This window comes from Promicromonospora sukumoe 327MFSha3.1 (assembly GCF_000385135.1).
GTDB classification, from domain to species: Bacteria; Actinomycetota; Actinomycetes; order Actinomycetales; family Cellulomonadaceae; genus Promicromonospora; species Promicromonospora sukumoe_B.
The window spans coordinates 115,343-173,013 of sequence record NZ_ARQM01000013.1; the positions used below are offsets into that span (position 1 = coordinate 115,343).

The following is a 57,671-nucleotide window of genomic DNA, read 5'->3' on the forward strand; positions in this document are numbered from 1 at the left end:
GGCGCCGTCGGCCAGATCTGTGTGGGCAACGGCATGCTGTTCGAGGGATACACGAACGGCACGGGCAAGCCGATGTTCGGCGACCTGATGGCCACGGGCGACCGCGGCCGGCTCGACGCCGAGGGCCGCCTCTACGTGCTGGGCCGCGCCGACGACATGATCGTCTCGGGCGGCGAGAACGTGTTCCCGCGCCCGGTGGAGGACGCGATCACGGCCCAGCCCGAGGTAGCGGACGTCGCGGTGTTCGGCGTGCCCGACGAGCGGTTCGGCCACCGGTTCGCCGCGTACGTGGTGCTGCGCGAGGGTGCGACGCTCACCGCGGAGGCCCTGCTGGACCGGCTCCGTGCGGAGCTCCCGCGCTTCTCGCTCCCCCGCGACATCCACTTCCTGGCCGAGCTCCCCCGCAACCCGACGGGCAAGGTGCTCCGCCGCGACCTTCCCTGACCTGCTGACCGCACGGCGCGCGAAACAAAACGTATACAGATAGCGTTATCTGTATACGTTTCGTTCCATGCCGGAGGTGCAGCATGACCGACGCAGCCAGGGCGTCGCAGGCCGAAAGTCTTGGCGTGTCCCGGGCCGGCCTCTACCGCGCCGTGCGGGACGGGCGCTTCGACCGCATCGCCCGCGGCATCTACCGGGCGACAGATGCCGATCCGGCCGAGTGGGAGTGGGTCGAGGCGGCAGCCAGGCGTCCGGACGCGACGGTCTGCCTCACGTCCGCGCTCGCCTACTACGACCTGACCGACGTGATACCCGCGCTGCTCGACGTCGCCGTCCCCCGTGGCTCGCGGCGGCCGGCCACGGACTCGGCGATCACATGGCACCTCTTCGACAGGGCGACCTTCGGACTGGACCGCGACGAGATCGAGATCCCGGGTTCAGGCCTGCGCATCGGCCTCTACTCCGAGGAGCGCACCATCGCCGACGTGTTCCGCCTCCGCGGCTCGCTCGGCTACGAGCTCGGGCGAGACGCCCTGCGCGAGTGGCTGCGACGCGGCGGCAAGCCGGCGCGGCTCCTGGCGGTCGCGAGCCGGCTGCCACGGAGCCGCGGACCTCTGCAGCACGCCCTGGAGGCGTTGACATGACGACGAGCGCCGAGATCTACCGCGCGATCCAGGCCAGAGCGCGCAGTTCTGCCGCCCGCACGGGCACACCCGTGGCAACCGGCGAGTACCTGACGCGCCATGCTCTCGAGTCGTTCCTCTTCCGCATCACGCGGACGGCGCACGCCGAAGCCTTCGTCCTCAAGGGCGGCATCCTGCTGACGGCCTACGACGTGCGCCGTCCGACGAAGGATCTGGACGCCGAGGCGATCAGTGCCGCGGTGACGCCGGCACACATCACCCGGGTGGTGCACGACGCCGCAGCGGTCGACGCGGACGACGGAATCGTGTTCGACCTCGACTCGATCTCCGTCCAGGAGATCCGGGACGACGCCGAGTACCCCGGCCTGCGCATGCGGGCCTCGGTAACGCTCGCCTCGTGGAAGGGCAGGGTGGCCTGGGACATCTCGACCGGTGACCCGATCGTGCCCGCGCCCCAGATCGTCCGCATCCCGCGAGTGATCGGCGACCCGATCGAGGTGGTCGGATACCGCCCGGAGACGGTGATCGCGGAGAAGGGCGTGACGATCCTGGAGCGCGGGAAGACCAGCACTCGATGGCGCGACTACGTCGACATCGTGCAGCTGCCCACCCGGCACACGATCGACACAGGCGAGCTGCGCCGGGCCGCCGGGTCGGTTGCCCGCTACCGAGGTGTCGAGCTGAGACCGATCAGCCCGGTCATCGCCGGGTACGGCGACATCGGACAGGGCAAGTGGGCCGCCTGGCGCCGAAAGGAAGGACTCGGCGAGATCAGCGAGGAGAACCTGGACGACCAGATGGCGCTGGTCGCCGCAGTTCTCGACCCTGTGTTCAGCCGCTGACCGCGATCTGCCGAGCGGCCCATCTCCTTCGAGGCCTAAGTTTCTTCGCTTTGAGCTGCGGCAAAGCGAAGAAACTTGGGCCTCGAAGGTGATCAGGTTCAGCCCAGGAGGTTGCGGACGGCCCAGAGGCCCTCCGCCAGCTCCGTGAAGCTCGTGCTCAGCGGGCTCAGCCCCACGCGAAGACCCTGCGGCGGGCGGAAGTCCGGGATCACGCCCTGCGCCCAGGCGTCCGCCACGACCCGCTTGAAGTCCGGGTGGTCGAGCATGACGTGGCTGCCCCGGCGCTCCGGGTCGCGCGGTGAGGCCACGCGGACGCCAGGCAGGTGCTCGTCCGCGATCTCGATCGCGAACCCGGTCAACGCGAGCGACTTGGCGCGCACGGCCGGCATGCCCGCCCGGTCGATCAGGGCGAGCATGTCGCGCATCGGCAGCATCCCGACGATCGGCGGCGTGCCGCTGATGAGCTGGCGGATGCCGGCCGCTGGCTCGTACTCCGGGCCCATCGCGAACGGGTCGGCGGCCCCCATCCAGCCCTGCACCGGCTGGCGCACCTCGTCCTGCAGACCGGCGGCCAGGTAGGCGAAGGCGGGCGAGCCGGGACCGCCGTTCAGGTACTTGTACGTGCAGCCGACGGCGATGTCCACGCCGTCCGCGTCCAGGTCGAGCGGAACCGAGCCCGCCGAGTGGCACAGGTCCCACAGCACCAGCGCGCCGGCGTCGTGCACGACCCGCGTGATCGCGGGCAGGTCGGCGATGTAGCCGGACTTGAAGGCGACGTGGCTGAGCAGCACCAGCGCGGTGTCCGGCCCGACGGCGGCCGCGACCTCCTCGGGCGTGACGCCTGCCTCGGCGTCGGGCGCGATCCAGCGGATCTCGAGGCCGCGCTCGGCCGCGATGCCCTGCAGCACGAACCGGTCCGTGGGGAAGTTCTCGGTGTCGGCGACGATCACGGTGCGGCCGGGCCGCGCGTCGACGGCGGCGCGGGCCAGCTTGTAGAGCAGCACGGTCGTGGAGTCGGCGACGACGGTCTGCCCCGGCGCGGCGCCCAGCGCGACCCGGCCCAGCTCGTCGCCGAGCTCGGTCGGCGCGTCCATCCAGCTCTCGTCCCACGACCGGATCAGCCGCGCGGCCCAGGGCCCGTCCACGAACGAGGCGAGCCGCTCGCGGGTCGCAGTCAGCGGCCGGCCCAGCGAGTTGCCGTCGAGGTAGGCGACCAGGCCCTCGCTCGGGACGAAGAGGTCGCGGTAGCCGGCCAGCGGGTCGGCGGCGTCGAGGGCGGCGGCGCGCTCGCGCAGCGCGGCGGGCAGGTCGGCGGACGGCGCCGCGGGCTGCGGGGCGGACGGTGCGGTGTCGGTCACGGGGGCTCCAGGTCGATCGGTTCCGGCCCGAGCGTACGTCGTGCGCGGGGCGGTCCGACCGGAACCCTTGACGCCCCCGGCCACGCCTCAGTAATGTCCGTGCCATCCAAACGCAAGAACTCGACAAGAGTACGCGTTTTTACGTACAGAACCATGGCAAGTACGCACGGACAATCCTGGTGACGACACCCGTCGACGACGACGGGAGATCGGGGACGACGATGTTCCGCTCCACCTCGCGCCAAGCCACCAGACCGGGGCTCGCCCCCGGCCTGATGTCGGTACTCACCGCCGCCGCCCTGACCGCGGCGGTGCTCGTGCCGGCGCCGGCCAGCGCCGCGCCCGGCGTCCTGTCCGCGGGCGCAGCCGCCGCGGCCAGCAGCGCCAACGCCCCCTACCTGGCCGACAACCTCACCGACGGGAACGCCGGTACGTACTGGGAGTCGACCAACGGCAGCCTGCCGCAGTGGGCCCAGGTCGACCTCGGCTCCGGCGCCACCGTCGAGGAGGTCGTGCTCAAGCTGCCCGCCGGCTGGGAGGCCCGCACGCAGACCCTGTCGGTGCAGGCCGGCGCCGACGGCTCCACCTTCACCACGCTGTCCGCGAGTGCCCAGCGCCGGTTCGACCCGGCGTCGGGCAACACGGTGACGATCGACGTGCCGAACACCGAGGCCCGGTACGTGCGGGTCGCGATCACGGCGAACACGGGCTGGCCGGCGGGTCAGCTCTCGGAGCTGGAGGTGCGCGGCACCCGCGACGCCCCCGACCCGGAGGAGCCGGCCGACGGCACGGACCTCGCGGCGGGCCGCCCGGCGGCGGCGTCGTCGACGGAGTGGACGTACGTCGCGGCGAACGCCACCGACGGCGACACGGGCACCTACTGGGAGGGTGCGGGCGGGCAGTACCCGAGCACGCTCGCGGTGACGCTGGCCTCGGCGGCGGAGCTGAGCGCCGTCGTCGTGAAGCTGCCGCCGGCCACGGCGTGGGGGCCGCGCACGCAGACCTTCGAGGTGCAGGGCCGCACGGGGTCGGGTGACGCGTGGACGACGCTCGCGCCGTCGGCCGCGCGCGCCTTCTCCCCCGCGACGGGCAACACGGTGACCGTGCCGGTGACGGGTACCGCGCGGGAGGTGCGTCTCCGGTTCACCGCGAACACGGGCTCTGGCAACGGTCAGGTGGCGGAGCTGCAGGTGTTCGGCACCCCGGCGGCCAACCCCAACCTGACGGTCACGGGCGTCACGGCCACCCCGGCGTCACCCACGGAGTCGGACGACGTGACCCTGTCCGCCGTCGTGAAGAACATCGGCACGCGCGCCTCGACGGCCACCGACGTCTCGTTCACGGTGGACGGCGACGAGGTGGCCACGGGCCAGGTGGGCGCACTCGCCGCGGGCGCGCAGGCCACGGTCACGGCCGACGTCGGCACGCTGACCGCCGGGTCGTACGAGATCGGCGCGGAGGCGGACCCGTCGGGGGCCGTGGCCGAGCAGTCCGAGAGCGACAACGGCTACACGCGGCCGGACCCGCTGGTGGTCACCGAGGTCGCCAGCTCGGACCTGGTCCCGACCGTGTCGTGGACGCCGTCCACGCCCGCGGCGGGCGAGACCGTCACCTTCTCGGCGACGATCGCGAACCGCGGCTCGCTCGCGGCGTCGTCCGGGGCGCACGGCCTCACGGTCGTGCTGCGGAACGGTTCCGGCACGGTGGTGCGCACGCTGACGGGTTCGGTCTCGGGCGCCATCGCACCCGGCGCGACCAGCCAGAGCGTGAACCTGGGCACGTGGACGGCGGCCGACGGCTCGTTCGACGTCACCGTGACGGCGGCCCCCGACCCGACCGAGGTCGCGGCCAAGCGGGCGAACAACGAGGTCACGCGGTCGCTGTTCATCGGCCGCGGCGCGAACATGCCGTTCGACACCTACGAGGCGGAGGACGGCGCGTCCGGCGGCGGCGCGACCGCCGTCGGGCCCAACCGCGTGGTGGGCGACCTCGCGGGCGAGGCGTCCGGCCGCAAGGCGGTCACGCTGGGCCAGACCGGCGCGTACGTCGAGTGGACCACGCGGGCGCCCACCAACTCCCTGGTGGTGCGCTTCTCGATGCCGGACGCCGCGGGAGGTGGCGGCACCAACGGCTCGCTCGGGGTCTACGTGGACGGGCAGTTCGTCAAGAACATCGACCTGACCTCGCGCTACGCGTGGCTGTACGGCAACGAGGCCAGCCCGGGCAACCAGCCCGGCCAGGGTGCCCCGCGGCACATCTACGACGAGGCCAACGCGCTGCTCGGGCGGAACGTCCCGGCGGGCTCGACCATCCGCCTGCAGAAGACGGCGAGCAACCCGGGCCCGTACACGGTCGACTTCGTGGACCTGGAGCAGGCGACGGCGCAGGCCAACCCGGACCCCGCCAAGTACGTCCAGCCCGCGGGCTTCACGCACCAGGACGTGCAGAACGCGCTCGACCGGTTCCGGATGGACACGACCGGCAACCTGGCCGGCGTCTACCTGCCGGCGGGCGACTACCAGACGGCGAGCAAGTTCCAGGTGTACGGCAAGGCCGTCGACATCGTGGGCGCCGGGCCGTGGTTCACGCGGTTCCACGCCCCCGCGGGCCAGGAGAACACGGACATCGGCTTCCGGGCCGAGGGGACGGCGAACGGCTCGACGTTCCGCGACTTCGCGTACTTCGGCAACTACACGTCGCGGATCGACGGCCCGGGCAAGGTCTTCGACTTCGCGAACGTCTCCGACATGACGATCGACGACATCTGGGTCGAGCACATGATCTGCATGTTCTGGGCGGCCAACATGGACGGCTCGGAGATCAAGGACTCGCGGATCCGGAACACGTTCGCCGACGCGCTGAACATGACCAACGGCAGCGCGAACAACCACGTGCACAACAACCAGGCGCGCGGCACGGGCGACGACTCGTTCGCGCTGTTCGCGGCGACCGACGCCGGGGGCAGCGGCCAGCGGGGCAACGTGTTCGAGAACCTGACGTCCACCAACACGTGGCGGGCCGCGGGGCTGGCCGTCTACGGCGGGCAGGACAACACGTTCCGCAACATCTACATCGCCGACACGCTCGTGTACTCGGGCGTGACCATCAGCTCGCTGGACTTCGGGTACCCGATGGAGGGGTTCGGCCCCGCGCCGACGGTCTTCGAGGGCATCTCCGTGGTGCGCTCCGGCGGGCACTTCTGGGGCGCGCAGGTGTTCCCGGCGGTGTGGCTGTTCTCGGCGTCCAAGACGTTCACCGCCATCCGGGTGAACGACCTGGACATCGTGGACCCGACGTACTCCGGGATCATGTTCCAGACCCAGTACGTCGGCGGGCAGCCGGTGAACCCGGTCCAGGACACGGTGTTCACGGACGTGTCGATCACCGGCGCCCAGCGCAGCGGCGACCAGTACGACGCGAAGTCCGGCTACGGCATCTGGGCCAACCCGCTGCCGGAAGCGGGACAGGGCCCGGCGGTCGGGTCGGCCACGTTCAACGGGCTGACGTTCGGGAACAACTTCCGCGACATCGAGAACCCGACGTCGACGTTCACCATCAACCGCAACTGAGGTAGGGGGCGGTAGCCGCTGGTCGAGCTTGTCCTTTCGCTGGTCGAGCTTGTCGAGACCCGGGTCTCGACGAGCTCGACCGGCGGTGGCGGCAGAGCTCAGAGGCGCGTCGCCGCCCGGAGCCACGCGATCAGGTCGGCCGCCGTCTCCGGCACCGGGAGCGGGGCCGCCAGCGCCGGCGCCGCGTCGACCCGGCCGAGCACGGCACGGCGCAGCGCCTCCCCGGTGAGCACCGTCCCGAGCAGCTCGATCTCGCGCTCGTTGACCCCGACCGGCGTCGGACCGTTGCCCATGTCCGTGCCGTACACGAGCCGCCCGCCCGCCGCGACGAACCGCCGCGCGTTCGCGAGCGCGAGCGTCAGACCGGCCGACCCGCCCGGCCCGTCGTGGATCGCGAGGGTCGAGATCCAGGTCATGTGCGCGGCCCGGGCGATCACGCCGGCCGACAGCTCCTCGGTCCACGGCACGTGCACGAGCGTGTCCGCGCCCACGTCGATCGCGCGCTCCGCCTCGCCCGGGCCCTCCGCGTGCACCAGCACCGGCAGTCCCGCGCCGTGCGCCGCGCCGACGAGGGCCCGCAGGACGTCCTCGGGCAGCGGTGCCATGCCCGCGTGCAGGGCGACCTTGACCGCGAACCCGCCCGCGGCGACGACGTCGGCCACCGCCGCGGCGGCCTGGTCCGGGGAGGCGACGGGCCGCACTGCGGCGTCCGGCGCCCACGAGCGCCCGCTGGGGTACCCGCCCGGCGCAGTGTGGAACGGCCCGGCGTACCGGATCCGGAGGCCCGACGGCGGCTCGGCCGCCCAGGCGGTCACCTCGCGCGGGTCCCAGCCCAGGTCGTGCACCTCGGTGACCGGCCCGCCGGCGAGCAGGCGCCGGTCCACCAGCCCCAGGTGCACGTGGTGGTCGACGACGCCGGGCAGCGTCGTGGTCCCGCCGTCAGACACCGAGGGGGCCGTCGATCTCGGTGCGGACCGAGATGAGCTCGGGGAAGAACGTCAGGTCCAGGGCCCGCTTGAGGAAGCCGACGCCGCTCGACCCGCCCGTGCCGGTCTTGAACCCGATGGTGCGCTGCACCGTGCGCAGGTGGCGGAACCGCCAGAGCTGGAACGCGTCCTCGATGTCGACCAGGTCCTCGCACGCCTCGTACAGCTCCCAGTAGGCGTGCGGGTCCTCGTAGATCGTCTTGAAGACCTTGATCAGCTCGGGGTGCTCGGTCCAGGCCTGCGTGACGTCGCGCTCCAGGATCTCGGCCGGGACGGCGTGGCCGCGCCGGGCCAGCAGGCGCAGGAACGCGTCGTAGACCGTGGGCTCCTGCAGCAGCTGCGCGAGCTGCGCGTGGATCTCCGGCTTGTCCCGGAACACCTGGAGCATGCCGGCGTGCTTGTTGCCGAGCAGGAACTCCACGGCGCGGTACTGGTGGGACTGGAAGCCCGAGGACTGGCCCAGCGAGCCCCGGAACTCCGCGTACTCGCTCGGGGTGAGGGTGGCCAGCACCGACCACTGCTCGGTGATGGTGCGCTGGATGTGCTTGACCCGGGCCAGGCCCTTGAGGGCCCGCGGCAGGTCGTCGCTGTCGAGGAACCGCCGCACGCCGCGCAGCTCGTGCACCACCAGCTTGAGCCACAGCTCCGTGGTCTGGTGCTGGATGATGAACAGCAGCTCGTCGTGGTGCGGTGGGTCGCTCACCGGGTGCTGCGCCGAGAGGAGCGCGTCGAGCCCCAGGTAGGAGCCGTAGTCCATCTCGTCGCGGAAGTCCGTGCGGATGGAGGCCTCGATGGGCCGGGTGTTGCCGCTCATGACGCGAGCGTAACCCCGCGCACTCAGGCCGCCTGCGCCTCGTCCCGGTTGGGGTTCTCGAACGCCTCCGCCATCAGCGCGATCTCCTCCGGCGGCAGCGACATGTCGCGCGCGATCTGCGACCAGCCCGACGTCGCCGCGGCGACCTCGCCGAGCACGCGACGGGCGTCGTCCTGCCGCAGACCGTAGGAGTCCGCGGTGGCGAGCAGGACCCGCACGTCGCGGTCGATCCGGGTGCCACCCGGGCGGAGCGGCGTGGACTCGACGACGGCGAACGGGTTGGGGTTCACGTCGAACAGCGGGGACAGCGACCAGCCGTCGGCGCGGCGCAGGAACCCGTGGTTCTTCATGTGGTCGTCCACGTTGCGCACGAGCAGCGTGAACGCCACGCGGCGGAACAGGTCGTGCCCGTCGGTGGCCGGCCGGCCCGAGTGGTCCGCCAGCGTCTCGGCGAGCGTGCGGTAGTCGATGACCTCGAAGAACGCCTTCTGCGTGAGGCTGTCCGCGGACAGGAAGCCGATGCGGCCGCCGTCCGGCCGCCGGTCGAAGCGGCGGGTCAGCAGGATGGAGCGGGACGGGCCGATGCGGTGCAGCCGCGCGACGGGCACCTCGATGCCGGCGTCCGAGGCCAGGCGCAGCGTCAGGTACTCCCACGCCTGGACGTCCCAGCGGTCGCCGGTCTCGGGCAGCTTGGCCATCCACAGGTCGCCCTCGGCGTCCTTCACGGTCACCTTGGGGCGGGCGCCGCCCATCGAGGTTCCCGCGGCGACCAGGAGCCGCACGTCGTGGTCGGTCTCGCGGTGCTGCGCGACGGCGTCCGCGGCGTCGGTCAGGGACGGCAGGTCCACCAGGTCGGGGACCTCGGCCCGCGGCGGCCCCATGAACGTCTTGCCCTCGTCGAGCGAGAAGCGCAGCGCGCCCAGCCGGGTCTCGTCCTGCACGCCGAGCAGGAAGTCGACCTCGGTCAGCGTCATGAAGCCGCGCCCCTCGGCGCGGGCGGCGCGGCGCTCCGCGTTGAACAGCAGCGTCCGGCCCCACTGGTCGGGCTGGCAGTCGGCCAGGACGCCGAACAGGGGCCGGTCGCTGCCCGACGGGATGTTCCCCGGCGTCAGCGGCAGCTCGGGGCACAGGGCGTACGCGCGCTGGTCGCGCAGGTACGCGGCGTCGTAGCGGAACGTGCAGCCCACGAGGGCGCCGCCGCGGTTGAGATGCATGTCGAGGTCACCTGCGCGGACCTGACCCCCGCCGGGAAGCTCGACCTCGACACGAATCGACAACGGCGCTCACCTTCTCTTCTCGTTCAGCTGGGGACCCTGACTCGCTGCGGCAGGGCCCGTTCCGCGTGGAACCGGCCCATCTCGGTGGTCAGCGGGTCGCTCGCGCCGACGACGGCGTCGGCCATGCCGAGCACCCGCAGCACCGCGAACGTGTTCTCGAGACTGACCGTCCCCGTGCCGGTCTCGATGGCCCGCAGCGTGGTGCGGGTGATGCCCGCGCGGTCCGCGACGAGCTGGGCCGTGAGGCCGTGGATCTTGCGCCAGGCACGCACATGGTCGCCGAGCGACGTGAGATCGCGCTGGGTACGGAGGGATGTTCTGGCCATGACTGCTCCTTTCGGTTACCAGGCTAACCGACGGGGCTGGTAACGGTCACTGTGGTGGCCACTATTTCGTGGTGCGAAATGAGACGGTCGGCGAGACGGCGCGTCGTGGCCCGGGACCCGGGTCCGCGCGCCGGATGGCGGAAAAGCACGAGGGCCGCCCCACACCGTGTGGGGCGGCCCTCCTGGCGCTGTGGTCAGCGGCGCGTCACGGCTGCTGGTTGTTGACCGTGGCCGTCTCCAGGGCACCGACCGAGAGGTCGTGCTTCTCCAGGATCTCGGCGTAGGTTCCGTCGTCGATCAGGCTCTGCAGAGCGGCCTGGTAGGCACGGACGAGCTCGACGTCGCCCTTCAGGAACCGGAAGCCCAGGGGCGTCGGGTTGATGATCTCGGTGTTGGCCACCTCGAAGATGTCGCCGGAGCCGATCTGCTTGGCGTTGTAGACGCCGGTCGACCACTGGGTGAGCTCGGCATCAGCCTTGCCCGCCTCGACCTGGGCGAGCGCGTCGGCGTCGGTGCCGAACGGCGTGATCACGATCGGCTTGGCCTTGCACTCGCTCTCGTTGAGGGCGATCAGCGCCGTCTGCTGCGACGTGTAGTCGATCGGGTCGGTGCCACCGAGCACGGCGACGTTGCGGCCGCACAGGTCCTCGAGCGTCTTGATCCCGGCGGGGTTGCCGGCCGGGACCATGATCGCGTCGCTGTCGTTGTAGTAGTCGACGAAGTCGGACTCGATCTGGCGCTCAGGGGTGTCCGACATCGCCGCGGCGACGACGTCGACGTTGCTGGCGTACAGCTCGTCGATCAGCGAGTCCCACGGCATGTCGACGAAGTTGTACTTGATCCCCAGCCGCTTCGACGCGGCGTCGAACAGGTCGATCTCGAAGCCGACGATGCGGCCGGCCTCGTTCGTGTACTCGAAGGGCGGGTAGCCCGACTCCGTGCCGACGGCGATGCGCGTGGACTCCGCCCGCAGCTCGCCGGGGAGCATTGCGCGCAGCTCCGGGCGCACCTCCACGGCCTGCGTGGCACCTTCGGCCGGCTCGGCAGGGTCGGCCGCGCAGCCGGTCAGCAGGGCGCCGAGCGCGGTCACCGCCGCGATCGAGCTGATGACCGCACGTACGCGGTTTCCACGCACGCGATGTCCGAGAGCCATGCGGTGTCCTCCACAAAACGACATGATGAGCGGGTTACGCGGGTGGAGCCTATACGGTCCGGGTCATTTGCTGTGAATTCGAGTTTCACCTACTCCCACGGCAGCGACCCCGGCGTCACGAGCGTGTGCCGACCTTAGCGGCAGCCCCCACGTCCGCCAGAATCACCGCGTCGATGAGGCCCCGGGCCCACTGGAGCACCTCGGTGCCGCGCAGCGGGCGGCCGCCGATCCGCGCCGTCGACGGGAACGGCACGAGGAACGCGCGGATCGCCGGCTTGAGGATGGTGCCGGGGTAGAGCCGCTTGAGGCGCAGCTGCGCCGACTCCGGCAGGTTGACCGGCGCGAACCGGATGTACTTGCCCTGGGCCGTGACGTCGGTGAGCCCGGCCTTGCGCACGTGGTTGCGGAAGTCGGCGACGTCGAACAGCGCGTCCGCGACGTCGGGCAGTGCGCCGTAGCGGTCGGTGAGCTCCGCGCGGACCTCCGCGAGCGCCGCGGCGTCCTGCGCGGTGGCGATCTTCTTGTAGGCCTCGAGCCGGAGCCGCTCGGTGGCGATGTAGGCCTCGGGCAGGTGGGCGTCCACGGGCAGCTCGATGGTGACCTCGGGTGCCTCCTCCTCCGCGTCGCCGCGGAAGGCGGACACGGCCTCGCCGACCATGCGCACGTAGAGGTCGAAGCCGACGCCGGCGATGTGGCCGGACTGCTCCCCGCCGAGCAGGTTGCCCGCTCCGCGGATCTCGAGGTCCTTCATGGCGATCTGCATGCCGGCGCCGAGGTCGGTGTGGGCGGCCATGGTGGCGAGCCGGTCGTGCGCGGTCTCGGTGAGCGGCTTCTCGGGCGGGTACAGGAAGTAGGCGTAGGCGCGCTCGCGCCCGCGGCCCACGCGGCCGCGGAGCTGGTGCAGCTGGGACAGGCCCAGCATGTCGGAGCGCTCCAGGATCAGGGTGTTGGCGTTGGAGATGTCCAGGCCGGTCTCGATGATCGTGGTGCAGACCAGGACGTCGAGCTCCTTCTCCCAGAAGGCGCGGATGACCTGGTCGAGCTGGTGCTCGCTCATCTTGCCGTGGGCCACGCCGATGCGGGCCTCGGGCACGAGCTCGGCGAGCCGGCCGGCGGCGCGCTGGATGGTCTCCACTTTGTTGTGCACGTAGAAGACCTGGCCCTCGCGCAGCAGCTCGCGCCGCAGGGCCGCCGCGATCTGCTTCTCCTCGTAGGCGCCCACGTAGGTGAGCACGGGGTGCCGCTCCTCCGGCGGCGTGGCGAGCGTGGACATCTCGCGGATGCCGGTCACGGCCATCTCCAGCGTGCGCGGGATCGGGGTCGCCGACATCGCCAGCACGTCGACGTTGGTGCGCAGCTGCTTGAGCGTCTCCTTGTGCTCGACGCCGAACCGCTGCTCCTCGTCGATCACCACGAGGCCCAGGTCCTTGAACGCGACGGACCCGGTGATGAGGCGGTGGGTGCCGATCACGATGTCGACGCTGCCGTCCTTGAGGCCGGCGAGCGTCTCCTCGGACTCCTTGGCCGACTGGAACCGGCTCAGCGCGCGTACGTTCACCGGGAACCCGGTGTACCGCTCGGAGAAGGTCTCGTAGTGCTGCTGCACCAGGAGGGTGGTGGGCACCAGGACGGCGACCTGCTTGCCGTCCTGCACCGCCTTGAAGGCGGCCCGGATGGCGATCTCCGTCTTGCCGTAGCCGACGTCGCCGCAGACCAGGCGGTCCATCGGCACGGACTTCTCCATGTCGGCCTTGACCTCGTCGATGGTGGCGAGCTGGTCGGGCGTCTCGACGTACGCGAAGGCGTCCTCCAGCTCGCGCTGCCACGGGGTGTCCGGGCCGTAGGCGTGGCCCTGCGTGGCCATGCGGGCGCTGTACAGGCGGATCAGCTCGCTCGCGATCTCCTTGACGTGCTTGCGGGCCTTGGCCTTGGTGTTCTTCCAGTCGGCGCCGCCCATCTTGGACAGCGACGGCGCCTCGCCGCCCGTGTACTTGGTGACCTGGTCGAGCTGGTCGGTGGGCACGAACAGGCGGTCGCCGGGCTGGCCGCGCTTGCTGCTCGCGTACTCGATCACGAGGTACTCGCGCGTGGCCCGGTTGCCGCCGGTGCCCATGGTGCGCTGCGCCATCTCGACGAACCGGCCCACGCCGTGCTGCTCGTGCACCACGAAGTCGTCGGCCTTGAGCTGGAGGGGGTCGACGACGTTGCGGCGCCGGCTGGGCATGCGGCGCATGTCGCGCGTGCCGGAGCCGGCGCGCCCGGTGAGGTCCTGCTCGGAGAAGACGGCGAGCTGCAGCTCGGGCGCCACGAAGCCCTTGCCGACGCCGCCCGCGAGCACGTGCACGACGCCGGGCTCGGGCTCCTCCTCCAGCGACACCGCGAGCCGGGCCGCCGTACCCGCCGCCGAGAGCTGTTCGGTCATGCGCTTGGCCGGGCCGTGGCCCTCGGTGGTCAGCACGAGCCGCCAGCTCGCGACCTGCAGGCCGTGCACGTCGTCCAGCGCCCGGGCCAGGTCGCCGCGGTAGGACTCGACGTCCCGCGCGCTGATCGTGAACACGGTCTCGGACCCGTCGCCGCCCGGCGAGTCGTCGGCGGCCAGCTCCGTGTCCTGCGTGAAGGCCGAGAGCGTCCACCAGCCCAGCCCGCGCCGCGCCGCGATCTCGCGGACCTCGGCGAAGGTCTCGAAGGACGCGGCGGACAGGTCGATCGGCGCCGCGCCGCCCGCCACCGCACCGGTCCAGGCGGCCGCGAGGAACTCCTCGGTGGTGGCCACGAGGTCGTGCGCGCGCCGGCGCACGCGCTCGGGCTCGTTGACCACGAGCAGCGCGTCCTCGGGTACCAGCTCCAGCACCGGGACCATGTGGTCCACGAGCACCGGGGCGAGGGACTCCATGCCCTCGACGGCGACGCCGGCGGCGAGCTTGTCGAGCATCTCGACCGCGCCGGGCAGGCTGGGCACCAGGTCGGCCGCGCGCTGCCGTACGGCGTCGTCGAGCAGGATCTCGCGGCACGGCGGCGCCCACACGCCGTGCTCCGCGATCTCCAGGCTGCGCTGGTCGGCCACGGCGAACCAGCGGATCTCGGTGACCTCGTCGCCCCAGAACTCGCACCGCAGCGGGTGGTCCTCCGTGGGCGGGAAGACGTCGAGGATGCCGCCGCGCACCGCGAACTCGCCGCGCCGCTCGACCATGTCCACGCGCGTGTAGGCGGCGGCGGTGAGGCGCTCGGCGACGTCGGTCAGGTCGGCCGTGGTGCCGGACTCGAGCTGCACGGGCTCCAGCTCCCCCAGGCCCGCCACGACCGGCTGCAGCAGGGCGCGGACCGGCATCACCAGGATGCGGACCTCGCCGGCCTGGCCGTGACCCTCGGCCGGGTGCGCCAGCCGGCGGAACACCGCCAGGCGCTTGGCCACGGTGTCCGCGCGCGGGCTGAGCCGCTCGTGCGGCAGGGTCTCCCACGACGGGAGCACGGCGACGTCGTCGGCCCGGTCCTCGGGGAGGTAGCCGCGCAGGCTCGCGGCCAGGTCGTCGGCCTCCCGGCCCGTCGCGGTCACGACCACGAGAGGCCGCTGCTCGGCCGCCGCGACCAGCAGCGGCGGGCGCACCCCCACCGGGCCCACCACGTCCGCGAACCCGCGGGCGCGCACGTGCTCCACGGCGGCGGACGCGCCGGGATCGCGCAGAAGAGTGGGGAGGAGGCCGGTGAGGTTCATAGGTCTGTTCCTTCGAGGGCGCACGACGACGGGCCCTTCACGGGCATGACCCGGGTAGGGGTCATGTGGTGAGGGGCTGGTCCCAGGCTACTCCTGGGCACTGACACCACGCTTTGCGGTGCCTTCCGTCCCGCTCTGTCCTACGATGACCGGCGATGTTCACCCCCTCTAGCTCCCCGCGGCACGGCACGCCCGCCCCGGGGCGAGCCGCCGTCGCGCACCGTTCCGCCGTCCGGCTCGACTGGCCCGATGCCGCCCGCGGCCTCGCCATCGGCCTCGTGGTGCTCTACCACGCGACCAACTGGACGTGGTCCACGGGGTACGAGGTGAGCGTGCTGCGCGAGGTCAACGAGACCCTGCGCAGCCTGCGCATGCCGCTCTTCTTCGCCGTGGCTGGCATGTTCGCCGGCAAGTGGATGACGGTGCCGTGGTCCACGCTGGCCCGGGGCAAGCTCCTGTACTTCGCGTGGGTGTTCGTGCTGTGGGAGCCCATCTCCCTGGTGGTCCGCCTGGTCACGGGCTACTACCAGGTGGCCGACGCCGACTGGGGCACCCTCGCGGACCAGCTCGCCTGGTCGCTGCTGGTCCCCCGCTCGGAGCTGTGGTTCCTCTGGACGCTGGCCGCGTTCTTCGTGGTCGCCCGGGCGCTGCGCCGGGTACCCGTGCCGGTGCAGCTCCTGGCGGCGGCCGCCGTGAGCGGCTGGGCGCTGGCGGGCTGGGAGCCGGAGAGCATCGCGTGGCGCGGCACGGCGCAGTTCGCGCTGTTCTTCCTGGGCGGCCTGCACCTGCGGTCGCTGCTCGAACGGTTCGCCGAGCGCATGACCTGGTACTGGGCGCTGGGCGCGGTGGCCCTCTGGCTCACGGTCCAGATCGCGGTGCGCCAGCTCGGCCTGGCCGACCTCCCCGGCTGCTACCTGCTGGCCAACGTCGCCGGCGTGCCGGCCGGGGTGGCCGTGAGCGTGCTGGTCTCCCGCGTGCCCGGTTCGCTCGGGCTGCGCTGGCTGGGCGCGCGCACGCTGCCGGTCTTCGTCACGCACACGTCCGTGGTGCTCGCGCTGCTGTACCTGCTGTACAGCAACGGGATCTGGATCCCCGCGCCGCAGTCGCAGTGGCTGCCGGTGGCGCTCTGGGCCGCGGCGATCGGTGTCGGCCTGGGCCTGGGCGCGCTGGCCCCGCGGGTCGGCGCGCGCTGGCTGTTCGCCCCGCCCCGCCGGCTGACGGGCGGCCGCCGCTGACCGCGGCAGTTTGCACCGCGGACTCGGCAGTTGGCATCGAGATCGGCTCAGGCCTGAGCCGATCTCGATGCCAACTGCCGACCGCCAAGCAGAAGAACGCCCCCGCCTCACCCGGGTGAACAACGCAGTTCACCCCTGTTCGACAAGTCGTCACCCCGGGCCTCCGCCGTAGCCTGAGCGACATGTCAGGGCTCCTCCGCGCCGCCCCGGGAGAGACCGGCACGCAGGCCGGATCTCCGTCCGCCGACCGACCGAGCACGCGATCAGCCGGCGGTCCGGGCACGCGATCAGGCGGCCGGTCCGACGCCGCCCGCCGCCGCGCGGGACGGGTCTCGTCCACCGTCGTGACGCTCGGCGTCGTCAGCTTCCTGACCGACGTCTCCTCCGAGGCCGTCACCGCGATCCTGCCGCTGTACGTCACCGCGGCGCTCGGCCTGTCGGTGGTCGCGTACGGCGTCGTCGACGGGCTGGTGCAGGGCGCAGGCGCCCTGGTCCGGGTGGCCGGCGGCTGGGCCTCGGACCGGACCGACCGCCCCAAGTGGGTCGCCGCCGTCGGCTACGGGCTCTCCGCGCTGACCCGGGTGGGCCTGCTGTTCGCCGCCGGGCTCCCGGCGATCGCGAGCCTCGTGGTGACGGACCGGGTCGGCAAGGGCGTGCGGACGGCGCCGCGCGACGCGCTGATCGCGGCGTCCGCCAACCCGCGCAACCTCGGGCGCTCCTTCGGGGTGCACCGGGCCCTGGACACGGCGGGGGCCGCGCTCGGCCCGCTGCTCGCGTTCGTGGTGCTCTGGGCCATCCCGGACGGCTACACGACCGTCTTCGTGATCTCGCTCGGCGCCGCCGTGCTCGGCGTGGGCGCCCTCGTGTTCCTGGTCCCGGACCTGCGGCCCCGGCAGGCCGCCTGGCTGCGCACCCACCGCAGCCGCGAGTCGCGCGGGCTGCCCAAGTGCAAGGGCTGCACGTGCGAGGCGCCCGGCGGCCTGCAGCTCACCGGGCGGCCGTTCTCGTGGGGCTTCCTGCGCCGGGGCGCCACGGTGCGGATCCTCGTCGTGGCCGGGCTGCTGGGGCTGCTGACGGTCGGCGACGGGTTCGTCTACCTCGCGCTGCAGGACCGCGACGGGTTCGCCACCCAGTGGTTCCCGCTGCTGTACGTGGGCACCAACGCCGTCTACATGCTGCTCGCCGCGCCGGTGGGCCGGTTCGCCGACCGGTTCGGCCGGGCGCGCGTGCTGGTCTGGGGGCACGTGCTGCTCGCGGCCGCGTACGCCTGCGCGGCCGCCCCCTTCGCGGGCGCGACGACGACGGTGGTCGCCCTGGTCCTGCTCGGCGCCTTCTACGCCGCGACCGACGGCGTGCTCTCGGCGCTGACCAGTGCGCTCGTCCCCGCCGACGTCCGGGGCACCGCGATCGGCACCGCGCAGACCGTCACCGCCGTGGCGCGGATGGCGGCCTCGGCCGGGTTCGGCGTGCTCTGGTACGCGGCCGGCCGGGTCGACGCCCTGTGGATCGCCACGGCGGCGCTCGTGGTCGCCGTCCCGGTCTGCGCGTTCCTGCTGCGGAAGTCGGCGGCATGAGCGCGCTGCCCACCCACCGCCGTCGGACGGCGTTCGCCGTGCTCACCGTCGTGGTCCTGGCCGGCACCGGCTGGTTCGTCACCACCGAGGTGCTGCGCGCCCGGGCCGAGCAGGCCGCCCCGAGCGCGGTCGAGCAGGCCGAGGACGTGCTGGCCGGCCCGCACGTGCTGTTCCGCGGCACCGCGCCCGGCGACCTGTACGGCCGGGTGTCCGCCGTCGCCCTGGACGACCTGTCCGGCCCCCGCGAGGTGACGCCCGTCGTCTGCGACCGGGTGGACTCCGACGGCGAGACGACCGTCTGCCTGCACACCCGCCGCGGCGTCGTCACCACCTACGAGGCCGAGGTGCTGGACGCCGCCTGGCAGACCACCGCGAGCTGGCCCCTGCCGGGCATCCCGAGCCGCACCCGGCTCTCGCCGGACGGCCTGGTGGCCACCACCGCGTTCGTCTCGGGCCACTCCTACGCGACCACGGGCTTCTCCACCGAGACCACGGTGCACCGCGCCGACGGCTCGGACGTCTCGGGCAACCTCGAGGACTTCACGCTGGTGGTCGACGGCGAGGAGATCGCCCCCGTGGACCGGAACGTGTGGGGCGTGACCTTCGCGGACGAGCGGACCTTCTACGCCACGGTCCAGTCGCAGTCGCTGGGCCGCACCTGGCTGGTGCGGGGCGACCTCACCGACCGCACGCTGGTGACGCTGCTCGACGGCGTGGAGTGCCCCTCCCTGTCGCCGGACGGTACCCGGCTGGCCTTCAAGCACGACGCCCGCGAGCCCGGTACGGCCACGCCGCACTGGACCCCGGCGGTGCTCGACCTCGACACGATGGCGATCACCGTGCTCGACACCGAGGACCGGAACGTCGACGACCAGATCACCTGGCTCGACGACGCCACCCTCCTCTACGGGCTGCCCCGCGCCGACGAGCCGGGCACCACCGACGTCTGGGCCCTGCCCGCGGACGGCGCGACCGACCCGGTGGTCGCCATCCCGCAGGCCTGGTCCCCGAGCGTGGTCAGGGGATGACGCGATGTACACCAACCACAGGAACCCAGGCGGCCCGACGCCGTCCGCGGCCGGCCGGCGCACGCCCCGGCGGCGCACCACGGCACCGCTGCTGGCCGCCGCGCCGCTGCTGGCCGCGGCGCTGACGCTGACGGCCTGCACCGGCACGCCCGAGGCGGGCGAGGGCCCGAACGACGCCGCGGCGTCCGCGAGCCCCGGCGCGGCCTCGGCCTCGCCGTCGGGCAAGGCGTCCGACGGCGGGCCGGAGGGCGACGGCACGAGCTCGGCACCGAGCCCGAGCGCCGAGCCCAGCACCGCGCCCACGAAGTCCGGGGGCACGGCGCCCATGCCCGACGGGGGCAGCGGCGGGCAGAGCGGCGGCGACGGCAGCGAGGTGGTGCCGCCCGAGTCGGGCGACAGCAGCGGCGACGGCCTGGGCGACACCGCGATCCCGGCCGCCGGCCGGCTCGCCGCGGCCCCGCGCACCGGCAGCGGCTCCGGCCTCGTGGCCGGCTTCCCCGAGGACGTCGTGCTGGTCCCCTCGGACGCCGACGTGGCCTCCAGCTCCGTGACCGGGTCGGACGGCCGCTTCCAGGTGACCCTCGACGCGAGGGTCCCCGCCGGCTGCACCGGCGTTCTGCTCGACTACCGGTCCTGGTTCACGACGGGCGGGTTCGCCGAGAAGGACACGACGGCCCGCCCCGGCCGCACGGAGGTCGAGCTCGCCCGCAAGGGCGAGAGCGTCCTGCTCACCGCCACCAAGGACGGCAAGGCGTGCACGGTCACGGTGTTCGCCACGCTGCGGGAGCGCTGACGCGGCAGGTACGGCGCTGACGACAGAGCGCCGACGAAGAAGGGGCGCCGCCCGGCCGGGCGGCGCCCCTTCTTTCGTCAGTCGGCCGGACCGGGCCTCACTGGTCCGTGAACACGGGGTCCACCCAGTACCCGGTGCTCTGCCAGGTGAACTGGGGGTACCCGCCGCCGTAGAGGTAGGTGCCGGCGTTCGCCGGCGCCGTCAGCGGGCCCACGGTGCGCGACTGGGAGAAGTACCCCGACCCGGCCGCGTAGCCGCCGTTCGGGGCCAGGTACGACACGGTGAACGTCGTGCCCGCGGTCACCGCCACCCGCTGCGGCAGCGTGACCGTCTGCCAGCCGTCGCTCCCGCCCGACGGCGCCTGGGCCGTCGCGAGCCTCGTACCGGAGGACGACCACACCGACACCGCCTGCGTGCCCGTGTTCGCCGGCCCCCGGTAGAAGCGGACGGCGGTGATGAACCCGGCGCGGTTCGCGGAGAAGCGCGTGCCGAGCTCAACCGCCGCGCCGTCGTCGGCCGAGGCCTCCGGCGGGACGTCCGAGCCGAAGATCGTGCACGGGCACTGGCCGTCGGCCGCCTTGGTGGTGAACGACCACGAGCTCGCCGCGATCGTCTGCCCACCCGTGGTCCGGCCGGTGAACGACGCCGTGTAGGCCGTGCCCGGCTGGAGCGCGCTGCCGGGCGTCAGGGTCGCCGTCGTGCCGGAGACCGCGAGGCTGCCGGACACCGCCTGGTTGCCGGGTCCGGCCAGCGTCAGCGTCGTGCCCGAGGTGGCCAGCGGCTGCGACGTCGTGACCGAGACCTTGGTCCCCGTGGCCACGTCGACCGCGCCGCCGGACGGCGTCCGGGACACCACGGCCGGCGTCGTGGCGGCCGGCTCGAACTGTACGTCGACGCTGTAGGACGTGGACGTCTGCGTCGTGGGACGCCCGGTGCCGTACGTGTAGACGCCCCCGTTCTGCGGCATGGTCAGGTCCCCGACCGTCCTCGCGGCGCCGAGCGCCCCGAGCGTCACCGGGTAGCGGCCCGACGGCGCGCGGTAGCCCACCGTGTACTCCTGGCCGGCGGTCACGTCGGCCGGCGTGGAGAACGTGACGTCCTGCCAGCCCTGCGCCACCGGTTCGGAGACGGTCGCCGTGGCGACCACCTGCCCGGACGGGCCCCACAGGGTGGCCACGAACGGGCCGGTCATCTGGGTCGACTTCCAGAACTGGAGCCCGAGCACCTTGCCCGACACCCGCGGCGAGAAGCGCGTGCCCAGGACGACGGCGGCGGTGTCGGCCGCGGCCGCGGTGCCCGGCACCGTGGTCTCGTCGAACAGGCCGCACGGGCACACCGCGGACGGCGGCCGCAGGGTCCGGAAGCTCCACGTGCCACCGTCGGACAGCGTGGTGCCGTCGGCGGTCCGGGCGGTGGCCGCCACCCGGTAGGTGGCGAACCCGGCCAGCGCCGAGGACGGCGTGAAGGTGGCCGTGCGGGTGCTGGCGTCGTAGGCCACCGTGCCCGGGGCCGTCTGCCCGGCCTCGTCCGTCAGCGTGATGCCGACCGACGACGCCACGACGGCCTTCGAGAACGTGATGCGCACCGGGCTGTCCAGGCGCACGCTCACCTCGCCCGGGACCGGGGTGCGCGCCGAGGCGACCAGCGGCGAGCTGTCGTTGACCGTGTACACCGGGTCCACCCAGTAGGCGGCGTTGTCCCAGTTCTGCGTCGGTACGGTGCCGGGCGACCCGTACAGGCCCGAGGGGTCGGCGGTGAACCCGCCCGGCACGCTGAGCGGCCCGGCCTCGCGCCCCAGGGTCTGGAAGGCCCACGGCGTGGAGGTGTAGCCACCGTTGGGCGCGGTGTAGGACACGACGTACGACTGCCCCGAGATCACGGGCACCGGGCTGGTGAACGACGCCTCCTGCCAGCCGGTCGCCGTCTCGCCCGTGAACCGGACGCTGGCGAGCTGCTGGCCGGACGCGCTCCACAGGTACCCGGTGTGGGTGCCGGTGTTCCCGGACGTCTTGTGGAACCGGACGCCGCTGACGTAGCCGTCGGAGGACGGGACGAACCGCATGCCCAGCTCGACCGCCGACGAGTCGTCGGCCGGCCCGTTCGGCGGCGTGGTGGTGCCGAACACGGTGCACGGGCACGTCACCGTGGAGCCCACGGTCGCGACCGCCCCGATGTTCGCGGAGTCGTCGATCGCGCGGGCGCGGAGCTGGACGGCCCCCGAGCCGAAGACCTGGCCGGTGTACTGCCAGCTCGCGCGGCCCTCGGCGGGGTGCCAGGTCTTGCCGCCGTCGAGCGACACCTCGACGCCGGCCACGCGGCCCGCGGCGTCCGTGGCCGTGCCCTTGACCGTGACGCTCGCCCCGCCGCGGTAGGACTGCCCCGCGGCCGGGCTCGTGATCTGGGTGGTCGGCCCCGTGGTGTCCGTCGTCTTCGTCGCCGGGGTGATGCCGGACGCCAGGGTGTTCGGCTGCACGCCCATGTCGGCGAACAGGTTGACGGTCGCCTGGCGCATCCGGGAGTCCGCGGGGGCGCCGTCGCCGTCGTGCGTCTGGTCCAGGCCCCAGGCCCACTGCACGGTGCCGGCGGAGAACACCAGCGCACCACTGCCCGCCCGGTACATCGTGATCGTGTGCTTGGTGACGCCGGGCGCCACCGTGTTGCCGAAGTCCTGGAGGTACTCGGGCACGTTGCCGACGGTGGTCGACATCCGGATCAAGCCCGCGGGTCTGAACCCGTTGTCGAGATCCTCGTTCGACTCGTACCCGACGGTGTGCTGGGCCAGGGCCTGCGACGTCCCGGCGGGCAAGGAGCCGAGCGTCGTGCCGCGCCAGATCCGCAGCTTGCCGTCGTCGGACGTGACCGTGAGCGGCAGGTCCGAGTAGTTGGTCGTGTAGAGAGTGCCGATGACGCCGTTCTCGGGACGTCCCGCGCCGGCCGCCGAGCTCGCGTACCGGGGGTCGCGCCAGGTGCCGGTCCACTCGCTGGAGGGGTCGATCTTGTCCCGGTTCCAGGTCTCCTTGTACGACACCAGCGTGCGGTGGTCGGACGGCTGCCCGGCCACGGACGGCTCCCAGCGCGTGCGCCAGTACATGTCGTTGCCCGCGAAGAACCCGAGGTGCACCCCCGCGTCGCGGGCGCGCTCGACGGCGGCGCGCTGCGGTCCGGACCAGTACTCGTCGTGCCCCACGGACAGGAACGCCTTGTGGTCCAGCAGCCGGCCGCCGTCGCGGTCGGTGTCCACCCCGGCGATGTAGGTGACGTCGTAGCCGTTCTGCTCCAGGAACCGGACCATCGCGTACTCGGCGCTGAAGTAGAAGTCGCGGCCCTTCTCAAGCCCGCGGGTGGCGAAGGGCCGGTTGTAGCTGAGCTTGTAGGCGCGGCCGTTGGCGCCGCCCGTGTAGAAGCTCGACCCGCCGTACGTGTTGTAGGCCTGCCACGTGGTGTCCGACGTCTGGAAGACGATGTCGGACGTGGACCCGTCGTCGCGCACGACGAACGTGATGTGGCTCTGCCCGCCGGTGTCCGTCCGGGTCAGCAGGGCGATGTACACCCCGGACACGGCGGTGGACGGTACGTCCCAGCCCGCCGAGACGCCCCAGCTCCCGCAGTCGACCAGCTCGGTCGTCTCGTCCCAGGCGCACTCCGGCTGCCGCTGCGGCAGCGTGGCGCTCGGGGAGATCGACGCGATCTTGCGGGCGCCGAGGCCCTGGTACCAGCCGGTGCGGTAGATGTCGATCGTGTACGCCCGGGCGTCGGTGTCGATCTTGAAAGAGACCCGGCTGCCCGTGTCGACGCTCATCTCGGTCGCGAAGCCCTGGATGCTGGCGTCGCCCGACCTGTCGATGTCCCAGACCTCGGGAGATGTGCCGGGCTTCGAGTTCTCGCAGACGACCGGCTTGCTACCGGGTGCGCACGGGTCGGCCGCGTTCGCCGCGGGGACCGACGCCAGCAGCGCTGACGAGCCCGCGAGGACGGCGACGACGAAGGCCGCCAGGGAACGGCGGGCCCGGCGGGTCCGGTGTGACGAAATTGCGAAGGTGCTGCCCACATCGCAACCCTAGGAGCGGCAATGCCCAGGATGTCGCGCCAGAACGGCTAGATCACCCCCGGTTCACCCGGCTGCACAGGGCTCCGTCAGACGCCCCTGAACGTGTCAGACCCCCAGGTCACCCGGGGGTCCTGGAGGTCTGACACGTCGGGCCGGACAGCGTCCGGCCGGCTCAGGCCTTGGCGACGTGGAACTTGCCCTGGGCCGCCAGCAGACCCTGCGTGAGCAGCATCTCGACGGCGTCGGCGGCGTCGTCGACCAGGATCGGCAGGTCCTTCTTCTCGGTCCCGCTGAAGTCGCGCAGCACGTAGTCCGCGGTGTCCATGCGGCCGGGCGGGCGGCCGACGCCGACGCGCACCCGGTGGTAGTCCTTGGTGCCGAGCGCCTTGGTGGTGTCGCGCAGCCCGTTGTGGCCGCCCTCGCCTCCGCCGACCTTGAGCTTGATGGTGTCGAAGGGGATGTCCACCTCGTCGTGCACCATGACCACCTGGTCGGCGGGCACGTCGTAGTACTTGGCGAGCGCGCTGACGGGGCCGCCGGAGGTGTTCATGTACGTGGTCGGCTTGGCCAGGACCACTCGGGGACCGGGGGCCCCGCCGGGCAGCACCCCGAGCCGGGCCTCCGCGACGACGGCCTGGGCCCGCGCGTGCTTCGAGAAGCGCGCGCCGGCCCGCTCGGCCAGCAGGTCCAGCACCATCTGCCCCACGTTGTGCCGGTTGCCGGCGTACTTGGGACCGGGGTTGCCGAGCCCGACGACGAGCCAGGGCCGGTCGCTCATGTCACGTTCCTTCCACGACAGCGGTCACGGTGGTCACGACGGCAGAGCCGCCCGCCCCGCGGCGGATACAGGTCGGGCCGAGGTGGAACCCGCGCCGCGCACGATCCTCTCGTGCGCGCGCCAGGAAGTTCCACCTCGGCCCGGTACGTCCGGCTCAGGCCGGGACGTTCTGGGACGCCGGAGGGGCTCAGCCCTCCGCGGGCGCCTCGGCGGCCGAACCGGCGGACTCCGCCGACTCCTCGGCCTCGTCCGGGCTGGCCTCGCCGCGCGGCTCGGTGATCAGCACGACGACGTGCTCCGGGTCGGTGAGCAGCGTGGCGCCGGCCGGGAGGGTGACCTCGCTCGCGTGGACCTGCGCGCCGTTCTCGAGGCCCTCGATGGAGACCTCGACCGACTCGGGCAGGTGCGTAGCCTCGGCCTCGACCGACAGGGTCTGCGCCTCGACCAGGTGGATGGTGCCCGGGGCCGACTCGCCCACGATGTTCACGGTGACGTCGACCGTGATCTTCTCGCCGGCACGCACGACCTGCAGGTCGATGTGCTCGATGATGTTGCGGACCGGGTCGCGCTGGATGTCCTTGGCGACGGCCAGCTGGCCCTTGCCGTCGAGCTCGATCGAGAGCAGCACGTTGGTCTGGCGCAGCGCCAGCATCGACTCGTGGCCCGGCAGGGTCACGTGCACCGGGTCGGTGCCGTGCCCGTACAGGACAGCGGGGATCTTGTTGTCGCGGCGGATGCGGCGGGCCGCACCCTTGCCGAACTCGGTGCGGGGCTCAGCGGCGAGCTTGATCTCGGCCATGGGAATTCACTCCTGGAAGATATGTGTGCAACTCGAAGATGGCGGCTGCGTCGGCGCGGGACACGTGACGGGCGCGGAGCGGGCACGCGGGGCGAGGTGCTGGAGGGGTACTCCGCCCGGGGCCGCCGACGGCCGCCCAGTCGATCACGGACGCCGGCCGAAGTGCTTGCGGGATCAGGTCCCGCCGCGGCCGTCAGGCGTCCCTCGCCGAGGCAACCTGACTACTGTACCCGCTCGTCCGCCCGGTCCGCACCGAGGGGCGGTGTGACCCCGATCGCCGGCTGGGTGCGCCGGGGCTTGTAGACCACCTGGACGTGGAACACGAAGCGCAGCAGGAACGCGACGACCAGCGTCACGGCCTGCACCAGCACGGGCCACATGCCCGTGTGCTCGACCAGCCACCACAGCACGGGCAGGCGGATCGCCGCCTCGGTGCCGTTGAACGCGAAGGAGTGCGCGAACCGCGTCCAGACGCCGCGTCCCTCGTTGCGCAGGTCGCGGAACACGAACCGCTCCTGCAGCAGGAAGTTGATCAGGATCGTCACGACGGCGGAGATCACGGCGGCCTGCACGTAGTGCACGCTCAGCGCGGTGAGCAGCCACAGGATGAGCACGTTGAGCACGGCGCCGAAGCCGCCGATGATCGCGAACCGCGACATCCGCCCGAACCGCAGGGCGGCGAGCTGCTCCAGGTAGCGCAGGCCCGTCTTGAAGGTCGCCTTGGAGTGCCCGGCGTACCGCTCGCCGAACACGAACGGCTCCTCCCCCACGGCCAGGGTGTTGCGCGCCAGCAGCTCCAGCAGGATCTTGAAGCCGCGCGGGTGCAGGGCGTCGAGGTCCAGGGCCTCCACCCGGGCGGCGAAGAAGCCGGTGAGCGGGTCGGTCACGTTGCGCAGCCGCACGGGGAACATGGACCGCGCCAGCAGGGCCGACGCGATCGAGACGCCGTGCCGCCACCAGCCGTCCAGGCCGCCGGCGTCGCCGTCGCCCGTGTAGCGGGAGGCGACCACGAGGTCGAGCCCCGACTCGCGGCCGCGCGTGACGAGCGCGGGCACCAGCTCCGGCGGGTGCTGCAGGTCGCCGTCCATCACGACCGCCCACTCGGTGGTCACGGTGCGCAGGCCAGCCACCACGGCGCCGCTCAGGCCGCCCTCCGGCTTCTCCCGGTGCAGCAGGCGCACCGGGACGGGCGCGGTGGCCGCGACCTCGCGGATCCGGTCGGGGGTGTCGTCCGTCGAGTCGTCGACGAAGAGGATCTCCGCCAGGGCGGGCGCCCCCACGGGGGCGGGCCCGCCCTCGGGTCCCTGCACGACGCCGGAGGCGCGACCGCCGTCGGGCAGCACTCCGAAAGCGGCACAGAGCCGCTCGGTGAGCGCCCGGACGTTCGGTCCCTCGTTGAACGTCGGGACCACGACGGTGACGGTCACTGACCCTCCCCCATAGATGTCAAGACACGGTCTCCCGTTGACCGCGCCCGAGTCAAGTGCCCCGCCCCGCGCTCCGGATCAGGAGTTGCCGTCGAACAGCGAGGTCACGGACCCGTCGGAGTGGACCTCGTTGATCGCCGAGGCCAGCAGCGGCGCGATGGAGAGCACCTTGAGCGTGTCGAACCGGCGGTCCTCCTCGATCGGCAGGGTGTCGGTGACGACCACCTCGCGCGCGCCGCACTCCGTGAGCCGCTGCTTGGCCGGACCGGACAGTACACCGTGCGTGGCCGCGACGGTGACCGACTTGGCGCCGGCGGCCATGATGACCTTGACGGCCTCGGCGATGGTGCCGCCGGTGTCGATCAGGTCGTCCACCAGCACGCAGTCCTTGCCCTGGACGTCGCCGACGACGCGGTTGGCCACGGACTGGTTGGGCCGCGTGACGTCGCGCGTCTTGTGCACGAACGCCAGCGGGCCGCCGCCCAGCTTGGACGCCCAGATCTCGGCGACGCGGATGCGGCCGGCGTCGGGCGACACGACGGTGACGTTCTCGACGTCGACGCGGGTGCGCACGTAGTCGACGAGGATCGGCATGGCCCACAGGTGGTCCACGGGCCCGTCGAAGAAGCCCTGGATCTGGGCGGTGTGCAGGTCCACGCTCATCAGGCGGTCCGCGCCCGCCGTCTTGAACAGGTCCGCGATGAGGCGGGCCGAGATCGGCTCGCGGCCGCGGCTCTTCTTGTCCTGGCGGGCGTAGCCGAAGAACGGCGCCACCACGGTGACGGAGTGCGCCGAGGCGCGCTTGGCGGCGTCGACCATGAGCAGCTGCTCCATGATCCACTGGTTGACCGGCATCGTGTGCGACTGCAGGAGGAACAGGTCCATGCCGCGCACGGACTCGCTGAAGCGGACGTAGGTCTCGCTGTTCGCGAAGTCGTACGCGGACACGCCCAGCAGGTCGATGCCCAGCTCCTTGGCGACGTTCTTCGCCAGTTCGGGGTGTGCTCGGCCCGCGGCCAGGACGAGCGGGTGGCGGTTGGGTCCGGGAGTGGAGTTGGACATCAGTGGGACTTTCCTTCCTTGTCGGCCCCAGGTGCGGGGGCCTGGTCGGCCGGTTCGGCCTGGGTGGCCGCGGCCTGCGGGGCCGTGGGGGCCCCGACTGCGTTCTGCTGGGCGAGCTGGCGCTGCGCCTGGTCGCCCAGACCGGACTCGGCGCCGCGGGCGCCGGCGGCGGCGTCGGCCGCGGCCGTGCCGGGACGGCGGCGGCCGACCCAGCCCTCGATGTTGCGCTGCTGCCCGGCGGTGACGCCGAGCGCGCCCGCGGGCACGTCCCGGCGGATCACGGAGCCGGCGGCGGTGTACGCGCCGTCGCCCACCGTCACGGGGGCCACGAACATGTTGTCCGCACCCGTGCGCGCGTGGGAGCCGATCACCGTGCGGTGCTTGTGCACGCCGTCGTAGTTGACGGTCACCGACGCGGCGCCGATGTTGGTGTGCTCGCCGATCGAGGCGTCGCCGACGTAGGAGAGGTGCGGCACCTTGCTGCCCTCGCCGATCTCGGCGTTCTTGGTCTCGACGAACGTGCCGATCTTGCCCTTGCGGCCCAGGCTCGTGCCGGGGCGCAGGTAGGCGAACGGGCCCACGGTCGCGCTCTCCCCGATGACGGCGAGCGAGCCGTGCGTGCGGACCACGGTGGCGCCCGCCCCGACCTCGACGTCGGTCAGCGTGGTGTCCGGGCCGATCGTGGCGCCCGTGGCCACCACGGTGGCGCCCTGGAGCTGCGTGTTGGGCAGGAGCGTGACGTCCGGGGCGAGCTCGACGTCGACGTCGATCCACGTGGTCGCCGGGTCCTGCACGGTCACGCCCGCGCGCTGCCACTCCTCGACGATGCGGCGGTTCATCTCGCGCGCCAGGACGGACAGGGCGACGCGGTCGTTGACGCCCTCGACCAGCATCGGGTCGTCGGCGAGCAGGGCCCGCACGTGCAGGCCCTGCGAGCGGGCGAACGCGACGACGTCGGTCAGGTAGACCTCGCCCTGCGCGTTCTTGCTGTCGAGGCCGGTCAGGCCACGGCGCAGCGTGTCGGCGTCGAACACGTAGACCGACGAGTTGATCTCCCGGATGGCGAGCTGGTCCGCGCTCGCGTCCTTGTGCTCGACGATCTCGAGCACGTCGCCGGTGTCCTTCTCGCGGACGATGCGGCCGTAGCCCGTCGCGTCCTCCACCTCGGTGGTCAGGACCGTGACGGCGTTGCCGTCCGCGTGGTGCGCCGCCAGCAGCTGGCCGAGCGTGGCGCCGTCGAGCAGCGGTACGTCGCCCGCGACCACGACCACCGAGCCCTCGATGCCCTCGCCCACGACCTCGCCGTCGGCGAGGCCCGCGGCGGCCGCGGCGGCCTGTGCCTTGGAGTCGAGCGCCGCCAGGGCGCACTGCACGGCGCGGCCCGTGCCGGGGATCTCGTCCTGGTCCACGAGGATCGCCTCGGGATCGAGCTGCCCGACCGCCTCGGCGACCAGGTCGCGCTCGTGCCGGACCACCACCGCGACCCGACCGGGCTGGAGCTCCCGGGCGGCGGTCAGCGCGTGCCCCACCATCGGCTTGCCGCCGAGCGGGTGCAGGATCTTCGGCAACGCTGACTTCATGCGGGTGCCCTGGCCGGCGGCGAGGACGATCACTGCTGCCGGCTGAGGTGTCTCGGTCACGAGTGCTCCGATCGGTGGGTTCGTCAGATCCGGATGGCTCCGCCCCCAGGATTCGAACCTGGACTAAAGGCACCAAAAACCTCTGTGCTGCCGATTACACCAAGGCGGACCGGGCGCGCGGGAGGCTCCGTCGTGACCCGAAGCAGGCGTGTGCCACCGTCGCACGTCCGTGAACAGTCTGCCAGGTCCCGGGGTATGCCCCATGCCGGAGGGGTCGAGTCGTCAGCCACATCCGCGCACATCCGCGTGCACGCCCGCGCACGCGAGCCGCCAGGCGACGCCCGGAACGCCCGCTCGGGCACAATGAACCCCATGGCCGCCGAAAACCGACGTACCCATAGACCTCGCATGACGGCCAGCCAGCGGCGTGAGCAGCTGCTCACGGTCAGCCGTGGCCTGTTCGCCCAGAAGGGCTTCGAGGGCACCAGCGTGGAGGAGATCGCGTCCCGCGCGGAGGTCTCCAAGCCCGTCGTCTACGAGCACTTCGGCGGCAAGGAGGGCATCTACGCCGTCGTCGTGGACCGCGAGGTGCAGGCGCTCACGCACGCCCTGTCGGGGGCCCTGGGCTCCGGCGGGCACCCCAAGGTGCTGCTGGAGCGGACGGCGCTGGCCCTCCTGGACTACATCGAGTCGTCCGAGGACGGGTTCCGCATCCTCGTGCGCGACTCCCCCGTGGCCCAGGCGACCGGCACGTTCTCCAGCCTGATCGGCGACGTGGCCACCCAGGTGGAGGCGATCCTGGAGCCGCAGTTCCGTGCCAACGGGCTGGAGACCAAGGCCGCGCCCCTCTACGCGCAGATGCTCGTCGGCATGATCGCCCTCACCGGCCAGTACTGGCTGGACGCCCGCAGCCCCAAGAAGTCGGAGGTCGCGGCGCACCTGGTGAACCTGGCGTGGAACGGGCTGCACAACATGGACAAGAAGCCGGCCCTGACAAAGCTCGGCCGCTGAGGCGGATCCGCCGAATAGCTGACCGCGCGTCAGCAGTACCGGCGAATTGCCCGACAACCCTGAAATGCCCGAAGCAGTCAAGTCAGTTTGCGCCCGCGCAACAATGTGTGCGCGGGCGCAAAAGAACGAATGCCCCCTGCGCATTCTGCGCAGAGGGCATTCGCTTTGGCTGGGGATGTTGCAAGCGCGGGTTTAAAACACCGCGCCCTCGTTCTCCCTGCTCAGAGACCCAGCAGGATGCGGATCTGCGCCAGGGTGATGCCGAGGGAGTCGAGCAGGGTCGAGACGATGTCAACAACAGACATGGTGCTTTTCCTTCCGGAAAACGGGAATCGCAGGATGATCACCTGCGAGCGGAACAGTGTTCGCGTTCCATACATTAAGCACACGACACGGACTCTGCAACGGGAAATGGATATTCGCGTTTAATGCGCGCCCGGTTTCACCCTGTGATATTGGGGGTGAAACTGACCCCTGGTCCGCCACGAAATGGACATATTCCTGAACGAGAGTCAGTTGCTGGGGGGCGACGACGGACGGCGCGCGTCTAGGCTGCGGCGCGTGACGTCCTCCGAGCAGCTCGCGACCGTCCGTGCCGACTACGACGACATGGCCCAGGCCTACACCGCGTTCGTCGGCGAGGCTTTCGCCGGCCGGCCGCTGAACCACGTGCTGGTCCAGGCCTTCGCCGACCTGGTCCGGCAGGCGGGCGGCGGTCTGGTGGCCGACGTCGGCTGCGGCCCCGGGCACGTGACCGGATACCTGCGGGAGCGCGGCGTCGACGCGTTCGGCGTCGACCTCTCGCCGGAGCTGGTGGCGATCGCCCGCCAGACGCACCCGGGCGTGCGGTTCGACGTCGGCGACATGGGAGCGCTCGACGTGCCCACGGCGGGTCTCGCCGGGGTGCTGGCGAACTACTCGGTCATCCACACGCCGCCCGACGCGCTCCCGGCGACGCTCGCCGAGCTGTGCCGCGTGCTCGCGCCCGGCGGCCACCTGCTGATCGCGTTCCAGGCCCTCGACGACGCGGACGGGGCCGCCGAGGCCTTCGACCACCGGGTGTCGCCCGCCTGGCGGTACTCGCCCGGCCACGTGCTCGGCCTGCTCGGGCAGGCCGGCGTGACCGAGGTCGCCCGCCTGGTGCTCGCGCCGGGCGAGGACCCCGTGCGCGGCTTCCCGCAGGCGCACCTGCTGGCCCGCAAGGCCGTCTGAGTCCTCCGGGCGGACCCGGCGGACGAGCTCACCAGGCGGCGAGCAGCAGCTCCTCGACCTCGCCCGCGACGACCGGGCGCGGGTTCGGGTACGGGGCGGCCGCCACGCGCTCGGCCACCTCGCGCAGCGCCGTGCGGGGCAGGCCGAGCGCGCCCAGCGTCGTCGGTCCGTCGTGCCGGGCGGCCAGGGCCGCGACCGCGCCGGCCGGGTCGCCGTCCGCGACGCGGGCCAGACGGGCGGCGGCGTCGGGGGCCGCGGGCAGGTCGAACCGCATCACGTGCGCCAGCAGCAGGGCGTGCAGCTCCGCGTGCGGCAGCCCGTAGGTGCCGCCGAGCACGTGCGCGAGCTGGTGGTGGAGCCCCATCCGCGCCTGCGCCAGGCAGGCGCCGGCCAGCCAGGCCGCCTCCTGCAGCCGGGCCCGTGCACCGACGTCGCCCAGGTGGTCGAGCACCGCGGGGAGCGCGGTGAGGATCCCGTCCGCCGCCTCGACCCCGTACGCGCGGGTGGCCGCGCTCGCCTCGGCGTCCCACAGTGCCTCGACGGCGTGGGCCAGCGCGTTGAGCGCGGAGGTCAGGGTGAGCCCGTGGGGCATGGACAGCGTGAGCTCGGGGTCGTACACGACGGTGCCGGGCGCGAGCGCCGGGTCGCGCCGCGTGGACTTGACGCCGTCCTCGGTCTCGCCGAGCACGGGGGTCGCCTCGGAGCCGGCGTACGTGGTGGGCACGGCGACCTGCGGCATGCCGGTCCGCACGGCGAGCGCCTTGGCCAGCCCGATCGCCGAACCGCCGCCGATCGCGACGAGCGCGTCGGCGCGCATCTCGCGGGCCAGCGCCAGCGCCTGCGCGGTCACCTCGACGGGCGTGTGCTGGACGGGGCGGCCGAAGGTCGCGGCGTACCGCTCCCCCAGGCTCGTGGCCACGTCCTGCGCCGTCTCGGCGGACGACGGCGCGGCCACCACCAGGACCCGCTGCGCCCCGAGCCGTTCGATCTCGTCGGGCACGAGGGTCCGCGCCCCGGCACCCTGCAGCACTCGACCGGCGTACACCTCGTGCACATGGATGTCTGTTCCCACGATGACTGAGCCTACGGTCGCCACGCCGCCGCCGACCACGTGCTTCACCCCGTGCATCCTGTCGAGATTCTTGATATCGAGACATCCGGTAGCCTCACGCCATGGAGCACTCAGGTCACGGCGACGAGGTCGACCGCATCGTCGCCGCGTGGCACCACGTGCGCCCCGACCTCGACCTCGAACCCCTGACGGTGTTCAGCCGGGTGTCCCGGCTGGCGCGGCACCTCGATCTCGCGCGCCGCACCGCGTTCGCCCGGCACAGCCTGGAGACGTGGGAGTTCGACGTGCTCTCGGCGCTGCGCCGAGCCGGCGAGCCCTTCCGCCTGTCCCCCGGCACGCTCGTCACGCAGACCCTGGTGACCAGCGGCACCATGACCAACCGGATCGACCGGCTGGAGTCGCGCGGGTTCGTCAAGCGGCACCGGTCCCCGGACGACCGGCGCGGCGTGCTCGTCGAGCTCACCGACGAGGGCCTGGCGCGGGTCGACGCCGCGATGAGCGACCTGCTCGACATCGAGGCCGAGGTGCTGACCGCCCTGTCCCCCGCGGAGCGCCCGCAGCTCGCGGCGCTCCTGCGCGCGGTCACCGCACAGTTCGACGAGTAGCCGTCGAGCCCGCAGGCCCTCAGCGGTCCCGCGTCACCATGACCTTCTCGCGCCCGACCTGGTCCGGCAGGAAGAACAGGTCGTCGGCGTCCGCGACGTACAGCGGCAGCTCGCCGAGCTCGGCCGGCATGCCGTCGGCGTCGGTGACCGTCAGCTCGACGTGGTCCGCGGAGCTCTTCGAGTTGTACTTCCAGGTGCCCTCGATCTCGGCGGGGACGTCGCCCACCACGTCGCCGAGCAGCTCGTCCGGGACTCCCACGGCGGTGAACGTCCGGTCCTCGCCGAGGGCGACGACGGTCGCGGCGCCGTCACCCACGTAGGAGCCCACGAACTCCGGCTCGGTGTAGTCGATCTTGCCCAGGTCGAAACCGCAGCCCGACGTCAGGAGTACGCCGACGAGTGCTCCCACCGCGGGGAGGACCTGTCGCTGGTTCATTCCACACCTCAGTTGTTCCAGTCGTGACCGGTCGCCCAATCTAGCGGTGATGCCGTAATACCTCCTGGCGGAACCGGGATGACAAGCAGCACACCCTGTGGCGATGTGATGGACGCCCCGCGCAACCAACCGACGCCGTCACGCACAATGAATGCATCATGAGCAACATCCGCACAGCGGCCGGCGGCTCCGCGCTGCTCGTCGCGGTACTCGTCTTCGCCCTGAACCTGCGCACCCCCATCACCTCGCTCCCGCCCGTCATGGGCGACGTCGCCGCCGGGCTGGGCCTGGACCAGACCCTCGCCGGCCTCCTCGTGGGCATCCCGGCGCTCTGCTTCAGCGTGGTGGCGCCGGCGGCCTCGACCCTGATCGCCCGGGTCGGCCCGTACGCGGCGGTGACGGTCGCCCTGGTCGGGGTGATCGCGGGGACGCTGGTCCGGTCGGCGGGCTCGGGCACGGCGGGTGTGGTCGCGGCCTTCGCGGGCACGGTGGTGCTGGGTGCGGCCATCACGGTGGGCAACGTGGTGGTCCCGGTGATCATCGCGCGGGACTTCCCGGCGCGGACAGCGCTGGCCACCGGCCTGTACTCGTCGACGATGAACCTCGGGTCGGTCTTCGCTACGTCGCTCACCGCACCCTTCGCGGCGCTGCTCGGGTGGCGGGGCGCCGTCGCCTCGTGGGCGGCCGTCGCGGCGGTCGCGCTCGTCGTGTGGCTGGCCACCACGCGCCGCCTGCCGGACCCGCAGGCCCGCCCCAGGACCCGGCGGCCCGGCCGGGGCGGGGCGGACGACGGCGCCGCGCCGGGCGAGACCCCCGCCGAGACCCTGGTCGACGGGCCCACCGGGACCCCCGCGCCGCCCCTGGTGGAGCGGCCGGAGGAGACCTGGGGCGGCGTGCTGCGCCGTCCGATCACGTGGGTGCTGACCATCGCGTTCGCGGGGCAGTCCTTCTCCTACTTCGCGGTCACGGGGTGGCTCCCGGAGCTGCTGCGCGACCTGCTGGGCGTGTCGGTGACCACGGCGGGCAACGCGGCCGCGCCGTTCCAGGGGCTCGCGATCGCGGGCAGCGTGCTCGTGCCGCTCGCCCTGGCCGCCCGCGTGCCGATGCGCGGTGCCGCGGTGGTGATGGGCCTGCTCTGGGTGTCCCTGCCCGTGGGCCTGCTGCTCGCCCCGGAGTGGTGGCTGGTGTGGGTGAGCCTCGCGGGCATCGCCCAGGGCGGCAACTTCGTGGTGATCTTCACGGTGGTGGCGCAGCAGTGCCGCACGGTCGCGCAGACCCGCCGGACGGTCGCGGCCGTGCAGGCCTTCGGGTACGCGGTGGCAGCCTCCGCGCCCGCGGTGATCGGCGCTGTGCACGCGGCGTCGGGCGGCTGGACGGCGGCGCTCCTGGTCATGCTGGGGTCCACGCTGGCGCTCGGCACGGCCGAGCTGGTCGCGACCCGCCGCCGGGCCCCTCGGCCGTAGCAGGAACTTTTCCAGAATCATTGAAAGTTGGCAGGATCATTGCCTACCTTTCCAGCATGACGACACACCTTGAGCCCACCGCTGTGCTCCCCACCCTTCGCGAGCACCTCCTGGTCGACGGGTTCGACCTGGTCCTCGACCTCACCCGGTCGCACGGCTCCACGCTCGTCGACGCACGGGACGGCCGGGAGTGGCTGGACCTGTTCACCTTCTTCGCCTCCTCGCCGCTCGGCATGAACCATCCCGCGCTGGCCGACGACCCGGCCTTCCGGGAGGAGCTCGCCACCGCCGCGATCAACAAGCCGTCCAACTCCGACATCTACACGGTCGAGATGGCGCGCTTCGCCGACACGTTCGCGCGGGTGCTCGGCGACCCCGCTCTGCCGCACCTGTTCTTCATCGACGGCGGCGCGCTCGCCGTCGAGAACGCGCTCAAGGTGGCGTTCGACTGGAAGTCCCGCCAGAACGAGGCGAACGGCCGGTCCCCGGAGCTCGGCACCAAGGTGATGCACCTGGAGCACGCGTTCCACGGCCGCTCCGGCTACACGATGTCGCTCACGAACACCGAGCCGGGCAAGGTCGCCCGGTTCCCCAAGTTCGACTGGCCGCGCATCCCCTCGCCGTACATCGCCGAGGGCAAGGACATGGACGCGGCCGAGGCCGCCGCGCTCGGGGCCGCCCGCGCGGCGTTCGAGGCGAACCCCCACGACATCGCGGCCTTCATCATGGAGCCCATCCAGGGTGAGGGGGGCGACCACCACTTCCGCCCGTCGTTCCTGCAGGGCATGCAGGCGCTGTGCCGGGAGTTCGACGCCCTGTTCGTCATGGACGAGGTGCAGACCGGCGCCGGGATCACCGGCACCGCGTGGGCCTACCAGCAGCTCGGCGTGGCCCCCGACGTCGTCGCGTTCGGCAAGAAGACGCAGGTCTGCGGCATCATGGCCGGCGGCCGCGTGGACGAGGTCCCGGACAACGCGTTCGCCGTCTCCTCGCGCATCAACTCCACCTGGGGCGGCAACCTCACCGACATGGTGCGGTCCCGCCGGATCCTGGAGACCTACGAGGAGGAGGGGCTGGTCGACCGGGCCCGGACCATGGGCAAGCAGCTCCAGGACGCCCTCACCGAGCTCGCCGCGCGGCACGAGGGCGTGACGGACGTGCGCGGCAGCGGCCTGATGTGCGCGCTGACCCTGCCGTCGCGCGAGGTCCGCGACCGCGTGCTGGCCGCGCTCACCGAGCGCAGCGTGCTGCTGCTGGGCTGCGGCGAGCGGTCGGTGCGGTTCCGTCCCGCCCTGACCGTCACCACGGAGGCGCTGGAGGCCGGCGTCCAGGCCCTCGACGAGGCGCTCACGGCAGCCCTCTGAGACCGGTCAGGCGCTCGGGATCCCAGACCTCCCGAGCGCCTGGCCCTTGTCCACCCGTCCGTTCACTCGTCGTCGGCCGCGACGCTGTCGGCGATCCTGATCAGCTCGGCGACCGACGGGCCGGCGTTCGCCGTCGGCGTGCGGCCGACGGTGGAGAGCAGCAGGTAGGACCCGGCGTCGTCGGTCCACTCGACGCGGACCGGGCCGAACCCGTTGTTGTCCACCCGGGTGACGCGCGCCTCGGACCCGGACTCCTTGAGGTCCTGCCACTCGATCGTGACGTTGTCGCCCGCGAGCTTGCCGGACAGCTCCTGCGCCCCCGGATAGGCCACGTAGATCACGGCCGACGCCGGGTGGTACGCGCCGCTGCGCACCTCGTCCTCCGGCCACGCGGGGCCCGGTCCGCCGCGGAACGTCTCCTCGTTCTCGGGGCCCTCCAGGACGTACGTGATCCAGGTGCCGAGGTGGTCCTCCGCGGTGGTGCGGCCCATCCCCGCCGAGATCTCGTCCGGGCACTCGACGACGGCACGCCGCACGTCGTCGGGCACCCAGTGTGGCTGGCGCAGGTCCTCGGCACACGTCCCGGCCGTGAGCTCCGTGGCGTCCGCGGGGACGACGACGGGCTCCTCCTCCCCCGAGCCGAGCACCATCGTGACCACCACGATGATGATCGCGCCGAGCAGCGTCACGGCACCGCCGAGCAGCCACTCGGGCCGGATCCGGGGCTCGTCGATCGTGGTGACCACGTCAGCCCCCGCACTCGATCTCGGTCACGGCGTCCCGCGAGAGCGCGATGATCTTGTTCGACGCGACCGGGCTGCGCGCCACGCCGGGCAGCACGTAGGAGCCCCAGTCGCAGTCGTTCTCGGCGAGGTAGGCGTCCCGCGCGCCGTCCGCGGCGGCGTACCGGATGCGATGGTCGGGACCCTGGCAGCTGTAGTCCGGGTCGCACAGGGAGATCGCCAGCGCGCGCATGGTCACCCAGGTGCTGGTGTCCACGCAGCCGTCGACCGGCAGCCCGTTGTACGCCTGGAACGCGCGGGTGGCGACCTCGGACTCGGCGTCCCAGTTCCCGTCCACCGGCTCCAGCCCGGTGGCGGCCGACAGCACGTTCTGGGCCGCGACGACCTGGCCGCCGGAGGTCTTGCCGCACTGGCCGACCGGGTCGTTCGACACCCAGGTCGCGCTCGAGTTCGCCGCCTGGACCACGGCGGCGACGATCAGGGCGACGACCACGGTGCCACCGCCCGCCTGCAGCCAGGTTCGGGTGGTGGGCATTCGCTCGGCGCTCCTTCGTGCCCGACGGCGGAGCCGGGCGGGTCTACTGGCAGTTGCGAGCGTAACAATCTGCACTTACAAGACGGAAGCGACGCACCAGCCGAAACCGGATCTCATGCCTTTCGATGGGTCAGATGGTTGTGCTGCCGCTGGTCGATCTCATGAGGTCCTGTTCAGACCGCGAGGTTGTATCGTTTCAAGCTCGCACTTGCGGGCAGAAGTTCGTGGTCTGAACCGAACCTCGGAGGTCGGCCCCTTGGAAACGACCAACCAGCGTGGCTCGGCCGGCTCACCACCGCGCTGCGCAGCCAGATTTCAGATGATTGAAAGAAAGTGACACCACCGGGCGCAAGCCGCACCAGCGGGTAGCGTCGGCGACATGCTGCGTCCCCTGACCAGCCCGCCGCGCCTGCGCCCGGGCGACACCGTGGCCGTCGTCGCCCCGTCCGGCCCCGTACCGGCCGACCGGCTCGACGACGGAGTGCGCCACCTGCGGGACTGGGGCCTCGACGTGCAGGTCATGCCCCACGTCCTGGACCGCCACCCCGGCCACGCCTACCTGGCCGGCACCGACGAGGGGCGCGCGGCCGACTTCCAGGAGGCCTGGCTGGACCCGGACGTCCGGGCGGTCGTCCTGGCCCGGGGCGGGTACGGCGCGGCGCGCATGGTGGACCTCGTCGACTGGGACGCGCTCGCCGCCACCGACCCCAAGGTGCTCGTCGGGTACAGCGACTGCACGGTGCTGCACCAGGCGGTCGCGAACCGGCTCGGGCTGGTCTCCCTGCACGGGCCGATGTCCGGGACCATGTCGTTCCTCAAGTCGGAGCCGGCCCGGGAGCACCTGCGGCGCACGCTGTTCGAGCCGGGCAGCACGCAGGTGCTCACCGGCCCGGACGCCCACCCGCTGGTCGGCGGCACCGCCCGGGGCATCACGACCGGGGGCTGCCTCTCGCTGCTGACGACGTCCGTCGGCATCGGGCCCACCTCGCCGTCGGCCGCGGGCGGCCTCGTGCTGCTGGAGGACATCGAGGAGAAGGCCTACCGGATCGACTCGTTCCTGACCCACCTGCTGCGGTCGGGCTGGTTCGACGGCGCGACCGGCATCGTGCTGGGGTCGTGGCAGGACTGCGAGCCCGCCGAGCCGGTCGTCCTGGACCTGCTCGGGCCGCTCGGCATCCCGATCCTGGGTGAGCTGGGGTTCGGCCACGGGCCCGACCCGATCACCGTGCCCTTCGGCGTCGCGGCGGAGCTGGACGCCGACGCCGGCACGCTGACGCTGGACCACCCGGCCCTGGCGCCGCTCTGAGGGGCAGCGCCCCGGCCCGGCGAGCCGGGCCCGGTGGAGCCCGGCTCAGTCGAGCTCGGCGGCCTGCCCCTCGAAGTACGTCTGGAGCACCACCGTCGTGCGCGTGGACACCTTGGCCGTGCGCCGGATCTTGCCGAGCAGCTCCTCCAGCGCGCGCGGCGACGCCACGCGCGCGGTGAGCAGGTAGTTCGCGTTGCCGGCCACCGAGTAGCACGACTCGATGCCGGTCATGCCGCGCAGCCGCTCGGGCGCGTCGTCCTCCTGCGCCTGGTCCAGGGGCGTGATCTCGATGAAGGCGGAGAGCGGCAGGCCCACCGCCTCCGGGTTCACGACCGCCCGGTAGCCCGTGATGACGCCGCGCGCCTCCAGCTTGCGCACCCGCACCTGCACCGCGGACAGGGAGAGCCCCGAGATCTCGGACAGCACCGCGAGCGTGGTGCGGCCGTCCTTGCGCAGTGCGTCGACGAGTGCCCTGTCGACCCCGTCGAGCGGTGTCAGATCGTTGTCGGTCATCCCGCCACCTCCGCCGCTTCCAACCAGGCCGCCTCGAGCTCGTCGCGTTCGGTCCCGAGGTCGCGGAGCTCCGCGTCCAGCCGTGCGACAGCCTGGTAGTCCGTTGCCTGCTGCGCGATGGATTCGTGCAGCTCGGCCTCCTTCTGGGCAATCTTCGCAAGTTGCCGCTCGATTCGGGAGACCTCCTTCTTCGCGGCGCGGATGTCGCGCTGCGAGAGCTCCTCGGCCGGGGCGCCGTCCGACGCCGGGGCCGCCCCCGTCGTCGCCCCGCCGGAGCCGTTGCCGGAACCCGTGCGCGCGCCGCCGCCCGCGGCCGCGCCCGAGGCGCCGGTGGACCTGGCTGCCGCCCGCAGCCGCAGATACTCCTCCACGCCCCCGGGGAGGTCACGGATGGTGCCGTCGCCGAGGAGCGCGACCTGCCGGTCGGCCACCCGCTCCAGCAGGTACCGGTCGTGCGAGACCACGATCAGCGTGCCCGGCCAGCCGTCCAGCAGGTCCTCGACGGCGGCCAGCGTGTCGGTGTCGAGGTCGTTGGTGGGCTCGTCGAGCAGCAGCACGTTGGGCTCGGACACCAGCAGCCGCAGCAGCTGGAGCCGGCGCCGCTCACCGCCGGACAGGTCCCGCACCGGGGTGTAGGCCCGCTCGCGCGTGAAGCCCAGCTTCTCGGTGAGCTGCGCCGCGGTGAGCTCCTTGCCGTCGACGACGACCCGGCCCTTCTCCTGCTCGATCACCTCGACGGCCTTCAGCGCCCCCAGCTCGTCGAGCTCGGCGACGTCCTGCGAGAGCTCCTGCACGTGGATGGTCTTGCCGCGCTTGACCCGGCCCGAGTCCGGTTCGCGGCGACCGGCCAGCAGCGCCAGCAGCGTGGTCTTGCCCGCGCCGTTGACGCCCACGACGCCGTACCGGTCGCCCGGGCCGAGGCGCCAGGTCACGTCGTCGAACAGGACCTTGCCCGGCACCGTCACCGACACCGACTCGAGGTCCAGCACGTCCTTGCCGAGCCGCCGGGTGGCCATGCGGGTGAGCTCCATCGAGTCGCGCGGCGGCGGCTCGTCGTCGATCAGCGCGGACGCGGCGTCGAGCCGGAACTTCGGCTTGGACGTGCGCGCGGGCGCGCCGCGGCGCAGCCAGGCGAGCTCCTTGCGCAGCAGGTTGTCCCGCTTCTCGGCGGCCGTCGCGGCCTGCCGGGCCCGCTCGGCGCGCGCCAGGATGTAGGCCGCGTACCCGCCCTCGTACCCGTCGACGGCGCCGGTCCCGTCGCCGCGCACCTCCCACATGCGGGAGCAGACCTCGTCGAGGAACCAGCGGTCGTGCGTGACGACGACGAGCGCGCCCGACGTGCCCGGGCGGCCGTACCGCTCGCGCAGGTGGGCCGCGAGCCAGGCCACGCCCTCGACGTCGAGGTGGTTGGTGGGCTCGTCGAGGAGCAGCACGTCCGGGTCCTGCACGAGCAGGGCCGCGAGCGCCACGCGGCGGCGCTGGCCGCCGGAGAGCTTCGCGACGGGGGCGTCCCAGGCGAGCTCGGCGATCAGGCCGTCGTGCACCTCGCGCACGCGCGCGTCCGAGGCCCAGACGTGGGTCTCGGCGTCGCCGTGCACGATGTCGAGCACGGTGGCGTCTTCGGGCAGCTCGTCACGCTGGTCGAGCATGCCCAGGGTGGAGCCGCCCACCCGGGTGACCCGCCCGCCGTCGGGCAGGGCGGTGCCCGCGAAGATGCGCAGCAGGGTGGACTTGCCCGCGCCGTTGGGTCCGACGATGCCGACGCGGTCGCCGTCGTCGAGCCCCAGCGAGACGTCCGCGAGGAGGGTGCGAGTACCGATGGTCAGCGCGATGCCGTCTGCGCCGAGGAGATGTGCCACCTACCAAGGGTAGTCGCGCGCTACGCTCACCCCGGTCGACCCTTCGACAAGCTCAGGACGGCGCGGCGCTGCGCAGCAGGACTTCGCCGCCGTACCCCCAGAACGACGACGACGCCGAGGAGCATCCACGTGGCCCAGTTCGACATGCCGCTGCCCGATCTCGAGAAGTACACCCCGGAGGTCGACGAGCCCGGCGACTTCGACGAGTTCTGGTCGGCCACGCTGGCCGAGGCCCGTACGTTCGGCACGGCGCCGCAGGTGGAGCGCCTCGACGTGGGCCTCACGGAGATCCTGGTGGACGACGTGACGTTCCCCGGGTTCGGCGGGCACCCGGTCAAGGCGTGGCTGACTCGGCCCGCGCACGCGGCCGGCGACCTGCCGGTGGTGGTGGAGTACCAGGGCTACGGTGGCGGCCGGGGTCTGCCGCACGAGCGGATCCAGTGGGCGGCCGCGGGCTACGCGCACCTCATGATGGACACGCGCGGCCAGGGTTCCGGCTGGGGTGCGGGCGGGGACACCCCGGACCCGGTGGGCTCGGGCCCGGCGTCCCCCGGGTTCATGACCCGCGGTGTGCTGGACCCGCACGACCACTACTACCGGCGCGTCTTCACGGACGGCGTCCGCGCGGTCGACGCGGTGCGGGCGATCGAGGGGCTCGACCCGGCGCGCGTGGCGCTGAGCGGCGGCAGCCAGGGCGGCGGCATCACCATCGCGGTCGCGGGCCTGGTGCCCGACGTCGTGGCCGCGATGCCGGACGTGCCGTTCCTGTGCCACTACCGGCGCGCGGTGCAGATCACGGACAACGCGCCGTACAGCGAGATCACGAAGTACCTCTCGGTGCACCGCGACCCGGCGGTCGAGGAGCAGGTCTGGCGCACGTTCTCGTACCTGGACGGGGTGTCGTTCGCCCGGCGCGCCCGCGGGGCCGGCCTGTTCTCGGTGGCGCTGATGGACGGCACGTGCCCGCCGTCCACCGTGTACGCCGCGTACAACGGCTGGGGGCCGGGCGGCTCGCGCGGGGTGGACAAGGAGATCGACGTCTACCCCTACAACAACCACGAGGGCGGCGGGGACTACCGGTTCCCCCGCAAGCTCGCATGGCTGAACAAGCTCGTCTGACGGCCGGGGGCCGCGGACCGGCGTCGGGAGTGTCGGGGACTGGCGGTACGCTCCGAGCGCACGCCCAAGACCCGGAGGTACCGCCCGTGCCCGAGTACGACCTGCCGCTCGTCACGGTGGCGCCGGCCGCTCCGCCCGCCACCGACGAGCCCGAGGACTTCGACGCGTTCTGGGCGGCGAACCTCGCCGCGCACCGGGACATCGAGGTGACGCCGACCCTCGTGGCCGCCGGCACGCGCTCGCGGGACCTGCAGGCGGAGACGGTGACGTTCGCCGGGTTCCAGGGCCGCCCCGTGACGGGCTGGCTGCTGCTGCCCGTCGGCGCTGCCGCGACGCTGCCCGGGCTGGTCGAGCTGCGCCCGGCCGGCGGGGCCGCAGCGCGCGACCTGGAGTGGCTGGCGTCGGCCGGGTTCGCCCACCTGGTGGTCGAGGTGCCGCCGGACGACCTGGACGACCCGTACAACCGCGGCGCCTTCACCGACGCGTTCCGGGCGGTGCAGGCCCTGCGGACGCTGGAGAGCGTGGACCCGTCGCGGGTCGCGGTCCTGGGCACCGGCCCGGTGGCGGCCGCAGCCGTGGCCGCGGCCGGGCTGCTGCCCGACCTCGCGTGCGCCCTGGTCGAGGGGGACATCCCGGCGGCGCACAAGGACTCGCTGGTCGCGTTCGCCCGCCGGGCGAGCACGCCGCTGCAGCTCACCCAGGGTGCGGGCGCCCAGGTGCTGCTCGAGGAGTGGGGCCGCAACGCGGCCCTCGCGCTCGCCGCGATGACGGGCTCGGTCGAGCGCGTCGTCGAGTGCGTGCTGACCGCCGAGAGCAACCTGACGACGCGGCGTACCCGTTGGGTCACGCGGCACACGCACCTGACGAACGTCTTCGTGCCCCAGGTCGCGTACTGACCCTGCCGAGACAGAACCAGGGCGAGGTAGAGCTGCAGCGAAGTAGAACCCTGGCGCGCTGGGGTTCTACTTCGCTGCGGTTCTACCTCGCTGGGGTTCTACCTCGCTGGGGTTCTACCTCGGCGGGGTGCTACGCACGGACCGGGGTGATGACCTGGGTGCCCGGGGCGGGTCCGGTGGCGCACCAGACCGCGTCGACGACGTCGGCCGCCGTCCATGCGGCGCCCAGCGCGAGCGCGTGCTGCCGGGACCGGCCCAGGGCCGCGACCGTGGGCCCGGACCCGGAGACGACGACGCCGAGGGCACCGGACTCGGTGGCGACCTCCACCACGTCGGTGAGCTCGGGGCGCAGGTCGAGCGCCGGGCCCTCCAGGTCGTTGTGCAGCGCCTTGCCGAGGGCGACGGGGTCGCCCGCCCGCAGCGCGTGCATGATCGCGGTGTCGTCGGTGGGCGCCACCCGCGGCGTCGACGGGCCGGCCAGCTCGTCGAACCGGCGGAACACGGAGGGCGTAGAGAGCCCCTCCCGCTGCGTCGCGAAGCACCAGTGGAACTCGCCACGCGTCATCGCGGGCGTGAGCAGGTCGCCCCGGCCCGTGCCGACGGCGGTGTGCCCCAGCAGCGAGAACGGCACGTCCGCGCCGAGCTCGGCGGCCAGCTCCACGAGCTCCGGCCGGGGCATGCCGGCCTCCCAGAGCGCGTCGCAGGCCACGAGCGCCGCGGCGGCGTCGGCCGAACCGCCCGCCATGCCGCCGGCGACCGGCACGCCCTTGGTGACGTGCAGCTGGACATCGGCCGCCAGGCCCGTGCGCTCGGCCAGCAGCGCGGCCGCGCGCCAGGCGAGGTTGGACTCGTCGGTCGGGACGGCGTCGGCCTGCGGTCCCGAGACCGTCAGCGAGATGCCGGACCCGGGCGCCACCTGGGTGGCCGTCACCTCCTCGTAGAGGGAGACGGCCTGGAAGATCGTCGCGAGCGGGTGGTAGCCGTCGTCGCCGACGGGACCCACGCGCAGGCCGAGGTTCACCTTGCCGGGTGCGCGGACCCGGACGGACGGCGGCGGGGCCGCCGCGAGACGCGGGATCACTGGTCCCCCTCCTCTCGCTGGCCGAGCTGGTCGAGATCCGAGGCCTCGACGGGCTCGACCGACGAGGTCGCAGAAAGCTGCTCCGCGATGCGCGCGAACTGCTCGACCACGAGCGTCTCACCCCGGGCGCCCGGGTCGACGTCGGCGGCTCGGAGCGCCGCCTCGGCGGCGGCGCCGGAGCCGAACGCCCCCGACAGGGCGGCGCGCAGCGTCTTGCGGCGTTGCGCGAACGCGGCGTCCACGACGGCGAAGACCTGCTCGCGGGACGCGGTGGTCGACGGCGGGTCGCGGCGCTCGAGGTACACGAGCGCGGAGTCGACGTTCGGGGCCGGCCAGAAGACGTTGCGCCCGATGGTCCCCGCCCGGCGGGCCGACGCGTACCAGGCGGCCTTCACCGACGGGATGCCGTAGATCTTGTTGCCGGGCACGGCGGCGATGCGGTCGGCCACCTCGGCCTGGACCATCACCAGCACGCGCTCGAGCGAGTCGAACCGCTGCAGCATGGTGAGCAGCACCGGGACGGCCACGTTGTACGGGAGGTTCGCGACGAGTGCCGTCGGCGCCTCACCCGGCAGGGCGGTGACGTCCAGCGCGTCGGACAGCACGACCTCGAAGTCGGAGTCCGGGAACCGGGTGTGCACGGTGTCGGCGATCTGCCCGGCCAGGACCGGGTCGATCTCGATCGCCACGACGGAGGCACCGGCCTCCACGAGGCCCAGTGTCAGGGAGCCCAGCCCGGGCCCGACCTCCACGACCCGCTCACCGGGCCGCAGCCCCGCGGTGCGCACGATCTTGCGGACGGTGCCGCCGTCGTGCAGGAAGTTCTGGCCGAGCGTCTTGGTGGGCCGGACGCCCAAGCGCCCTGCCAGGTCGCGGATCTCCGCGGGACCGAGCAGGGCGCCTGAGGTGTCGTTCATGCAGGTGAGCCTAACTGGAGATTGTCGCAGTCAGCGGATCAGTACCAACCCACCGACTCCGAGTGGCCCCACGCACCGCACGGCGTGCCGTAGCGGTCCGCGATGTAGCCGAGGCCCCACTTGATCTGGGTGGCCGGGTTGGTCGCCCAGTCGGAGCCCGCGGAGCCCATCTTGGAACCGGGCAGCGCCTGCGGGATGCCGTAGGCACCCGACGACGGGTTGGCCGCCTTGTAGTTCCAGCCGGACTCGCGCTCCCAGAGGGACTCGAGGCAGGTCCACTCCGAGCCGCTCCAGCCGCGCGCGGCGGCCATCTGCTGGCCGATCTGCTTGACCGAGCCGGACGGCACCGGGGTGCTGGTGGACTTCTTGGTGCTGGTGGCCTGGACCTTCTCCACCGGGCGCTCCCTGGTGCCGAAGACGACCACGCGGTCGACCGGCTCCTTGGTCACCTTGTTGGAGATCACCTCGCGGTGCACGATCTCGCCGTCGACCGTACGCACCTGGATCACCTTGGTGCGCACGCCCTTGGTGCCCTTGCTCTTGACGAGCTTGCCCTCGTCCTTGTACCGGTCGGAGTCCTTGCTGGTGTGGGTGTCGAAGCCCACGGCTCCGTCACGCGTGACCTTCTTGGTCTCGACGCGCTGGACCTGGACGGCGACGTCCGCGCCCGCCTGCTCGGCGGTCTTGGCGGACTTCGCGTCGATCGCCTTGTCCTTCGCCAGGGTGGCGACGGGGACGACGTTGACGAGGTCGTCCTTGTCGAGCTCGATCTCGGTGCTGTTCAGCACGCTGTCGACGCTGTCGGCGTGGTCCTCGATCACGCGCGTCTCGCCGTCCGCGACGACGGCGACGGGGCCGTCGTCGTTCAGGCGGAGCGGCAGCGAGGCGCGGTCGCCGGAGCGGGACGCCACCAGGGCGACGTCGCCGCCGCGCTCGGCGAGCGTGCTCAGGGCCTCGCCGGCGTCGGTCACGTTGACCCAGACGTCGCGCTCGTCCTCGCCGTCGGACATGGTGACCTGGCGGGCGTAGCGGACCACGATCTGGTCGCCGTCGGAGAGCTCGGCGCCGGTCCCGGGGGCGACGACGTCGCGCTCGCCCAGGCGGACGCCCTGCGAGTCGAGCATGCCCTGCACGGAGCCGGAGTAGGTGGTGACGGTCTTGACGGTGCCGTCGAGGTCGAGGGTGACGGTCTTGCGTGCCTCGGCGAAGGCGACCGATCCGGAGGCCGCGATCGCTACGGCTGCGAGGCCGGCGACCAGGGGCCAGCGGCGGCGACGCTTCGTGGGGGTCGTCCGAGAGGCCGTCGCCTCGGACTCTGAGTTGATGCTGGGGATGGAGCCAGAACTCTGCTGCTCAGAACGGGGGTTCACTCGTGTCCAGTCGTCGGACGTCCCGGGCACGGGCGGCGAGCCGGGGCACGCGCAGGCGCGAGTGTCCCTACCACGATTCGGCCTGGGGGCCAGGCGACTCTTGCGAGCCGTCGCGGTCTCGACCGGCCGATCCGGCGGTCTCACACCGGTCGCGACGGTTCGCGTCCGATGCCGCCCCTGCCGGCATGGTGGCGCTGTGGCGTACACCACTTCGCACCCGCACGCCAGCGAGGACAACCGAACGTAACTGATCCGTTATCGTCCGGCCAAGTTTCTCGGTGTTGTCAGGCTGTGTTGTCGATCACTCGTCTAGGACAACCGTCCAACTCACCCCCGTGTCAGACGTACAGATCACTCGGGTGACCTGCACGTCTGACGCGTGGGGAGGGGTCAGAGCAGGCCGAGCTTCGCGGCACAGCCGGGCCACTGTCCCCAGCCGGACTGCGCCTGGAGCTTCTGGGCCCGCATGGTCTGCTCGCTGGCCGAGGCGTCCGACGGGAGGCCGGAACCGCCCATCGCCACCCAGGTCTGCTGCGAGAACTGGTAGAGGCCGTAGTAGCCGTTGCCGGTGTTGGTGGTGGGGTCGCCGCCCGACTCGCACTGCGCGAGCTGGGCCCAGACACCGCTGGTCGCCACGACGTCCGCCTTCGGCTTGGCCGCCGCCTTCTGGGACTTCTCCCGCGCCACCGGCTTGGGTTCGGGCTTCGGTTCCGGCTCGGGCTCCGGGCGGGCCTTGGTGCCGTACACGGTCACCTGGTCCACGGGCTTGCGCTCGACCTTCGACGAGAGCTTCTCCCGCTCCACGACCTTGCCGTCCACGGTGGTGACGTCCCACGTGGTGACCCGCTTGCCGGTGACGCCCTTGGTCGCCACGTACGCCGCGAGGTCCTCGAACCGGTCGGGGTCCGCCTTCCGCACCTTGTCGTACGACAGCTTGGTCACGGTCTTCCGCTCCGCGGTCCGCACCTGTTCGACGACGACAGACAGCGTCGGCGTGCCCGCGCCGGCGGACGGCCCGCCCTCGGCGGCGTCGCGCTGGACGGTGACCCGGTCGTCCGCGTCGACGGTGACGTCGTTCGCGGCGAGCAGGTCGTCGAGCTGCGCGGCGCCGTCGGCCACCCGCTGGGTCTTGCCGCCGACCACCAGGTTGACCGGGCTGTCGGCGTCGAGCCGCAGCGGGAGGGACACGCGTCCGCCGGAGCGGGACGGGACCAGGGCGACGTCGTCGGCTCGCTCGGCGAGCGTGGCGAGCGCCTGGTCGGCGTCGAGCGCGGTGACCCAGGTCGACCGCTCCTTGCCGTCGGCCCGCAGGGTGACCTCGTGGCCGTAACGGACCACGACCATCCCGCCGTCCCGCAGGGTGCCGTCCGTGCCGGGCGTCACCGCGTCCCGGCTCGTGACGTCGACGCCCTGGTCGGCCAGGAGGCCGGCGACGTCGCCCTGGAAGGTCTCTACCGTCGTGACCCTGCCGTCGACGTCCAGCGTGACGGTCTTGTGGGCCGAGGCGAAGGCGGTGATGCTGCCCGCGCCGACGACCGCGATGGCCGCGGCCCCGGCGAGGAAGGCTGCTCTGCGGCGGGGTCTGCGCGGCGGGGCCGGCACGGGGGTGACCGGTACTTGGACGACCGGCTCGGTGGGGGTGTGATCCGTCGGGGGCGGATCGAAGATCTCGGTGATTCCGGCGGGGGCGCCGGCCTCAGGGTTGGGGGGCAGATCGTCGGGGCTGCCCAGAGCTGGGTGGGGAGATGACACGCGGGTCCAGTCCTCGCGCGGTCCGGGCACGGGGGCCGGGACGGCACGAGTCGCACGCACCTCCCGCGCGGGGCGCGGGCCCGACCGGCCGATCCGGCGGTCCAGGAGACCGTAACCCTGCCGTTATCAATTGCAAGACCTATCCGAGAAATGTGGTGGCGAAACGTCAGGGTAGGTCCAACAATGTCCTAAATGTTCCAGGGTGAAAAAGTCCCCGGATCAGTACCAGCCGATGTCCACGGAGTGGGCCCAGGCGCCGCACGGCGTGCCGTAGCGCCCGGAGATGTAGCCCAGGCCCCACTCGATCTGGGTGGCAGGGTTGGTCAGCCAGTCGCTCCCGACGGTGGCCATCTTCGAGCCCGGGTTGGCCTGGGCGATGCCGTAGGCTTCGCTGCTCGGGTTGTCGGCGTTCCAGCGCCAGCCGCTCTCCTTCTGCCAGAGCTGGTCCAGGCAGGAGAACTCGTCGGCGCCCCAGCCGCGCTCCGCGGCCATCGCCTGGCCCAGGGCCCGCGCGGAGCCCGGGTCCACGGGCGCGGTGGCGACGTCCATGGTGCCGACCACGAGCACCTCGTTCACGGGCTTGCGGGTGACCTTGCGGTCCACCAGGGTGCGTTCGACGACAGCGCCGCCAACCGTCTTGACCTTGTACGTCACCTTGGCCTCGCCCGCCACGCCCGCCGTGCGGATGGACTCGTAGCCCTGGGGCAGGCTCGGGTCCTCGACCGTCTCGGTCTCGAACGGCACCACCTCGGTCACCGTGCGCGACGACGACGCGTCGCGGCTGACCATGACGATCATCCCGTCCACCGCCGCGGCGTCGAGCGGCACCGACGTCACGTCGCCCTCGGCCAGCGCGATGCCTGCCTCCTCGAAGACGGACCGCACCGTGGACCCGGTGGTGCTGAACTCGAGCACCGAGCCGTCCACGGCGATGTTGACCTCCTTGACCGTGGAGAACCGCACCGGGTCGCGGTCGAGCTGCGTGGTGCGGGACGCCGTGGCGATCGCACCGTCACCACGCGGCCCGAGGGCCGCGAGCAGCTCGCCCACCGTGCCGGCGGTGGTGCGCAGCGTCATGACCTGGCCGTCGAGCTCGACGGTGACGTCGCGGCTGGTGCGGACCACCACGGTCCCGCCGGCGCCGACGGCGGACGTGGCGGCCGGCTGCACGACGTCGTCGCGCTCCAGGTCGATGTGCTGCGAGGCGAGGGCCTCGGCGACGGTGTCGCCGTAGACGCCGACCGTGCGGACGTCGCCGTTGTAGTCGATCGTGAGGGTCGCCGCGTTGGCGACGTACACGCCGCTGACGCCCGCGAGCACGCCGACGACGGCACCACGGACCAGCCAGCGGGCCGGTTTGCTCGCGAGCCACGGCCGTGCGTACCTCACCACGAGCACCAGACCGTAACGGAACAAACCTCGCAGGAAAAGACGTGGGGTTATGAAATCAAATGCCGCTTTCTTCGCCCCAATGCGCCATTCTTACCAGTTGCCGTAGACACGCCCGGAGTTGGCGCTGATGTCGGCGCACAGCGTCGCGAGGTCTTCCCCGAGGTGGGCGGCCATGGCCCGCACCGTGTGGGCCGCCGCGAAGGGGGCGTTCGGCTGCCCTCGGTACGGGTGCGGCGTGAGGTACGGGGCGTCGGTCTCCAGGAGGAGGAGCTCTCGCGGCGCCACGGTCACCGCCGCGCGCAGGTGGTCGTTCGACTTGAACGTGACCGGGCCGGCGAACGACAGGTACCAGCCGTTCTCGGCGCAGACGCGGGCCATCTCGGCGTCGCCGCTGTAGCAGTGGAAGACGGTGCGCTCGGGTGCGCCGTCGGCCAGCAGGACCTCGATGACCTGGGCGTGCGCGTCTCTGTCGTGGATCTGCAGGGCCAGGCCGAGCTCCTTGGCCAGCGCGATGTGCGCGCGGAAGCTCTGCCGCTGGGCCTCCTCGCCCCGCGGGCCGGTGCGGAACAGGTCCATGCCCGTCTCGCCGATCGCGCGGACGCGGTCGTTGCCCTTGGCCAGGTCGGCGATCTCGGCGATGGCGTCGTCGAGGCCCACGGCGTGGTGCTCCTGGGGCTCGGGCGCGAGGCCGTCCGGACCCACCTCGTCGATGCCCGCGTGCAGGGTGGCCTCGTTGGGATGGATGGCGAGCGCCCCCACCGCCCGCGCCTCGGTACGGACCAGGGCGTCGGTCCAGCGGGCCGACGGCAGGTCGCAGCCCACCTGGACCACGCGGTCCACGCCTGCGGCCACGGCGCGCGCCAGGTGGTCGGCGACGGACGGCGGCCAGGGGCCGGGCTCGCCGTCGGGCGCCGTGGGCGGCAGCACCGAGGCGATGTGGTCGAGGTGGGTGTGGTTGTCCACCACGGGGACGGGCAGGGGCTCCGGGGCGGCCGGGAACCCGCGTTCGCGTGTGCGCTTGGCCATCGTCGGCTCAGGCGGCCGTGTCGTCGAGGCGCGGGAACAGAGCGGCGCCCTTGGTCACGGTGGTGCCGGCGGGCAGCACGCCGAACGTCGCCGCGCCCTGGAGCGGCTGGGCGTCCAGGGCCCCGAGCGCGGCCTCCGCGCCGAGCAGCTCCCACAGCCCGGCCGCAGCGCGCGGCGTGACCGGGTTGAGCAGCACCGCGAGCGAGCGCAGCGCCTCGGTGGCGGTGACCAGCGACGTCGCCAGGCGGCCGCCGTCCACCCCCGTGCCCGACTCGTCGACCTCGCCGGGCTCCTTGGCGAGCTTCCACGGCTGGGTGTCCGCGAGGTAGCCGTTGGTGGCGTCCACGAGCGTCCAGACCGCGGAGACCGCGTCGTGGATGGCCAGCCGGTCGATCGCCGCCTCGGCGTCAGCCACGGCCCGGGCCGCGACCCGGGCCAGTTCGGTCTCGGCGTCGGTGAGCGGGCCCGGGGCGGGCAGGGAGCCGCCGAAGTACTTTCCGATCATCGCGGCGGTCCGCGACGCGAGGTTGCCGAAGCCGTTGGCGAGCTCGCCGTTGTAGCGGGCGGTCATGTCCTCCCAGGAGAACGAGCCGTCACCGCCGAACGCGATGGTCCGCATGAAGTAGTACCGGAACGCGTCCGAGCCGAACGTGTCGATGATGTCGGCCGGCGCGATGCCCGTGAGCTTGGACTTGCTCATCTTCTCGCCGCCCACCAGCAGCCAGCCGTGCGCGAACACGGTCTTGGGCAGGGGCAGCCCGGCGGCCATCAGCATCGCGGGCCAGATCACGGCGTGGAACCGCAGGATGTCCTTGCCGACCAGGTGCACGTCGGCCGGCCAGGTGCGCGCGAACTGCGCCTTGCGCTCCGGGTCGTCGCTGTCCAGGCCCACGGCCGTGGCGTAGTTGAGCAGCGCGTCGAACCAGACGTAGAGCACGTGGGAGGTGTCCCACGGGATGGGGACGCCCCAGTCGAACGTCGAGCGCGAGATCGACAGGTCCTGCAGTCCCTGCCGCACGAAGCTGGCCACCTCGTTGCGGGCCGACGCCGGCTGCACGAACTCGGGGTGCTCCTCGTAGAGCGCGAGCAACCGGTCGGCGTAGGCGCTCATCCGGAAGAAGTAGTTCTGCTCGGACAGCATCTCGACGGGCCTGCCGTGGATGGAGCACACCTTCTGCCCCGCGTACTCCCCCGTGCCGTCGAGCAGGTCGCCCGGGAGCTTGTACTCCTCGCAGTCCACGCAGTACGGCCCCTCGTAGGAGCCCTCGTAGATCTCGCCCTTGTCGTACAGGTCCGTCAGGAACGCCTGGACGGCGGTCTCGTGCCGCTCCTCCGTGGTGCGGATGAAGTCGTCGTTGCGCACGTCGAGGGTCTGCAGCACGGGCTTCCACGCGGTATCGACCAGCCGGTCGGCCCAGACCTGCGGGCTCACGCCGTTGGCCTCTGCGGTGCGCAGCACCTTCTCGCCGTGCTCGTCCGTGCCGGTCAGGAACCAGACGTCCTCCTGCCGCTGGCGGTGCCAGCGGGTCACGACGTCGGCGGCGACCGTCGTGTACGCGTGCCCGATGTGCGGGGCATCGTTCACGTAGTAGATCGGCGTCGTGAGGTAGAAGGACTTCTGGTCTTCCGGCATGGCGTCAATGGTAGTTGCGCGAGGCCCGCTGACCACGTGGTTATCCACAGGCCCGGGCGGTGGCTCAGCGGGCGCCGGTGGGGTCGATCTCGTCGGCCCAGTCGAGGAAACGGTCGACGATGGCGATCCGCTGCACCGAGCCCACGTCGTACAGCGCGAAGTCGGAGGCGGGATAACGCCCGGCCTGCCGGAACCGCTCTGCGAGCATGTGCCGGTCGAGGGGCACGGACTCGATCCGGTCCCCCATCGCCAGCACGTCGCCCCGACTGAACCGTCCGGACCCGACCACGGTGTCGATGTCGATGTAGTCGCGCGCCTCGCCGCGCGACCAGAGCGCGCCCATCTTGTTGGCCACCGCGTCGCGCGGATCAAGGACAGGACCGATCTCGAGCAGGCGCGGCGGGAACTCGCGATAGTCCCACCCGAGCTGGATGTCGCTCCAGGTCGCCGTCGCCTCGTCGCTGACGCGGAGGTCGGCGAACGTGGGACCGATCCTGTTGTCGACCACCGTGAACCCTTCGGCTCGGAACGCCCCGCGGACGGCCTCGACCGCCTGAGCGAACTGCTCAGGATCCCCGCGGTCGGTGAAGAGGTCGACGTCGACCGACGGACGGTCTCCCATGCCGTTCGCAGAGATGGCATAACCGCCGGCGAGCACGAACCCGTACTTGTCCGCCGCCCCGAGCCCGATCCGGGCGAGGCGGTCGTGGAACGGGCGCATCAGGCCGTTCTCGCCATGCTTCGCGCGGCGAGCTCCGGAAAGGCGTCCTCCCAGATCGCGCGGCACCGCCTCGGCAGGTTCAGCTCCGGCCAGAGCTCGATGAGGAGGCGGCGATCGAGGATCTGGACGTGGTCACGAGCAGTCCCGTCCCGGACGGCCGCGCTGTACACGCTCCAGCGCTGGGCCGGGTCATCGATGTCGTACACCGGGTCGGGTGCCGTGGAGATCGGCGCCCAGACACGGACTACCCCCGTCGTCGGACCCTTCAGGTCGGCGAGCGAGTCCGGCGTGACGTACGGGATGTGGTCGGCGTAGACGTAGCCGCGCGGCACCGTGCGGTACCCGCCAGGTTCTGCGGACATCCTGTTCACCCCTCTCGTTCGCCGGTGGTCCGAGCCTACGACGCGGCCCCTTCCCGGCGGCCAGGATATCCACAGCCCTAGACGTCTGCCAGTGGATACACCCCGGCCCGTTACTCCGCCGCGGTCACCGTGACCCGCAGCAGCCGGTCGTCGACCACCCGGCCGTCCTCGGTCGCGGGCTCGCCCCGGCCGTCGGTGTTGCCGGTCAGCACCCACAGCTCGCCGTCGGCCCCGGCCTGGACCGCGCGCAGGCGACCGAACTCGCCTGCCAGCAGCGCCTGCGGCTCGCCGAAGCCCGGGCTCTCACCGGCCTCGATCTCCTCCGCCGTGCCGAGCAGCGGCACGCGCCACAGCCGCTCGCCGCGCAGCGCGGCCAGGTACACGGCGTCATCGGTGACCGCGATGCCCGACGGCGACGCCTCCGACGTCGGCCACCACGCCACCGGGTCGACGAACCCCTCCTGCTCCCCGGGCCCCTCGACCTCCGGCCAGCCGTAGTTGTTGCCGGGCTCGATCACGTTCAGCTCGTCCAGCTCGTTCTGCCCGAACTCGCTCGCGAACATGCGGCCGCTCGCGTCCCAGCCGAGGCCCTGCACGTTGCGGTGCCCCAGGGACCACACGGGCGAGCCGGGGTCCGGGTTGCCCGGGGCGGGATCGCCGTCGGGCGTGATCCGCAGGATCTTGCCGCCCAGCGAGTCCGGGTCCTGCGCGTTCGCGGGGTCACCGGCGTCGCCGGTCGCGACGTACAGGTACCCGTCGGGCCCCAGCGCGATCCGGCCGCCGTTGTGGTTGGAGGCGCTGGGGATGCCGTCGAGGATCGTGGTGACGTCGCCCAGCGTCATGCCGTCCAGGTCGAGCTCGGCACGCAGCACCGCGTTGTCCTCGGCGCCCGTGCGGTACAGGTAGGTCGTGAACGTGGGCCCGGTGTCCTCCGGGTCGACCGCCACGCCGAGCAGGCCGCCCTCGCCGTTCGGCACCGTCTGGTCGGCCACCTCCCGCACGCCGTCGGAGTCCTGGAGCGGGTGGACGTCCCCCTCGGGGTGCACCACGGCGAGCGACGCGTCGTCGCGCATCGTGACCAGGAAACGCTCGCCCGGCAGCGGCGCGATGCCCCACGGGACCGGCAGCTCCTCGGCCACCACCTCGGCCTCCGCCGTCACACCGCCGTCCGAGGGTTCCGTACCCTCCGTGCCCGACGCCGCCGTCGTGCTCGCCGAGGCGCTCGGGCTCGGCGACACGACGCCCGGTTCCGCCGCCCCGCTGCACCCGCTCACCCCCGCGACCAGGGCCGAGACCAGCACGGGCACTGCCAACCGACGCGCAATAGGGTCCACGGTCCCATCCAATCATCGAGGGAGGCCGGGTGGTCGGTAGAAGGTCACATGATCGGCAGCCCGGGCTGCCGATCATGTGACGAACTACCGACCGGCCCGGGGTACCCCGGGCATCCATCGCGGTGGGAGGGTGGAGCTATGAGCCTTACCGAGTCCGGGACCGAGCGCAGGGCGCTCATCGTCGTCGACGTGCAGCCCACGTTCTGCGAGGGGGGCGAGCTGGCCACGGAGGGCGCGAACGAGATCGCGCACCGCGTCGCCGCCTACGCCGCGGCCCACCGCGACCGGTACACCACCGTGGTGACCACGCAGGACTGGCACATCGACCCGGGCGAGCACTTCAGCGAGACCCCGGACTTCGTCGACTCGTGGCCGCCCCACGGCGTCGCCGGCTCGCCCAACGCCGAGCTGCACCCCGCGCTCGACGACCTCGCCCCCGACGTCCGGCTGCTCAAGGGCCAGTACTCGCACGGCTACTCCGGGTTCGACGGCGCCGACGAGCACGGCCGCAGCCTCACGACCGTCCTGTCGGAGGCCGCGGTGACCGCCGTCGACGTCGTGGGCCTGGTGCAGTCGCACTGCGTCAAGCACACCGCGCTCGACGCCCGCCGCGCCGGCCTGCACGCCCGGGTGCTGACCGACCTGACCATCCCGGTCTCGCCCGCCCAGGGCGAGGAGGCGGAGCGCGAGCTGACGGCCGCGGGAGTGGACCTCCGCGACTCCTCGACCATCTAGCCAACCCGTGTCAGACGTACAGGTCACTCGGGTGACCTGTACGTCTGACACGCCGGGCTAGATCCAGCTCGGCAGCACCATCAGCCGCTGCCAGTACTCGTACGGCACCGGCATCGCCGTCCAGATCGGGTAGTAGAGCACGCTCACGCCCACGATCAGCAGCATCAGCACCGCGGCCAGCCAGCACACGATCCGCCGGTCCGCGCTGCGGCGCGGGGTCCGTTCCAGCCCCACGGCCAGCAGGTACACGAGCGTGAGGATCACGAACGGCGTGAACACGATCGAGTAGAACGTGAAGATGGTGCGGTCCGCGAGCGGCCACGAGTAGAGGAACCACGGCAGCCAGCCGGCGGCGATCCCGACCAGGGCGGCGGTGCCCCGCCAGTCGCGGTACCGGAGCACGAGCACCAGGGCGATCGGGATCGCGATGGCGCCGAGCCACCACAGCAGCGGGTTGCCGAGCGACGTCACGGCGGTGGCGCAGTCGCTGGTGGCGTCGGCGGGGCAGGGCCCCTGGCCGGGCGCGAACTTCTCCCAGAAGAACGACGTGGGACGCCACTGCACGATCCAGCCCAGCGGGTGCGACGCGTAGTTGTGGTCCGAGTCCAGCCCCGTGTGGAAGTCCCACATCATGCGGTGGTACTCCCACAGCGACCGCCCGGCCTCCCAGGCGCCCTGCGCCCAGCCCCAGTCCGGCCACCAGCCCGGCGGGTTCACCCCGTTGACCACGGCCCAGTCGCGCAGGTACGACTTCGGGTGCGCGAACCAGGCCGACCACGACGCGACGTACACCGCGAGCACGGTGGGCAGCACGACCAGGGCGGCCGGGACGGCGTCGACCACCAGGGCGTCCTCCCACCACCGGCCGATGCCGGCCGTGCGCCGGGCGGTGAAGTCCCACACCACGGTGAGCAGGCAGAACGCGGCGACGAAGTAGAGGCCCGACCACTTGACGCCGCACGCGAGGCCCAGCGACACCGCTGCCGCGAGGCGCCACCACCGGAACCCGAGCCGTGGCCCGTACTGCCCGACCGAGCCGCCCGCCTCGACGATCTGGGCCACGCGGTCCGCGAGCCTACGTCTGGCCCACTCGCGGTCCATCACCAGGCAGCCGAAGGCGACGAGCACCCAGAACATGAGGAACTGGTCCAGCAGGCCGGTGCGCGAGTGGACGATCGCCTCGCCGTCGACGGCGAGCAGCAGGCCCGCGGCCAGGCCCAGCAGCGTGGACGAGAACAGGCGGCGCGCGATGCGCACCATGAGGAACACGGCCACGATGCCGATCACGGCACTCGCGATACGCCACGCCATCGGGTCGGTCGCGCCGCCCATGAGGCGCATCCCGATGGCGATCATCCACTTGCCGACGGGCGGGTGGACCACGTACTCGGCCTCGTCGGTCTTGTACGAGCTCACGTCGCCGGCCTCGAACGCCGGGTTGGGCTTGTCGGGCCAGGCGGCCTCGAAGCCGAGGCTGGCCAGCGACCAGCCCTCCTTGACGTAGTACGTCTCGTCGAAGACCAGCTTGCCCGGGCGGCCCAGCGCCCACAGCCGCGCGCCCGCGGCGATCGCCGTCACGACCAGGGCACCGAAGAGGCCCCAGAAGCGGTCCGACGCGCGCCGGCCGAGCGCGAGCCGGCGCTCGCCCAGCAGGTCGCGCAGGAGACGGTCGCGCACCGGCGGCTCGGCCGGCGGGACGGCCGGGAACGAACCCGTGGACGTCATCCGCGCGCCCACCGCCTCGCGGCGCACGTGCGCCCCGTAC

48 protein-coding genes and 1 tRNA gene (2 of these 49 running past the window's edge) are annotated in these 57,671 nt (G+C 72.5%); 17 read left to right on the forward strand and 32 right to left on the reverse strand.

Going from position 1 to position 57,671, the window contains the following annotated elements; all coding sequences use genetic code 11:
- The 3 genes from H291_RS0121410 to H291_RS31100 form a co-directional block, all read left to right on the forward strand.
- Positions 1-444, forward strand: the final stretch of a protein-coding gene (locus H291_RS0121410) for an AMP-binding protein (RefSeq protein ID WP_020017078.1). It extends 1,194 nt beyond the left edge of the window; the window shows 444 of its 1,638 coding nt (coding positions 1,195-1,638); its start codon lies off the left edge, out of view; the stop codon is at positions 442-444.
- Between the two features lie 83 nt (positions 445-527).
- Positions 528-1,088, forward strand: coding sequence for a type IV toxin-antitoxin system AbiEi family antitoxin domain-containing protein (locus H291_RS0121415; RefSeq protein ID WP_026365985.1), 561 nt, complete (start codon positions 528-530; stop codon positions 1,086-1,088).
- Complete coding sequence (locus H291_RS31100; RefSeq protein WP_020017080.1) at positions 1,085-1,930, forward strand: nucleotidyl transferase AbiEii/AbiGii toxin family protein; 846 nt, start codon at positions 1,085-1,087, stop codon at positions 1,928-1,930. Before H291_RS0121415 ends, H291_RS31100 begins: the two co-directional genes overlap by 4 nt.
- A 98-nt stretch (positions 1,931-2,028) precedes the next feature.
- On the opposite strand, the gene H291_RS0121425 is transcribed toward H291_RS31100, so the two are convergent.
- A complete protein-coding gene (locus tag H291_RS0121425) occupies positions 2,029-3,288 on the reverse strand; it encodes a kynureninase (protein WP_020017081.1) in 1,260 nt (419 codons plus the stop codon).
- Positions 3,289-3,467: 179 nt separating this feature from the next.
- Between H291_RS0121425 and H291_RS0121430 the strand changes: the two genes are divergently transcribed.
- A complete protein-coding gene (locus H291_RS0121430) occupies positions 3,468-6,857 on the forward strand; it encodes a discoidin domain-containing protein (protein ID WP_232216138.1) in 3,390 nt (1,129 codons plus the stop codon).
- Positions 6,858-6,955: 98 nt separating this feature from the next.
- Here the strand turns inward: H291_RS0121430 and H291_RS0121435 are convergent, their stop codons facing one another.
- The 6 genes from H291_RS0121435 to mfd all read right to left on the reverse strand — a co-directional run bounded on the left by H291_RS0121435 (position 6,956) and on the right by mfd (position 15,125).
- Positions 6,956-7,804, reverse strand: a complete 849-nt coding sequence (locus tag H291_RS0121435; RefSeq protein ID WP_020017083.1) for a hypothetical protein — start codon at positions 7,802-7,804, stop codon at positions 6,956-6,958.
- Complete coding sequence (kynA, locus tag H291_RS0121440) at positions 7,797-8,657, reverse strand: tryptophan 2,3-dioxygenase (protein WP_020017084.1); 861 nt, start codon at positions 8,655-8,657, stop codon at positions 7,797-7,799. The genes H291_RS0121435 and kynA overlap by 8 nt, the downstream gene beginning before the upstream one ends.
- A 23-nt stretch (positions 8,658-8,680) precedes the next feature.
- The gene (locus H291_RS31105) at positions 8,681-9,871 is read right to left on the reverse strand and encodes a type II toxin-antitoxin system HipA family toxin (RefSeq protein WP_020017085.1); all 1,191 of its coding nucleotides are present in this window, start codon (positions 9,869-9,871) and stop codon (positions 8,681-8,683) included.
- Positions 9,872-9,957: 86 nt separating this feature from the next.
- Positions 9,958-10,260: a helix-turn-helix transcriptional regulator gene (locus H291_RS0121450; RefSeq protein WP_026365986.1), complete on the reverse strand. Its 303-nt coding sequence runs from the start codon at positions 10,258-10,260 to the stop codon at positions 9,958-9,960.
- Positions 10,261-10,465: 205 nt separating this feature from the next.
- Positions 10,466-11,413 (reverse strand): ABC transporter substrate-binding protein, encoded by a 948-nt coding sequence (locus tag H291_RS0121455; RefSeq protein ID WP_198012561.1) that lies wholly within the window; start codon positions 11,411-11,413, stop codon positions 10,466-10,468.
- Positions 11,414-11,528: 115 nt separating this feature from the next.
- Positions 11,529-15,125, reverse strand: coding sequence for a transcription-repair coupling factor (gene mfd, locus H291_RS0121460; protein ID WP_020017088.1), 3,597 nt, complete (start codon positions 15,123-15,125; stop codon positions 11,529-11,531).
- Positions 15,126-15,280: 155 nt separating this feature from the next.
- Here mfd and H291_RS0121465 point away from each other — a divergent pair, with 155 nt between their 5' ends.
- The 4 genes from H291_RS0121465 (at position 15,281) to H291_RS0121480 (ending at position 19,755) form a co-directional block, all read left to right on the forward strand.
- Entirely contained in the window at positions 15,281-16,360 is a 1,080-nt protein-coding gene (locus tag H291_RS0121465) for an acyltransferase family protein (RefSeq protein WP_020017089.1), read from the forward strand.
- A gap of 344 nt (positions 16,361-16,704) precedes the next feature.
- Positions 16,705-17,934: an MFS transporter gene (locus tag H291_RS0121470; RefSeq protein ID WP_020017090.1), complete on the forward strand. Its 1,230-nt coding sequence runs from the start codon at positions 16,705-16,707 to the stop codon at positions 17,932-17,934.
- A complete protein-coding gene (locus tag H291_RS0121475) occupies positions 17,931-18,962 on the forward strand; it encodes a hypothetical protein (protein WP_020017091.1) in 1,032 nt (343 codons plus the stop codon). The genes H291_RS0121470 and H291_RS0121475 overlap by 4 nt, the downstream gene beginning before the upstream one ends.
- 4 nt (positions 18,963-18,966) lie before the next feature.
- Positions 18,967-19,755, forward strand: coding sequence for a hypothetical protein (locus H291_RS0121480; RefSeq protein ID WP_020017092.1), 789 nt, complete (start codon positions 18,967-18,969; stop codon positions 19,753-19,755).
- A 97-nt stretch (positions 19,756-19,852) separates the two neighbouring features.
- Here H291_RS0121480 and H291_RS31110 read toward each other — a convergent pair whose 3' ends face one another.
- The 7 genes from H291_RS31110 to H291_RS0121515 all read right to left on the reverse strand — a co-directional run bounded on the left by H291_RS31110 (position 19,853) and on the right by H291_RS0121515 (position 29,618).
- Positions 19,853-23,803 (reverse strand): DUF4082 domain-containing protein, encoded by a 3,951-nt coding sequence (locus tag H291_RS31110; RefSeq protein WP_020017093.1) that lies wholly within the window; start codon positions 23,801-23,803, stop codon positions 19,853-19,855.
- A 172-nt stretch (positions 23,804-23,975) separates the two neighbouring features.
- A complete protein-coding gene (pth, locus tag H291_RS0121490) occupies positions 23,976-24,581 on the reverse strand; it encodes an aminoacyl-tRNA hydrolase (RefSeq protein ID WP_020017094.1) in 606 nt (201 codons plus the stop codon).
- 187 nt (positions 24,582-24,768) lie between these two features.
- A complete protein-coding gene (locus H291_RS0121495; protein WP_020017095.1) occupies positions 24,769-25,380 on the reverse strand; it encodes a 50S ribosomal protein L25/general stress protein Ctc in 612 nt (203 codons plus the stop codon).
- A gap of 221 nt (positions 25,381-25,601) precedes the next feature.
- The gene (locus H291_RS0121500) at positions 25,602-26,807 is read right to left on the reverse strand and encodes a glycosyltransferase (RefSeq protein WP_020017096.1); all 1,206 of its coding nucleotides are present in this window, start codon (positions 26,805-26,807) and stop codon (positions 25,602-25,604) included.
- A gap of 78 nt (positions 26,808-26,885) precedes the next feature.
- Complete coding sequence (locus tag H291_RS0121505) at positions 26,886-27,869, reverse strand: ribose-phosphate diphosphokinase (protein ID WP_020017097.1); 984 nt, start codon at positions 27,867-27,869, stop codon at positions 26,886-26,888.
- Positions 27,869-29,449: a bifunctional UDP-N-acetylglucosamine diphosphorylase/glucosamine-1-phosphate N-acetyltransferase GlmU gene (glmU, locus tag H291_RS0121510; RefSeq protein WP_051109596.1), complete on the reverse strand. Its 1,581-nt coding sequence runs from the start codon at positions 29,447-29,449 to the stop codon at positions 27,869-27,871. The genes H291_RS0121505 and glmU overlap by 1 nt, the downstream gene beginning before the upstream one ends.
- A 94-nt stretch (positions 29,450-29,543) precedes the next feature.
- Positions 29,544-29,618 (reverse strand) — tRNA-Gln (locus H291_RS0121515).
- A gap of 239 nt (positions 29,619-29,857) precedes the next feature.
- Here H291_RS0121515 and H291_RS0121520 point away from each other — a divergent pair.
- Positions 29,858-30,460 (forward strand): TetR/AcrR family transcriptional regulator, encoded by a 603-nt coding sequence (locus H291_RS0121520; protein ID WP_020017099.1) that lies wholly within the window; start codon positions 29,858-29,860, stop codon positions 30,458-30,460.
- Positions 30,461-30,681: 221 nt separating this feature from the next.
- Here the strand turns inward: H291_RS0121520 and H291_RS34820 are convergent, their stop codons facing one another.
- Entirely contained in the window at positions 30,682-30,807 is a 126-nt protein-coding gene (locus H291_RS34820; RefSeq protein ID WP_269637221.1) for a hypothetical protein, read from the reverse strand.
- 214 nt (positions 30,808-31,021) lie between these two features.
- Here H291_RS34820 and H291_RS0121530 point away from each other — a divergent pair, with 214 nt between their 5' ends.
- Positions 31,022-31,672: a class I SAM-dependent DNA methyltransferase gene (locus tag H291_RS0121530; protein WP_020017100.1), complete on the forward strand. Its 651-nt coding sequence runs from the start codon at positions 31,022-31,024 to the stop codon at positions 31,670-31,672.
- A gap of 28 nt (positions 31,673-31,700) precedes the next feature.
- Here H291_RS0121530 and H291_RS0121535 read toward each other — a convergent pair whose 3' ends face one another.
- Entirely contained in the window at positions 31,701-32,744 is a 1,044-nt protein-coding gene (locus tag H291_RS0121535; protein WP_198012562.1) for a maleylacetate reductase, read from the reverse strand.
- 101 nt (positions 32,745-32,845) lie between these two features.
- On the opposite strand from H291_RS0121535, the gene H291_RS0121540 reads away from it, so the two are divergent.
- Positions 32,846-33,349, forward strand: coding sequence for a MarR family winged helix-turn-helix transcriptional regulator (locus H291_RS0121540; protein WP_020017102.1), 504 nt, complete (start codon positions 32,846-32,848; stop codon positions 33,347-33,349).
- A 19-nt stretch (positions 33,350-33,368) separates the two neighbouring features.
- Here H291_RS0121540 and H291_RS31115 read toward each other — a convergent pair whose 3' ends face one another.
- Positions 33,369-33,785 carry a hypothetical protein gene (locus H291_RS31115; protein WP_020017103.1) on the reverse strand — a complete coding sequence of 139 codons (417 nt, stop codon included), beginning with the start codon at positions 33,783-33,785 and terminating at the stop codon, positions 33,369-33,371.
- A 158-nt stretch (positions 33,786-33,943) separates the two neighbouring features.
- Here H291_RS31115 and H291_RS0121550 point away from each other — a divergent pair, with 158 nt between their 5' ends.
- Complete coding sequence (locus H291_RS0121550) at positions 33,944-35,248, forward strand: MFS transporter (RefSeq protein WP_020017104.1); 1,305 nt, start codon at positions 33,944-33,946, stop codon at positions 35,246-35,248.
- A gap of 56 nt (positions 35,249-35,304) precedes the next feature.
- Complete coding sequence (lat, locus tag H291_RS0121555) at positions 35,305-36,612, forward strand: L-lysine 6-transaminase (protein WP_026365991.1); 1,308 nt, start codon at positions 35,305-35,307, stop codon at positions 36,610-36,612.
- A gap of 62 nt (positions 36,613-36,674) precedes the next feature.
- Here the strand turns inward: lat and H291_RS0121560 are convergent, their stop codons facing one another.
- Both H291_RS0121560 and H291_RS0121565 read right to left on the reverse strand, forming a co-directional pair.
- Positions 36,675-37,358 carry a hypothetical protein gene (locus H291_RS0121560; RefSeq protein WP_020017106.1) on the reverse strand — a complete coding sequence of 228 codons (684 nt, stop codon included), beginning with the start codon at positions 37,356-37,358 and terminating at the stop codon, positions 36,675-36,677.
- Between the two features lies 1 nt (position 37,359).
- Positions 37,360-37,890, reverse strand: coding sequence for a peptidoglycan-binding domain-containing protein (locus H291_RS0121565; protein WP_020017107.1), 531 nt, complete (start codon positions 37,888-37,890; stop codon positions 37,360-37,362).
- 379 nt (positions 37,891-38,269) lie between these two features.
- Between H291_RS0121565 and H291_RS0121570 the strand changes: the two genes are divergently transcribed.
- Positions 38,270-39,196 carry a S66 peptidase family protein gene (locus H291_RS0121570; protein WP_020017108.1) on the forward strand — a complete coding sequence of 309 codons (927 nt, stop codon included), beginning with the start codon at positions 38,270-38,272 and terminating at the stop codon, positions 39,194-39,196.
- A 45-nt stretch (positions 39,197-39,241) separates the two neighbouring features.
- Here the strand turns inward: H291_RS0121570 and H291_RS0121575 are convergent, their stop codons facing one another.
- Positions 39,242-39,709, reverse strand: a complete 468-nt coding sequence (locus H291_RS0121575) for an Lrp/AsnC family transcriptional regulator (protein ID WP_020017109.1) — start codon at positions 39,707-39,709, stop codon at positions 39,242-39,244.
- Positions 39,706-41,568, reverse strand: coding sequence for an ABC-F family ATP-binding cassette domain-containing protein (locus tag H291_RS0121580; RefSeq protein WP_020017110.1), 1,863 nt, complete (start codon positions 41,566-41,568; stop codon positions 39,706-39,708). The genes H291_RS0121575 and H291_RS0121580 overlap by 4 nt, the downstream gene beginning before the upstream one ends.
- A 129-nt stretch (positions 41,569-41,697) precedes the next feature.
- Here H291_RS0121580 and H291_RS0121585 point away from each other — a divergent pair, with 129 nt between their 5' ends.
- Together H291_RS0121585 and H291_RS32830 are read left to right on the forward strand one after the other, a co-directional pair.
- Positions 41,698-42,687, forward strand: a complete 990-nt coding sequence (locus H291_RS0121585; RefSeq protein WP_020017111.1) for an acetylxylan esterase — start codon at positions 41,698-41,700, stop codon at positions 42,685-42,687.
- 86 nt (positions 42,688-42,773) lie between these two features.
- Positions 42,774-43,583, forward strand: coding sequence for an acetylxylan esterase (locus tag H291_RS32830; protein ID WP_020017112.1), 810 nt, complete (start codon positions 42,774-42,776; stop codon positions 43,581-43,583).
- A 130-nt stretch (positions 43,584-43,713) separates the two neighbouring features.
- On the opposite strand, the gene H291_RS0121595 is transcribed toward H291_RS32830, so the two are convergent.
- From H291_RS0121595 to H291_RS0121645, 10 genes are all read right to left on the reverse strand, one after another.
- On the reverse strand, positions 43,714-44,664 hold the full coding sequence (locus H291_RS0121595) for a 4-(cytidine 5'-diphospho)-2-C-methyl-D-erythritol kinase (RefSeq protein ID WP_020017113.1): 951 nt from the start codon (positions 44,662-44,664) through the stop codon (positions 43,714-43,716).
- Positions 44,661-45,581, reverse strand: coding sequence for a 16S rRNA (adenine(1518)-N(6)/adenine(1519)-N(6))-dimethyltransferase RsmA (gene rsmA / locus H291_RS31125; RefSeq protein ID WP_020017114.1), 921 nt, complete (start codon positions 45,579-45,581; stop codon positions 44,661-44,663). Before rsmA ends, H291_RS0121595 begins: the two co-directional genes overlap by 4 nt.
- A 38-nt stretch (positions 45,582-45,619) precedes the next feature.
- Positions 45,620-46,951: a ubiquitin-like domain-containing protein gene (locus H291_RS0121605; RefSeq protein ID WP_020017115.1), complete on the reverse strand. Its 1,332-nt coding sequence runs from the start codon at positions 46,949-46,951 to the stop codon at positions 45,620-45,622.
- A 390-nt stretch (positions 46,952-47,341) separates the two neighbouring features.
- Entirely contained in the window at positions 47,342-48,553 is a 1,212-nt protein-coding gene (locus H291_RS0121615; RefSeq protein WP_020017116.1) for a resuscitation-promoting factor, read from the reverse strand.
- Positions 48,554-48,922: 369 nt separating this feature from the next.
- Entirely contained in the window at positions 48,923-50,095 is a 1,173-nt protein-coding gene (locus H291_RS0121620; RefSeq protein WP_157237236.1) for a ubiquitin-like domain-containing protein, read from the reverse strand.
- Positions 50,096-50,185: 90 nt separating this feature from the next.
- Positions 50,186-51,121, reverse strand: a complete 936-nt coding sequence (locus tag H291_RS0121625) for a TatD family hydrolase (protein WP_020017118.1) — start codon at positions 51,119-51,121, stop codon at positions 50,186-50,188.
- 7 nt (positions 51,122-51,128) lie between these two features.
- Entirely contained in the window at positions 51,129-52,754 is a 1,626-nt protein-coding gene (gene metG, locus H291_RS0121630) for a methionine--tRNA ligase (protein ID WP_020017119.1), read from the reverse strand.
- A gap of 64 nt (positions 52,755-52,818) precedes the next feature.
- The gene (locus H291_RS31135; RefSeq protein WP_198012563.1) at positions 52,819-53,541 is read right to left on the reverse strand and encodes a nucleotidyl transferase AbiEii/AbiGii toxin family protein; all 723 of its coding nucleotides are present in this window, start codon (positions 53,539-53,541) and stop codon (positions 52,819-52,821) included.
- Positions 53,475-53,837, reverse strand: coding sequence for a hypothetical protein (locus tag H291_RS31140; RefSeq protein WP_020017121.1), 363 nt, complete (start codon positions 53,835-53,837; stop codon positions 53,475-53,477). The genes H291_RS31135 and H291_RS31140 overlap by 67 nt, the downstream gene beginning before the upstream one ends.
- Positions 53,838-53,947: 110 nt before the next feature.
- Positions 53,948-55,171 (reverse strand): PQQ-dependent sugar dehydrogenase, encoded by a 1,224-nt coding sequence (locus H291_RS0121645; RefSeq protein ID WP_198012564.1) that lies wholly within the window; start codon positions 55,169-55,171, stop codon positions 53,948-53,950.
- 138 nt (positions 55,172-55,309) lie between these two features.
- Between H291_RS0121645 and H291_RS0121650 the strand changes: the two genes are divergently transcribed.
- Entirely contained in the window at positions 55,310-55,906 is a 597-nt protein-coding gene (locus H291_RS0121650; RefSeq protein ID WP_020017123.1) for an isochorismatase family protein, read from the forward strand.
- Positions 55,907-55,963: 57 nt separating this feature from the next.
- Here H291_RS0121650 and H291_RS0121655 read toward each other — a convergent pair whose 3' ends face one another.
- Positions 55,964-57,671: the 3' portion of a dolichyl-phosphate-mannose--protein mannosyltransferase gene (locus H291_RS0121655; RefSeq protein WP_232216139.1), read on the reverse strand. Its footprint extends 65 nt past the window's final position; the window shows 1,708 of its 1,773 coding nt (coding positions 66-1,773); its start codon lies off the right edge, out of view; it ends in the stop codon at positions 55,964-55,966.

Bases quoted from the DNA above. Each gene is read 5' to 3' on its own strand.
- H291_RS0121540 (WP_020017102.1), top strand. From the start codon at position 32,846: ATGGAGCACTCAGGTCACGGCGACGAGGTCGACCGCATCGTCGCCGCG.
- metG (WP_020017119.1), bottom strand. From the start codon at position 52,754: ATGCCGGAAGACCAGAAGTCCTTCTACCTCACGACGCCGATCTACTAC.
- H291_RS0121520 (WP_020017099.1), top strand. From the start codon at position 29,858: ATGACGGCCAGCCAGCGGCGTGAGCAGCTGCTCACGGTCAGCCGTGGC.
- H291_RS0121455 (WP_198012561.1), bottom strand. From the start codon at position 11,413: ATGGCTCTCGGACATCGCGTGCGTGGAAACCGCGTACGTGCGGTCATC.
- H291_RS0121565 (WP_020017107.1), bottom strand. From the start codon at position 37,890: ATGCCCACCACCCGAACCTGGCTGCAGGCGGGCGGTGGCACCGTGGTC.
- H291_RS0121575 (WP_020017109.1), bottom strand. From the start codon at position 39,709: ATGACCGACAACGATCTGACACCGCTCGACGGGGTCGACAGGGCACTC.
- H291_RS0121650 (WP_020017123.1), top strand. From the start codon at position 55,310: ATGAGCCTTACCGAGTCCGGGACCGAGCGCAGGGCGCTCATCGTCGTC.
- rsmA (WP_020017114.1), bottom strand. From the start codon at position 45,581: ATGAACGACACCTCAGGCGCCCTGCTCGGTCCCGCGGAGATCCGCGAC.
- H291_RS0121450 (WP_026365986.1), bottom strand. From the start codon at position 10,260: ATGGCCAGAACATCCCTCCGTACCCAGCGCGATCTCACGTCGCTCGGC.
- H291_RS0121625 (WP_020017118.1), bottom strand. From the start codon at position 51,121: ATGGCCAAGCGCACACGCGAACGCGGGTTCCCGGCCGCCCCGGAGCCC.
- H291_RS31105 (WP_020017085.1), bottom strand. From the start codon at position 9,871: ATGCATCTCAACCGCGGCGGCGCCCTCGTGGGCTGCACGTTCCGCTAC.
- lat (WP_026365991.1), top strand. From the start codon at position 35,305: ATGACGACACACCTTGAGCCCACCGCTGTGCTCCCCACCCTTCGCGAG.
- H291_RS0121570 (WP_020017108.1), top strand. From the start codon at position 38,270: ATGCTGCGTCCCCTGACCAGCCCGCCGCGCCTGCGCCCGGGCGACACC.
- H291_RS0121475 (WP_020017091.1), top strand. From the start codon at position 17,931: ATGAGCGCGCTGCCCACCCACCGCCGTCGGACGGCGTTCGCCGTGCTC.
- glmU (WP_051109596.1), bottom strand. From the start codon at position 29,449: ATGAAGTCAGCGTTGCCGAAGATCCTGCACCCGCTCGGCGGCAAGCCG.
- H291_RS31115 (WP_020017103.1), bottom strand. From the start codon at position 33,785: ATGAACCAGCGACAGGTCCTCCCCGCGGTGGGAGCACTCGTCGGCGTA.
- H291_RS0121495 (WP_020017095.1), bottom strand. From the start codon at position 25,380: ATGGCCGAGATCAAGCTCGCCGCTGAGCCCCGCACCGAGTTCGGCAAG.
- H291_RS31140 (WP_020017121.1), bottom strand. From the start codon at position 53,837: ATGTCCGCAGAACCTGGCGGGTACCGCACGGTGCCGCGCGGCTACGTC.
- H291_RS0121550 (WP_020017104.1), top strand. From the start codon at position 33,944: ATGAGCAACATCCGCACAGCGGCCGGCGGCTCCGCGCTGCTCGTCGCG.
- H291_RS31100 (WP_020017080.1), top strand. From the start codon at position 1,085: ATGACGACGAGCGCCGAGATCTACCGCGCGATCCAGGCCAGAGCGCGC.
- H291_RS0121415 (WP_026365985.1), top strand. From the start codon at position 528: ATGACCGACGCAGCCAGGGCGTCGCAGGCCGAAAGTCTTGGCGTGTCC.
- kynA (WP_020017084.1), bottom strand. From the start codon at position 8,657: ATGAGCGGCAACACCCGGCCCATCGAGGCCTCCATCCGCACGGACTTC.
- H291_RS0121465 (WP_020017089.1), top strand. From the start codon at position 15,281: ATGTTCACCCCCTCTAGCTCCCCGCGGCACGGCACGCCCGCCCCGGGG.
- mfd (WP_020017088.1), bottom strand. From the start codon at position 15,125: ATGAACCTCACCGGCCTCCTCCCCACTCTTCTGCGCGATCCCGGCGCG.
- H291_RS0121505 (WP_020017097.1), bottom strand. From the start codon at position 27,869: ATGTCCAACTCCACTCCCGGACCCAACCGCCACCCGCTCGTCCTGGCC.
- H291_RS0121480 (WP_020017092.1), top strand. From the start codon at position 18,967: ATGTACACCAACCACAGGAACCCAGGCGGCCCGACGCCGTCCGCGGCC.
- pth (WP_020017094.1), bottom strand. From the start codon at position 24,581: ATGAGCGACCGGCCCTGGCTCGTCGTCGGGCTCGGCAACCCCGGTCCC.